Origin of the sequence: Exiguobacterium sp. s191, assembly GCF_018618955.1 — a bacterium.
In the GTDB taxonomy this organism is placed as follows: domain Bacteria; phylum Bacillota; class Bacilli; order Exiguobacteriales; family Exiguobacteriaceae; genus Exiguobacterium_A; species Exiguobacterium_A abrahamii.
In genome coordinates, this window is record NZ_JACSNC010000001.1 from 914,919 (window position 1) to 968,691 (window position 53,773).

General features: G+C 48.3%; 72 protein-coding genes and 1 pseudogene (1 of these 73 running past the window's edge). 30 read left to right on the top strand and 43 right to left on the bottom strand.

What is annotated here, in order from left to right:
* The first annotated feature begins 125 nt into the window (after nt 1–125).
* Nucleotides 126–1,388, top strand: coding sequence for a hypothetical protein (locus KNQ09_RS04845; RefSeq protein WP_214857646.1), 1,263 nt, complete (start codon nt 126–128; stop codon nt 1,386–1,388).
* The gene (locus tag KNQ09_RS04850) at nt 1,385–2,641 is read left to right on the top strand and encodes a hypothetical protein (protein WP_214857647.1); all 1,257 of its coding nucleotides are present in this window, start codon (nt 1,385–1,387) and stop codon (nt 2,639–2,641) included. The genes KNQ09_RS04845 and KNQ09_RS04850 overlap by 4 nt, the downstream gene beginning before the upstream one ends.
* Before the next feature lies 1 nt (nt 2,642).
* On the opposite strand, the gene KNQ09_RS04855 is transcribed toward KNQ09_RS04850, so the two are convergent.
* The 4 genes from KNQ09_RS04855 to KNQ09_RS04870 form a co-directional block, all read right to left on the bottom strand.
* Nucleotides 2,643–2,879, bottom strand: coding sequence for a hypothetical protein (locus tag KNQ09_RS04855; protein ID WP_029341740.1), 237 nt, complete (start codon nt 2,877–2,879; stop codon nt 2,643–2,645).
* Between the two features lie 118 nt (nt 2,880–2,997).
* Complete coding sequence (locus tag KNQ09_RS04860; RefSeq protein ID WP_035407890.1) at nt 2,998–3,327, bottom strand: antibiotic biosynthesis monooxygenase; 330 nt, start codon at nt 3,325–3,327, stop codon at nt 2,998–3,000.
* A gap of 32 nt (nt 3,328–3,359) precedes the next feature.
* Nucleotides 3,360–3,983, bottom strand: a complete 624-nt coding sequence (locus KNQ09_RS04865) for a hypothetical protein (RefSeq protein ID WP_214857648.1) — start codon at nt 3,981–3,983, stop codon at nt 3,360–3,362.
* Nucleotides 3,980–4,411, bottom strand: a complete 432-nt coding sequence (locus tag KNQ09_RS04870) for a GNAT family N-acetyltransferase (protein ID WP_214857649.1) — start codon at nt 4,409–4,411, stop codon at nt 3,980–3,982. The genes KNQ09_RS04865 and KNQ09_RS04870 overlap by 4 nt, the downstream gene beginning before the upstream one ends.
* A 44-nt stretch (nt 4,412–4,455) precedes the next feature.
* Between KNQ09_RS04870 and KNQ09_RS04875 the strand changes: the two genes are divergently transcribed.
* Complete coding sequence (locus KNQ09_RS04875; protein ID WP_214857650.1) at nt 4,456–5,241, top strand: pentapeptide repeat-containing protein; 786 nt, start codon at nt 4,456–4,458, stop codon at nt 5,239–5,241.
* Between the two features lie 64 nt (nt 5,242–5,305).
* On the opposite strand, the gene KNQ09_RS04880 is transcribed toward KNQ09_RS04875, so the two are convergent.
* The gene (locus tag KNQ09_RS04880; protein ID WP_251138094.1) at nt 5,306–6,136 is read right to left on the bottom strand and encodes a nucleotidyltransferase domain-containing protein; all 831 of its coding nucleotides are present in this window, start codon (nt 6,134–6,136) and stop codon (nt 5,306–5,308) included.
* Entirely contained in the window at nt 6,018–6,491 is a 474-nt protein-coding gene (locus KNQ09_RS04885) for a hypothetical protein (RefSeq protein WP_029341746.1), read from the bottom strand. The genes KNQ09_RS04880 and KNQ09_RS04885 overlap by 119 nt, the downstream gene beginning before the upstream one ends.
* A 199-nt stretch (nt 6,492–6,690) precedes the next feature.
* On the opposite strand from KNQ09_RS04885, the gene KNQ09_RS04890 reads away from it, so the two are divergent.
* Nucleotides 6,691–7,260, top strand: a complete 570-nt coding sequence (locus KNQ09_RS04890; RefSeq protein ID WP_064299856.1) for a recombinase family protein — start codon at nt 6,691–6,693, stop codon at nt 7,258–7,260.
* 25 nt (nt 7,261–7,285) lie between these two features.
* On the opposite strand, the gene KNQ09_RS04895 is transcribed toward KNQ09_RS04890, so the two are convergent.
* Nucleotides 7,286–7,693, bottom strand: coding sequence for a hypothetical protein (locus tag KNQ09_RS04895; RefSeq protein WP_023468357.1), 408 nt, complete (start codon nt 7,691–7,693; stop codon nt 7,286–7,288).
* 145 nt (nt 7,694–7,838) lie between these two features.
* On the opposite strand from KNQ09_RS04895, the gene KNQ09_RS04900 reads away from it, so the two are divergent.
* Nucleotides 7,839–8,222, top strand: a complete 384-nt coding sequence (locus KNQ09_RS04900; protein WP_023468358.1) for a hypothetical protein — start codon at nt 7,839–7,841, stop codon at nt 8,220–8,222.
* A 17-nt stretch (nt 8,223–8,239) separates the two neighbouring features.
* Here KNQ09_RS04900 and KNQ09_RS04905 read toward each other — a convergent pair whose 3' ends face one another.
* Entirely contained in the window at nt 8,240–8,767 is a 528-nt protein-coding gene (locus KNQ09_RS04905; protein ID WP_058703384.1) for a hypothetical protein, read from the bottom strand.
* A 110-nt stretch (nt 8,768–8,877) separates the two neighbouring features.
* Between KNQ09_RS04905 and KNQ09_RS04910 the strand changes: the two genes are divergently transcribed.
* A complete protein-coding gene (locus KNQ09_RS04910; RefSeq protein WP_064299855.1) occupies nt 8,878–9,477 on the top strand; it encodes a TetR/AcrR family transcriptional regulator in 600 nt (199 codons plus the stop codon).
* Between the two features lie 40 nt (nt 9,478–9,517).
* Here KNQ09_RS04910 and KNQ09_RS04915 read toward each other — a convergent pair whose 3' ends face one another.
* The 14 genes from KNQ09_RS04915 to KNQ09_RS04980 all read right to left on the bottom strand — a co-directional run bounded on the left by KNQ09_RS04915 (nt 9,518) and on the right by KNQ09_RS04980 (nt 19,532).
* On the bottom strand, nt 9,518–10,807 hold the full coding sequence (locus tag KNQ09_RS04915; RefSeq protein ID WP_214857651.1) for an MATE family efflux transporter: 1,290 nt from the start codon (nt 10,805–10,807) through the stop codon (nt 9,518–9,520).
* Nucleotides 10,801–11,538: an ABC transporter ATP-binding protein gene (locus KNQ09_RS04920; protein WP_214857653.1), complete on the bottom strand. Its 738-nt coding sequence runs from the start codon at nt 11,536–11,538 to the stop codon at nt 10,801–10,803. The genes KNQ09_RS04915 and KNQ09_RS04920 overlap by 7 nt, the downstream gene beginning before the upstream one ends.
* Nucleotides 11,517–11,714 carry a hypothetical protein gene (locus KNQ09_RS04925; protein ID WP_214857655.1) on the bottom strand — a complete coding sequence of 66 codons (198 nt, stop codon included), beginning with the start codon at nt 11,712–11,714 and terminating at the stop codon, nt 11,517–11,519. Before KNQ09_RS04925 ends, KNQ09_RS04920 begins: the two co-directional genes overlap by 22 nt.
* Nucleotides 11,715–11,729: 15 nt before the next feature.
* Nucleotides 11,730–12,263 (bottom strand): ATP-binding cassette domain-containing protein, encoded by a 534-nt coding sequence (locus KNQ09_RS04930; RefSeq protein WP_214857657.1) that lies wholly within the window; start codon nt 12,261–12,263, stop codon nt 11,730–11,732.
* Nucleotides 12,211–12,861: an ABC transporter permease gene (locus KNQ09_RS04935; protein ID WP_214857659.1), complete on the bottom strand. Its 651-nt coding sequence runs from the start codon at nt 12,859–12,861 to the stop codon at nt 12,211–12,213. Before KNQ09_RS04935 ends, KNQ09_RS04930 begins: the two co-directional genes overlap by 53 nt.
* Before the next feature lie 173 nt (nt 12,862–13,034).
* Nucleotides 13,035–13,472 carry an ABC transporter permease gene (locus tag KNQ09_RS04940; protein ID WP_251138162.1) on the bottom strand — a complete coding sequence of 146 codons (438 nt, stop codon included), beginning with the start codon at nt 13,470–13,472 and terminating at the stop codon, nt 13,035–13,037.
* Nucleotides 13,472–13,969 (bottom strand): ABC transporter permease, encoded by a 498-nt coding sequence (locus KNQ09_RS04945; protein ID WP_214857663.1) that lies wholly within the window; start codon nt 13,967–13,969, stop codon nt 13,472–13,474. Before KNQ09_RS04945 ends, KNQ09_RS04940 begins: the two co-directional genes overlap by 1 nt.
* Complete coding sequence (gene nikA, locus KNQ09_RS04950) at nt 13,969–15,486, bottom strand: nickel ABC transporter substrate-binding protein (RefSeq protein ID WP_214857665.1); 1,518 nt, start codon at nt 15,484–15,486, stop codon at nt 13,969–13,971. The genes KNQ09_RS04945 and nikA overlap by 1 nt, the downstream gene beginning before the upstream one ends.
* Before the next feature lie 160 nt (nt 15,487–15,646).
* Nucleotides 15,647–16,561: a methyl-accepting chemotaxis protein gene (locus KNQ09_RS04955; protein ID WP_251133484.1), complete on the bottom strand. Its 915-nt coding sequence runs from the start codon at nt 16,559–16,561 to the stop codon at nt 15,647–15,649.
* 116 nt (nt 16,562–16,677) lie between these two features.
* A complete protein-coding gene (locus KNQ09_RS04960; RefSeq protein ID WP_214858575.1) occupies nt 16,678–17,436 on the bottom strand; it encodes an SDR family oxidoreductase in 759 nt (252 codons plus the stop codon).
* Nucleotides 17,437–17,559: 123 nt separating this feature from the next.
* A complete protein-coding gene (locus KNQ09_RS04965) occupies nt 17,560–17,997 on the bottom strand; it encodes an Asp23/Gls24 family envelope stress response protein (RefSeq protein ID WP_023468370.1) in 438 nt (145 codons plus the stop codon).
* Between the two features lie 42 nt (nt 17,998–18,039).
* Nucleotides 18,040–18,246 (bottom strand): DUF2273 domain-containing protein, encoded by a 207-nt coding sequence (locus KNQ09_RS04970; protein WP_035397250.1) that lies wholly within the window; start codon nt 18,244–18,246, stop codon nt 18,040–18,042.
* 15 nt (nt 18,247–18,261) lie between these two features.
* Nucleotides 18,262–18,804 (bottom strand): alkaline shock response membrane anchor protein AmaP, encoded by a 543-nt coding sequence (gene amaP, locus KNQ09_RS04975; protein WP_064299846.1) that lies wholly within the window; start codon nt 18,802–18,804, stop codon nt 18,262–18,264.
* 284 nt (nt 18,805–19,088) lie between these two features.
* Nucleotides 19,089–19,532 (bottom strand): hypothetical protein, encoded by a 444-nt coding sequence (locus tag KNQ09_RS04980; RefSeq protein WP_214857667.1) that lies wholly within the window; start codon nt 19,530–19,532, stop codon nt 19,089–19,091.
* Nucleotides 19,533–19,617: 85 nt separating this feature from the next.
* Here KNQ09_RS04980 and KNQ09_RS04985 point away from each other — a divergent pair, with 85 nt between their 5' ends.
* Nucleotides 19,618–20,346, top strand: coding sequence for an SDR family oxidoreductase (locus KNQ09_RS04985; RefSeq protein WP_214857668.1), 729 nt, complete (start codon nt 19,618–19,620; stop codon nt 20,344–20,346).
* Nucleotides 20,347–20,459: 113 nt separating this feature from the next.
* Here the strand turns inward: KNQ09_RS04985 and KNQ09_RS04990 are convergent, their stop codons facing one another.
* The 3 genes from KNQ09_RS04990 to KNQ09_RS05000 form a co-directional block, all read right to left on the bottom strand.
* Nucleotides 20,460–21,428, bottom strand: a complete 969-nt coding sequence (locus KNQ09_RS04990) for an LLM class flavin-dependent oxidoreductase (protein WP_214857669.1) — start codon at nt 21,426–21,428, stop codon at nt 20,460–20,462.
* Between the two features lie 62 nt (nt 21,429–21,490).
* On the bottom strand, nt 21,491–22,180 hold the full coding sequence (locus KNQ09_RS04995) for an ABC transporter ATP-binding protein (RefSeq protein WP_050677982.1): 690 nt from the start codon (nt 22,178–22,180) through the stop codon (nt 21,491–21,493).
* Between the two features lie 109 nt (nt 22,181–22,289).
* Nucleotides 22,290–22,682, bottom strand: coding sequence for a hypothetical protein (locus tag KNQ09_RS05000; RefSeq protein WP_050677983.1), 393 nt, complete (start codon nt 22,680–22,682; stop codon nt 22,290–22,292).
* 197 nt (nt 22,683–22,879) lie between these two features.
* Between KNQ09_RS05000 and KNQ09_RS05005 the strand changes: the two genes are divergently transcribed.
* Both KNQ09_RS05005 and KNQ09_RS05010 read left to right on the top strand, forming a co-directional pair.
* Nucleotides 22,880–23,398, top strand: a complete 519-nt coding sequence (locus KNQ09_RS05005) for a DUF4256 domain-containing protein (protein WP_214857670.1) — start codon at nt 22,880–22,882, stop codon at nt 23,396–23,398.
* A 137-nt stretch (nt 23,399–23,535) separates the two neighbouring features.
* On the top strand, nt 23,536–24,399 hold the full coding sequence (locus tag KNQ09_RS05010; protein WP_214857671.1) for a sensor domain-containing diguanylate cyclase: 864 nt from the start codon (nt 23,536–23,538) through the stop codon (nt 24,397–24,399).
* On the opposite strand, the gene KNQ09_RS05015 is transcribed toward KNQ09_RS05010, so the two are convergent.
* Both KNQ09_RS05015 and KNQ09_RS05020 read right to left on the bottom strand, forming a co-directional pair.
* Entirely contained in the window at nt 24,361–25,050 is a 690-nt protein-coding gene (locus KNQ09_RS05015) for an alpha/beta fold hydrolase (RefSeq protein WP_214857672.1), read from the bottom strand. The genes KNQ09_RS05010 and KNQ09_RS05015 overlap by 39 nt on opposite strands.
* Nucleotides 25,047–25,892, bottom strand: coding sequence for an alpha/beta fold hydrolase (locus KNQ09_RS05020; RefSeq protein ID WP_214857673.1), 846 nt, complete (start codon nt 25,890–25,892; stop codon nt 25,047–25,049). The genes KNQ09_RS05015 and KNQ09_RS05020 overlap by 4 nt, the downstream gene beginning before the upstream one ends.
* Before the next feature lie 39 nt (nt 25,893–25,931).
* Here KNQ09_RS05020 and KNQ09_RS05025 point away from each other — a divergent pair, with 39 nt between their 5' ends.
* Both KNQ09_RS05025 and KNQ09_RS05030 read left to right on the top strand, forming a co-directional pair.
* On the top strand, nt 25,932–26,597 hold the full coding sequence (locus tag KNQ09_RS05025) for an HAD family hydrolase (RefSeq protein ID WP_214857674.1): 666 nt from the start codon (nt 25,932–25,934) through the stop codon (nt 26,595–26,597).
* A complete protein-coding gene (locus tag KNQ09_RS05030) occupies nt 26,594–26,977 on the top strand; it encodes a GNAT family N-acetyltransferase (RefSeq protein WP_075642370.1) in 384 nt (127 codons plus the stop codon). Before KNQ09_RS05025 ends, KNQ09_RS05030 begins: the two co-directional genes overlap by 4 nt.
* Here the strand turns inward: KNQ09_RS05030 and KNQ09_RS05035 are convergent.
* Genes KNQ09_RS05035 through KNQ09_RS05045 form a run of 3 tightly spaced genes read right to left on the bottom strand, consistent with a single transcriptional unit; the run spans nt 26,969 to nt 28,368 of the window.
* Nucleotides 26,969–27,406, bottom strand: coding sequence for a GNAT family N-acetyltransferase (locus tag KNQ09_RS05035; RefSeq protein WP_214857676.1), 438 nt, complete (start codon nt 27,404–27,406; stop codon nt 26,969–26,971). The two genes, KNQ09_RS05030 and KNQ09_RS05035, sit on opposite strands and share 9 nt — an antisense overlap.
* A gap of 15 nt (nt 27,407–27,421) precedes the next feature.
* The gene (locus KNQ09_RS05040; protein WP_214857678.1) at nt 27,422–27,877 is read right to left on the bottom strand and encodes a hypothetical protein; all 456 of its coding nucleotides are present in this window, start codon (nt 27,875–27,877) and stop codon (nt 27,422–27,424) included.
* Nucleotides 27,874–28,368: a sigma-70 family RNA polymerase sigma factor gene (locus tag KNQ09_RS05045; RefSeq protein ID WP_058713127.1), complete on the bottom strand. Its 495-nt coding sequence runs from the start codon at nt 28,366–28,368 to the stop codon at nt 27,874–27,876. The genes KNQ09_RS05040 and KNQ09_RS05045 overlap by 4 nt, the downstream gene beginning before the upstream one ends.
* Before the next feature lie 138 nt (nt 28,369–28,506).
* On the opposite strand from KNQ09_RS05045, the gene KNQ09_RS05050 reads away from it, so the two are divergent.
* The 7 genes and pseudogenes from KNQ09_RS05050 (at nt 28,507) to KNQ09_RS05080 (ending at nt 32,580) form a co-directional block, all read left to right on the top strand.
* A complete protein-coding gene (locus KNQ09_RS05050) occupies nt 28,507–29,532 on the top strand; it encodes a serine hydrolase domain-containing protein (protein WP_483299313.1) in 1,026 nt (341 codons plus the stop codon).
* Entirely contained in the window at nt 29,529–29,939 is a 411-nt protein-coding gene (locus KNQ09_RS05055) for a toll/interleukin-1 receptor domain-containing protein (RefSeq protein WP_058264981.1), read from the top strand. The genes KNQ09_RS05050 and KNQ09_RS05055 overlap by 4 nt, the downstream gene beginning before the upstream one ends.
* Nucleotides 29,936–30,496, top strand: coding sequence for an AAA family ATPase (locus KNQ09_RS05060; RefSeq protein ID WP_214857680.1), 561 nt, complete (start codon nt 29,936–29,938; stop codon nt 30,494–30,496). The genes KNQ09_RS05055 and KNQ09_RS05060 overlap by 4 nt, the downstream gene beginning before the upstream one ends.
* 99 nt (nt 30,497–30,595) lie before the next feature.
* Nucleotides 30,596–31,402 carry a phosphotransferase gene (locus tag KNQ09_RS05065; RefSeq protein ID WP_214857682.1) on the top strand — a complete coding sequence of 269 codons (807 nt, stop codon included), beginning with the start codon at nt 30,596–30,598 and terminating at the stop codon, nt 31,400–31,402.
* A 46-nt stretch (nt 31,403–31,448) separates the two neighbouring features.
* Nucleotides 31,449–31,880, top strand: a complete 432-nt coding sequence (locus KNQ09_RS05070) for a hypothetical protein (protein ID WP_214857684.1) — start codon at nt 31,449–31,451, stop codon at nt 31,878–31,880.
* A 19-nt stretch (nt 31,881–31,899) separates the two neighbouring features.
* Nucleotides 31,900–32,274 (top strand): annotated as a pseudogene (locus tag KNQ09_RS05075) (DUF2268 domain-containing putative Zn-dependent protease); the annotation flags it as partial.
* Nucleotides 32,275–32,283: 9 nt separating this feature from the next.
* Nucleotides 32,284–32,580 (top strand): hypothetical protein, encoded by a 297-nt coding sequence (locus KNQ09_RS05080; protein WP_214857688.1) that lies wholly within the window; start codon nt 32,284–32,286, stop codon nt 32,578–32,580.
* A 61-nt stretch (nt 32,581–32,641) separates the two neighbouring features.
* On the opposite strand, the gene KNQ09_RS05085 is transcribed toward KNQ09_RS05080, so the two are convergent.
* The 6 genes from KNQ09_RS05085 to KNQ09_RS05110 all read right to left on the bottom strand — a co-directional run bounded on the left by KNQ09_RS05085 (nt 32,642) and on the right by KNQ09_RS05110 (nt 37,663).
* Complete coding sequence (locus KNQ09_RS05085; protein ID WP_214857689.1) at nt 32,642–32,842, bottom strand: hypothetical protein; 201 nt, start codon at nt 32,840–32,842, stop codon at nt 32,642–32,644.
* 146 nt (nt 32,843–32,988) lie between these two features.
* The gene (locus tag KNQ09_RS05090) at nt 32,989–34,302 is read right to left on the bottom strand and encodes a HAMP domain-containing sensor histidine kinase (protein ID WP_214857691.1); all 1,314 of its coding nucleotides are present in this window, start codon (nt 34,300–34,302) and stop codon (nt 32,989–32,991) included.
* Nucleotides 34,299–34,970 (bottom strand): response regulator transcription factor, encoded by a 672-nt coding sequence (locus KNQ09_RS05095; protein WP_214857693.1) that lies wholly within the window; start codon nt 34,968–34,970, stop codon nt 34,299–34,301. The genes KNQ09_RS05090 and KNQ09_RS05095 overlap by 4 nt, the downstream gene beginning before the upstream one ends.
* 16 nt (nt 34,971–34,986) lie before the next feature.
* Nucleotides 34,987–36,132 (bottom strand): ABC transporter permease, encoded by a 1,146-nt coding sequence (locus KNQ09_RS05100; RefSeq protein WP_149427415.1) that lies wholly within the window; start codon nt 36,130–36,132, stop codon nt 34,987–34,989.
* Nucleotides 36,129–36,806: an ABC transporter ATP-binding protein gene (locus tag KNQ09_RS05105; RefSeq protein ID WP_133207334.1), complete on the bottom strand. Its 678-nt coding sequence runs from the start codon at nt 36,804–36,806 to the stop codon at nt 36,129–36,131. The genes KNQ09_RS05100 and KNQ09_RS05105 overlap by 4 nt, the downstream gene beginning before the upstream one ends.
* The gene (locus KNQ09_RS05110; RefSeq protein WP_133207335.1) at nt 36,806–37,663 is read right to left on the bottom strand and encodes an efflux RND transporter periplasmic adaptor subunit; all 858 of its coding nucleotides are present in this window, start codon (nt 37,661–37,663) and stop codon (nt 36,806–36,808) included. Before KNQ09_RS05110 ends, KNQ09_RS05105 begins: the two co-directional genes overlap by 1 nt.
* 168 nt (nt 37,664–37,831) lie before the next feature.
* Between KNQ09_RS05110 and KNQ09_RS05115 the strand changes: the two genes are divergently transcribed.
* From KNQ09_RS05115 to KNQ09_RS05140, 6 genes are read left to right on the top strand one after another with little or no spacing between them, the layout of a single operon-like run.
* A complete protein-coding gene (locus KNQ09_RS05115) occupies nt 37,832–38,527 on the top strand; it encodes an ABC transporter ATP-binding protein (protein WP_214857695.1) in 696 nt (231 codons plus the stop codon).
* A gap of 27 nt (nt 38,528–38,554) precedes the next feature.
* Nucleotides 38,555–39,322, top strand: a complete 768-nt coding sequence (locus tag KNQ09_RS05120; protein WP_214857697.1) for a hypothetical protein — start codon at nt 38,555–38,557, stop codon at nt 39,320–39,322.
* Nucleotides 39,323–39,341: 19 nt separating this feature from the next.
* Nucleotides 39,342–41,984, top strand: a complete 2,643-nt coding sequence (locus tag KNQ09_RS05125; RefSeq protein WP_214857699.1) for an ABC transporter permease — start codon at nt 39,342–39,344, stop codon at nt 41,982–41,984.
* Between the two features lie 52 nt (nt 41,985–42,036).
* Complete coding sequence (locus KNQ09_RS05130) at nt 42,037–42,453, top strand: NUDIX hydrolase (protein WP_214723299.1); 417 nt, start codon at nt 42,037–42,039, stop codon at nt 42,451–42,453.
* 14 nt (nt 42,454–42,467) lie between these two features.
* Nucleotides 42,468–45,104, top strand: a complete 2,637-nt coding sequence (locus tag KNQ09_RS05135; RefSeq protein WP_214857701.1) for an ABC transporter permease — start codon at nt 42,468–42,470, stop codon at nt 45,102–45,104.
* A 17-nt stretch (nt 45,105–45,121) separates the two neighbouring features.
* Entirely contained in the window at nt 45,122–45,649 is a 528-nt protein-coding gene (locus KNQ09_RS05140; protein WP_214857702.1) for an HAD-IIIA family hydrolase, read from the top strand.
* 201 nt (nt 45,650–45,850) lie between these two features.
* Here the strand turns inward: KNQ09_RS05140 and KNQ09_RS17535 are convergent, their stop codons facing one another.
* A complete protein-coding gene (locus tag KNQ09_RS17535) occupies nt 45,851–45,973 on the bottom strand; it encodes a hypothetical protein (protein ID WP_256443265.1) in 123 nt (40 codons plus the stop codon).
* Nucleotides 45,974–46,193: 220 nt separating this feature from the next.
* Between KNQ09_RS17535 and KNQ09_RS05145 the strand changes: the two genes are divergently transcribed.
* Nucleotides 46,194–47,450 (top strand): hypothetical protein, encoded by a 1,257-nt coding sequence (locus tag KNQ09_RS05145; RefSeq protein ID WP_214857704.1) that lies wholly within the window; start codon nt 46,194–46,196, stop codon nt 47,448–47,450.
* Nucleotide 47,451: 1 nt separating this feature from the next.
* Here the strand turns inward: KNQ09_RS05145 and KNQ09_RS05150 are convergent, their stop codons facing one another.
* Together KNQ09_RS05150 and KNQ09_RS05155 are read right to left on the bottom strand one after the other, a co-directional pair.
* Nucleotides 47,452–47,982 (bottom strand): nucleotidyltransferase family protein, encoded by a 531-nt coding sequence (locus KNQ09_RS05150; protein ID WP_214857706.1) that lies wholly within the window; start codon nt 47,980–47,982, stop codon nt 47,452–47,454.
* The gene (locus KNQ09_RS05155) at nt 47,979–48,566 is read right to left on the bottom strand and encodes a TetR/AcrR family transcriptional regulator (protein WP_214857708.1); all 588 of its coding nucleotides are present in this window, start codon (nt 48,564–48,566) and stop codon (nt 47,979–47,981) included. The genes KNQ09_RS05150 and KNQ09_RS05155 overlap by 4 nt, the downstream gene beginning before the upstream one ends.
* A 154-nt stretch (nt 48,567–48,720) precedes the next feature.
* Between KNQ09_RS05155 and KNQ09_RS05160 the strand changes: the two genes are divergently transcribed.
* Both KNQ09_RS05160 and KNQ09_RS05165 read left to right on the top strand, forming a co-directional pair.
* The gene (locus KNQ09_RS05160) at nt 48,721–49,437 is read left to right on the top strand and encodes an ABC transporter ATP-binding protein (protein WP_214857709.1); all 717 of its coding nucleotides are present in this window, start codon (nt 48,721–48,723) and stop codon (nt 49,435–49,437) included.
* A complete protein-coding gene (locus KNQ09_RS05165) occupies nt 49,437–50,465 on the top strand; it encodes an ABC transporter permease (RefSeq protein WP_214857710.1) in 1,029 nt (342 codons plus the stop codon). Before KNQ09_RS05160 ends, KNQ09_RS05165 begins: the two co-directional genes overlap by 1 nt.
* Here the strand turns inward: KNQ09_RS05165 and KNQ09_RS05170 are convergent, their stop codons facing one another.
* Nucleotides 50,466–51,149 carry a hypothetical protein gene (locus tag KNQ09_RS05170; protein WP_214857711.1) on the bottom strand — a complete coding sequence of 228 codons (684 nt, stop codon included), beginning with the start codon at nt 51,147–51,149 and terminating at the stop codon, nt 50,466–50,468.
* 103 nt (nt 51,150–51,252) lie between these two features.
* On the opposite strand from KNQ09_RS05170, the gene KNQ09_RS05175 reads away from it, so the two are divergent.
* The 3 genes from KNQ09_RS05175 (at nt 51,253) to KNQ09_RS05185 (ending at nt 52,065) form a co-directional block, all read left to right on the top strand.
* Complete coding sequence (locus tag KNQ09_RS05175; RefSeq protein WP_214857712.1) at nt 51,253–51,597, top strand: DUF2200 domain-containing protein; 345 nt, start codon at nt 51,253–51,255, stop codon at nt 51,595–51,597.
* A 12-nt stretch (nt 51,598–51,609) separates the two neighbouring features.
* Entirely contained in the window at nt 51,610–51,780 is a 171-nt protein-coding gene (locus KNQ09_RS05180) for a hypothetical protein (RefSeq protein WP_214723318.1), read from the top strand.
* 75 nt (nt 51,781–51,855) lie between these two features.
* Nucleotides 51,856–52,065, top strand: a complete 210-nt coding sequence (locus KNQ09_RS05185; protein WP_214723320.1) for a hypothetical protein — start codon at nt 51,856–51,858, stop codon at nt 52,063–52,065.
* A gap of 53 nt (nt 52,066–52,118) precedes the next feature.
* Here KNQ09_RS05185 and KNQ09_RS05190 read toward each other — a convergent pair whose 3' ends face one another.
* The 3 genes in view from KNQ09_RS05190 to KNQ09_RS05200 are tightly spaced (at most 58 nt apart) and all read right to left on the bottom strand, a layout consistent with a single transcriptional unit that may run on beyond the window.
* The gene (locus KNQ09_RS05190; RefSeq protein ID WP_050678013.1) at nt 52,119–52,661 is read right to left on the bottom strand and encodes an NADPH-dependent FMN reductase; all 543 of its coding nucleotides are present in this window, start codon (nt 52,659–52,661) and stop codon (nt 52,119–52,121) included.
* Nucleotides 52,662–52,715: 54 nt separating this feature from the next.
* On the bottom strand, nt 52,716–53,699 hold the full coding sequence (locus KNQ09_RS05195) for a ring-cleaving dioxygenase (RefSeq protein ID WP_035397186.1): 984 nt from the start codon (nt 53,697–53,699) through the stop codon (nt 52,716–52,718).
* 58 nt (nt 53,700–53,757) lie between these two features.
* Nucleotides 53,758–53,773, bottom strand: the end of a protein-coding gene (locus KNQ09_RS05200; RefSeq protein WP_214723322.1) for a MarR family winged helix-turn-helix transcriptional regulator. Its footprint extends 419 nt past the window's final position; only the last 16 of its 435 coding nucleotides appear in the window; its start codon lies off the right edge, out of view — the gene reads right to left on this strand; the stop codon is at nt 53,758–53,760.

Genomic DNA, 53,773 nt, shown 5'->3' on the forward strand with positions numbered 1-53,773 from the left:
GTGCATGCATCTATTATTCCCGAGTCAAGAGATATCAAACATCTTAATGTTAAAGCATTATAGAAAATTCTGTCTATTATAGAAATTATGGTAAAATATAGTCACTAGGATAAAGGAGGTTTTTCATGAGACGCTATATACATACGGGTATTCTCGCAGGCGTAGTCTTACTTGCCGGATGCGGTAAAGAACAATACTTAGACCTTACATATGACGCCAATTACTGGGGCGGTATTTCGGCTACCTTTGATGGGCAAGAGATACCGGATCTCCCGAAAAAACAAACGGCTGCTTTGTTGAAGGTTTGTCAGCAAAAACCTGACTTGAAGCGCTTACCTGACCGATACGTGCAACACGAAGGGTTTGACTTATACTTCCTGCCTCCGAATGTCCAAGGGCGTGAATTCCAACACGTTCGTTTCCTATCAGACGAAAAAAAGGACTATCTGGCGTGTCAGCCCATTCGCCACGCAGATTATACGGTCCATCAGATTAAGCGAAGTGATTATCCATTCGTTGATTGGTCAAAACAACCGGTTAAAGCCAAATCGACAGCCGTTCGCTTTAAACCTGTCCCAAAAGAGGTGGCAGATCACCAAAAACAAGAAAATAAAGAAAGTAAGCAATCAAAAGTGCTTGGACGCTATCTCTTCCCGTCCTATCAACTGTCCTTACCACCGGAAGGTCAATTCATTATTTTTGGAGAAGAAGACGGAAAAGAACGCACATTCTTCGAGACGACCGAGTCGCTGAGCGGATCCGAGCTGAATATCTCTTTCCGTCACAGTCCAAAAAACGGGATGCAGTCTGCCACAATTGATCTCACAATAAGTGGAACACGCGATGGAAACTCTTCAGTCATTCAAGAGTATGCGCAAGGGCAATCCTACCAGATTGAACGTAAAGAATTACCTGACGTCCTTTCACCCGGTCAAATGGTTCACTTTGCTACCGTTCAAAAACTAGAAAAAGATAAAGTTGTCCAGGAAACGCCAATCTATATGCGTCTCAATAAGTCATACAAAAAACCTTCAAATTACAAATATGCTTTTATCAATATAAATCAACCTGGTTATGTCGGTTTCATCCATCAATCACCAAAACAGCTTATTGATAGCGATTATAAGTTCGTCTCAGCAATACCGGATAAACTAGCGAAAAAAATCGCTCAGGAATTAAAAGAGACCGACGTCATGGAGCCACAAGGCACAAAACTAAAGCAGAAAAAATTAACGTTGATGCGCGAAGGGAAAAGCCAAATGTTCGAGCTATTCGAACGCAAACGCGCTAAAAAGCTTGAAATCTATGTCGTCAAACCAGGATCAAAGAACGGTGCCAAGCTGTCAGGTACGACCAGTGAAGCACTTAGTGAGGTGCTCAATCAATGAATCGACGTTACTGGATCGGACTAACACTCGGTGCAACGCTAGCATTAAGCGGTTGTCAAAGTGATGCGCCGAATTTTAAATGGGATTACTTATCACAACTATATGATGGAGGACAATTTAGTGATCAAGGTCCAAGAACCTTGTCAGCGAAGGAACGAATCGTCATCCAAAAAACGTGCGCGTCGAAAGCGAGCGATGCACCCGAAGATTACTCTGTCGGCGGCATCTATTCCGTCATGATGGCGAATCCATTCGATGACTATGCAGGTCAAACCGTTCGTTACGTTCAATCCGGAAAGAAGACCTACTTATATTGCGAAACGCCATTAAAAAGTGGATATTATCCGCTAGCAAAGAAAGACGATGTCTTCAAGAAGACAGCTCTGACTACACAACGACAGAACTTTAACATGAAGCCTACTGTATTAAAAAAAGACGATCGGTTCATTCGTAATGAGAAGGTTGCCGATCACTCCGCTCGAACATTAGAGCTCCCAGGTTCAGGTTACCTTGTCATCGACGTGACGGATGTCACGAAAAAAGATTCTCGGACGACGATCTTTACGTACACGCATTCACTCACACCATTTACACGTGACGTCAAACTCTATCTCGTCTACAATCAACAATTCGGTTCGACTTATGACGTGATGGTGCGCTTACCCGAGTTATACGGTGGACGTCATGTGGAACGCCCGATTCATTCGATGAAACAACCGGGCAAGGTCCGGTTCATCCCGGGTGACGGGACACCGGAACATTACGGAACGCTCATCGCAACGGAGAAAAACGGACGCGAATTCCGCTATGAATTATCGATTCGACATACGATGGAACGACCGCCTGAACTTCAAGAGCCGGAACAGACATCAGACGACGTCGTAGCGGATAACTTGGAAGTGACGCTATTCCATCAAGAGCAGTTCCAGCATATCCGTTTTGAAGAAGATGATTTTACTTCGGAAAAAGGCTTCGATTGGGACAATATGATCATGATGACCAGTGATGAATCCGGGAAATTAAAAAAAGCAATCAAAACAAGTGAACAGGCTGACGTACGAGGAAAACGGGCGAAGTGGAAATACTTGACGTTCCGAGATGGAGTGAAAGGACAACAATACGAAGTTTATCTCGATAAGCGTGTCAAAAAGACCGACATTTACTTGAAGGATCCGAAACGTGACGTGTCGATTCACTTATCAGCAACAGGTCGTGACATCATCCTTCCTTTGTTCGAGCAATACGAAAAATGACTCACGCCATGAAGACGAGATGCTGGAGCAAATAAATCAAGGAACACCAGAAGATGAAGGCAATCCCCTCTCGCAACCACTCTTTACGCGTCAACGGTTCACGTAAGAAAGAGACGCAAGCAAACAGCAAGACGAAGAAGTAGAGATAAATGAAGCCACCGCTCGTCAAGAAACCGAAAAGCAGGATCATACCCCCGAGGACGGACAGGCTAGAGACGACAGGTTTACGATATACCATAAGGTGCCACCTCGTTTCATCTAGTTTGTTAGAATATACCCAGATTACGGAAAAACACTCTAATCTATAGTTACAAACAAAACCCCTTGAGAGACTTCCTCCCAAGGGGTTTTGTTTGTTATTCCGTTGCGGCACTGTGATCAGCGACGATCGCATATTCCGTGACGGTATTCGACGTCACGAGCGGTTTGACTTCGGACGTTCCGTTATCCCGCTTATGGTGCACGCCTTTGTACGCTTGACTCTCTTGCCACGCATGGAATGCTGCTTGATTCGACCACGTCGTCATGATCGTGACGATGTCTTCTTCTTCCTGACTGATATCGACGAGGACTTGCATCCGGTGGAACCCTTCCATCCGTTCGATTCCTTTCGTCGTCTTAAAACGCGCTGCGACTTGATCTGCTGCACCTTTGACGACGTGTAACTGGTTCATGACGATCCACATGTTCTTCTCCCCCTTTTTTCGTCTTCAGTATACTAGAAGTCACGGGTCGTAGAAAACACGGATGCGTTATCGCTTGGTAACGTCAAGCGTTGGATTGTCTCTTTTCCGTCTACGCTCGTCGCGATCATCTCGAAGTAGAGCGAATGCGGGAACGCATCCGGTAACGGTTGAACGGTATGGAAACGTTCCTGATCTGCTACAGACAATGAGCGCTGCATTGGACGTAGTGGTGCCTCCCCATCAGCCGTCGTCTTATACGGCTCGAACCGGATCGATTTCATTTGCTTCGAACCATTCATGCCGTAGGCGACAAGGTATCGCCCTTCGTCCGTGGTCAACAAGCGACCTTCGAACCAATCCGTCTCCATCGTCTGTTTCGAGCGAATGATTCGATCAATCCGCTCGGATTCGTCGGTTTGGTGGATGAGCAGAAACAAGCGGTCGTGGTTCGCTTCAAGATACGCGACGGCATAATGCTCAGACAAACGTTCGACGAAGTAGACGTCACGCGCTTCAATCGGCGTGTTCGTCATCTGTGTGTATAACGTCGTGACCGTTTGCGCCGTGAATGAAGTCGTCTCTTGACGCTGGGACATCCCCGTCAGCGTTCCGAGTACGAGACCGAACAATAAGATGAGAAAAAGACGCCGTTTCATCGGTCGACCTGTTTGACAAGCAAATGATAGCTCATCCCTGGTGGATAGTCATCGATTCGTCCGACTTCGACGAATCCCTGTCGTTCATAAAACGGAAGCGCTTGAAATGAGAACGTCTCGACGCGGATTCGCTGAACACCCGACGCTCGTGCCCATTCCTCCAGTTGACGGAATAACTGAGTACCGAGCCCACTTCCCCGTTCCTCTTCGACGACGAAGAACCATTCAATATGTAACCAACCCCAATACGCTTCCCCTGAGATGCCGCCGATCGGTTGATCGTCACGCGTCGCAAGTAATGTAACGGCTTGTGTTCCCTCGGAGGGTTTCATCGCATGAAATGGTGAACGCTCGACATTGTGTTGACGCACTTGTTGTCGAATCCAGTCTTGTCCGTCTTCATTTTCATTAAGTTGAAATTGCAACATGTTCAGACTCCTTTCTTGCTATAGTAGTAGTGGAGGTGAATACGATGGAACCCACATTCCAGATTGATTGTACGAAGTGTTTTGGTTTATGTTGTACCGCACTCGCTTTTTCGAAATCTAGTGATTTCGGTCATGATAAACCGGAAGCAACACCGTGTCGTAATCTTGACGCGGATTACAGCTGTCGCATCCATGACCGGTTACGCGATAGCGGCTACAAAGGCTGTACCGTCTATGATTGTTTCGGTGCCGGACAGCATCTGTCACAGCGGACATTCGAAGGCGATGATGCACCTAAGCGACGCCAAGCGATCTATGCTACCTTCCCGAAGATGGTTCATTTGTTTGAAATGATGTGGTACATAACCGACGGGAAAAGGGATGTCACGCGTGACATCCACGATCAACTCGATGAGACGCTTGCCGCACTGACTCGGTACGCGGCATTACCAGCCGATCAATTTGAACGACTTGACTTGATACCGGTTCGTCAAACCGTCCGACCACTCCTTGAAATGATTGCATCGCGTGTTCAAGCTCAGTATAGCGGAAGACGCGACCAGACACCACGCGACTGGGTCGGAAAACAGCTACAAGGACGTAATTTCTCAGGTGCCAGTGTTCAGAATCAGTGGTTGCTCGCGACAAACTTGTCGCGTAGTAACCTGCGCGGAGTCAACTTTCTTGGGGCTGACTTGCGAGACTGTAACGTCAAGGACGCCGATCTGACGGATGCGATCTTTTTGACACAGGCACAAATCAATGCGGCAATCGGTAATGCCGCGACACAGTTACCCCGTCGCTTACTCCGTCCGTCCCATTGGCGTTAAACAAAAGTGAACGAGAAGAGGCACGTTTTCGATTGACCACCGAAAGCGTGCCTCCTTTTGCTTGTTATCGTTTCCCGAGCGTAAAGCCGTCAAAATAACGCCCGCCGAATGGTGCAAGATAATCATCGACTAATGCGATCACTTCTCGTCGGTCATCTGATTGATAATACGACTCAAATGCCATTGTGTGTCGACTGGCATAATCTTCGTCAAACTCCGCAAGAGCACGAATCGCCCACTTCCCTTGTCCGATATAGCGACGATTGGCGCGAAGGACGAACTCGATGCTCTGTTCATATAAACGTGACGCAGTCGCTAAACCTTCCGCGCGGTTCGTCACACTCTCGAAATCGTCGAGCATATCACTTAAAAAATAACGTGCGCGCTCTTGTTCCGAATTCGTCCACGCAACAGGTCCGTCCGCCAATTGTTGAGCCGCTTCTTGACGGATAGATGCAAGTCGCGGATGATCCTCGATCGTCCAACTGTCAGCAATCATTCGTTGCAGGGACGGGCGACCACGTTCCCGATCACTCTCGAAAAACGACTGAATCGTCTCAAAGGAATGGACGAATGCTTCGACCGGGACACCGTCATGGATGAACGACTCCCGGTACGCCTGACCTCGACTTGCTTCAAAAATGATCACATCGACATCTGATTGTGCGGTCGCTTGCCCTCGCGTATGGCTGCCGGCAAGTAAAACAGCACAGTGATTCGGGTACCGTGACGCAACGAGCGGCATGATCCAGTCGCACCACTCCATGCGTGTCCACTCAGTCTTCAACTTGTTCACCGATTCCGGAGAAGACGGCCAGTTCGTCACCCGGTACGGCAACGATCGTCGCGTCGGCTCGGTGTGGTGCGAGACCGATATCGATCGCCCACGATTCATAATATGTATCCGATCCGTTCAAGACGAGCGTTTGTCCGTTGCTAAACGTTAGGAATAAGTGCGGTGCCGTCTTTCCGATCCGGACACCGGTGATGCGTTCCGCGTGAAGCGAGACGATCAAGTGTAACATCTCTTCCTTCGTCGCATGGCGGACGACCCAGTCCTGTGTCGTCTCGACATCGCCATAAAACAGACGATCCGTCTCGATCCGAAGTCGTAGTTCAGGCGCAGTCGTATCGAACAAATTGATGAATTCGAGCGTGACGTAGCCTGCGACATGGACCGTCGCTAATTGTGTACCGATGAAATAGGTCGTCAAGAGCTGACGGGCGAGTTGATGATCTTCTTTGTTCATGATGAGCACCTCATTTAAAAAGAATGAATGGTATCGGGATGAGTCCGAGAAACTTACTTCCACTCAATTTACCACAAATTAGTCGATACGAACATGAGAAGAAAGGCATGTTTTCGGTTTTCTGCGGCACGGAGGTGAGAATACGGTATACTGATGAGGAACTGACGTCGATCGTGATCGACAGAGAGGAGCTCCATTCATGCAATATTTCTACATGAGACCCTATCCGGATGATCCAGACTGTTCTACGCAACAAGAGGAAGCCGACAAGATTGATGTGACGACACGTGTCATCGAGACGCATGATTCGGCCAAACGACGGACGGAATTAGAACAGATGCTCGAGACCCTTCAGACGGGAGACGAAGTCATCGTCACGCATCTCTACATCTTAGCAGACTCGACGCGGCACTTGATCGAGATGCTCGAGCACATGGAGACACGCGGTGCGACGCTGTGGTCACTCCGCGAACAGATTCGGACGAGCGAGCGTGCCTCCTTGTCGTTTCTTGAAACGGCACGCCACCTGGTCCAGCTGCAAAGTGACGTCATCAGCATGTCGACACGTGCCGGACTCTCAAAAGCAAAAGAACAAGGAAAGCAGACCGGTCGACCGCGGAAGCCGGATGAAAATGTCCGCCGCGCGATCGCGATGTATCAAAGTAAAAACTATTCACTCGCTGATATCCGCGAACAGACCGGTATTAGTAAAAGTACGTTGTACCGATATCTCGAAAGCGAGACAATCGATGCAACGGATAAAGGCTGACTCCATCATGGAATCAGCCTTTTTTTCAGCTATTTTGCTTTAAGGTGTTGCCGAGCCATTTTTGGAGGGCTTTTCCGCCTTCATAGAACGAGCTGTCTCGTAATTCATACGTATGACCACCTTGTTCAATCAAGTCGAGGAACGTATTCCCGACATCCCGGTTTTCCCATTTCCGCTGATCCGTCAAATACTTGAAACCGAAGTTACATTCGACGTTGAAGATGATGTGGAAGGGTTCCTTGAACGATTGGACGGCACGAATCATCTCGATCAAGATCATCCGTTTCGGTGATGACGCTTCGAACGTATCGAACAGTGTCGTCCGGCGTCCGTGAAACTCGATGACGCGGATTGCGCGACCGGTATCCGCTTTAAAATCATAACTCGTCCGAATCGAGACGATGATCTCGCGTTGGTCTGGTTGTACTGGCATGGTGTATCGCTTCCTTTCTCTCGGTCGATTATAGCATGGACCTGCTTGAATTTAATAGATATCAACGACTCGGTCTCAAGAAGGATTGTCGTAACCCAAAATTTGTCTTATACTAAAATTACCAAATACATAAAGGAGCGTTTTCGTGAAACATCTATTTTCGATACTCCTCTCGGCGAGTCTTTTGTTCACGGGTTGCTACTGCACCCTCGACGAACGGACGGACGAGCCACACTTCAAATCGCGTGCCCGCTCCATCTCCTCGTACCATACCTTCGACATCGAATATGCGAAAGGGCTACGGAAGGAGCAAGTCTCGAACCGAACAGTCACCGTGACGGATTCGAACGGTGAGCGGATGCAAACGGAGATTGAAGTCCTTGACGGCAAAGAGATCCGAATCAAACCGCCGCGCACTGGATACAAAAAAGGACGTCGCTACATCATCCACATTCGGGATTCGATCGACGCCCGCAAACAAGTCCATACGAATACGATTCGGGAACGAACCTTCACTGTCGACCGCTGACAGACAAGGTTCGTTTTTCATTTGGATCGAGCCGGAAAGACCGTATAACTCATTGAGATGACCCCATCGATCACGAGGACGAGTCCCCACAATTGTAACGTCCGTAAGAGACTCTCCGTCTGCTCAGCATCTCCCAGCCACAAAATCATCGCACCGAGTAACGTCCCACCAATCAAAAATGCCAGCACGTGCCGATAGAACCCGTTTCGCTCTTTACGTGCCTTTGAAATTCGCTCCCGTGATACTTGTTCTCGCAGGATGAACCGGCGATACATCCCGTCCGCCCAGGCAATCATCTGTTTCCCGAAGGCGAGTGAGACGCCGATATAGATCGCAGCAAGTCCGTGCGCGATCGTCGCTGTGCTGCCGCGACTTAAGTCAAACACCGTTAAGACCAGTAAGACAATATCAATGACCGGTGACATCGCCATCAATCGAAAACCAAGCTTCTCTCGCCTGAATCCATAACGCACGATCAGTCCGGCGACAATGAATACCCAAAATAGAATCTCACAACAGACGATTGCCCACGCGACGAGTTGCATATCAATCCTCTCCTTTTTTAATACGACTGTATCATAAAGATAACACCTCTTTCATCGCTTGACTAGTCTTTTTAATACATTCGTGCTAAAAAAGATGATATACTTGAGACATGCCAAAACAAGTCAATCACGAAGAACGCAAACGCCTCATCGCCGAAGCGACGTGGCGCACGATTTCTCAAGTCGGTATTGAACAAGCCAGTGTCCGGACGATCGCCAAGGAAGCGGGACTCTCACTGGGTGCCTTACGGTATTACTTCACGACCCAGGACGAGTTGCTCCGCTTCTCGATGGACCTCGTCCAAGAACGGGTCCAAGCACGCATCACAACCATTTTCGAGAAAGGAGGAACCCCGGAAGAAACGTTATGTGACGTCTTACTTGAGGTCTTACCTTATGCACCCGAGCATCAGCTCGAGATGCAGGTCTGGTTTCAATTCATGATGTCCGCGTATACATCGCAAGCGGCGGAAAATCCGGATGATATCTACCATATGGTTCAAGTACTGTTGACACAGATTCCGGACGGTACACTCCGAGCAGGTTTAGACATTGAGCTTGAGAGTGAACGGCTCGCAGCACTCGTTGACGGGTTAGCCTTTCATGCTCTGTTTCGACCAGAACGATTACCAAAAGAACGCCTGCGTCATGTGCTCGTCCATCACTTGAACGCCCTCTTCGTCCGTCCTTTAGCGATCGACGACAAATAACCCGCTGTTCCCTTTGCGCGCGAGGGAAACAGCGGGTTTTTCATCGTCTTGCTTCTACGAGAATCAACGATAAGGAGCGAATCAAGAAGAACGTCAAAAACGCTGCCCAGACGCCCTGATTTCCAAAAGTCGGTGTCAGCAGGAGGACGACCGCAAAACCAATTCCTGCTTGAATCATCGAATTTCGGACGGGTGTTGCTTCAACCCGTCCGGCAAAGATGCCTTCATAAATCATCGCCCAACCGGCGAGAAGCGGTAGGATGATGATCCAGAAGTAATAATCGCGCGCTGCGTCTAAGATCGCCTCTTCTGAAGTGAACAACTGAAGGAGCGGTGTCTCAAGGAAGAGGAGCACCAGTGACCAGAAGACGACCGAGTAGAATCCGAACGTCCGTGCCAAACGGACACTCGTCCGGTATCCTGCCTGATCCTGATTCCCTCTCGCCCGACCGACGAGAACGGTTGACGCATGACCGAGTCCACCGAACCAGTACGAAATCAAATACTGGATTTGTAGCAGAATCGCGTTGGCTGCGAGGACATCCGGTCCGAATTGTCCTCCAGCACGTGTGAACCAGCCGGTAACGAGTAGAAGGAAAATCGTGCGAATGAACAAGTCACGATTGACTTGAAAGAATTGACGGTACGCGTGCCACGCCGTCAAGGCACGCCATTCATCACGCGTCATCGCTAAATGACCACGGATTAGGTACAGAGCACAGACGACGATGCTGATCTCCGCGATGACGGTCGCAACCGCAATTCCAGCAACACCGGCATCCAATCCGTAGACGAATCCGATATCGAGAACGACATTGACTCCTGTACTGAACAATTGGACGAACAAAGCGTGCTTGACCTGACCGGTACCAATCAACCAGCCGAGTAACGCATAACCCATCAACACGAACGGTGCGCCGATCATCCGGTATGAGATATACGTCTTGACCGCATCAAGCAAGTCAACGGGTGGTGCCAGTAAGTACAGTCCGATTTGCTCGAGCGGCTGTCGAAACAACAGGATAAGTAGACCGATACAGGCTGCTAGAAACAACGGTCGGTAGAGGGACGTCCGTAAGGCATGTATGTCATTCGCCCCGCTTGCTTGGGCACTGAATCCTGTCGTACTAACTTTTAAGAAACCGAACAACCAGTAGATCGTATTGAAGAAGACGGCTCCGACGGCGATGCCGCCGATCGCCCGCGGATCACCGGATTGACCGATGACGACGGTATCGGTCACACCAAGCAAGGGTGTCGCAATACTTGAGAGAATCAGCGGATACGCGAGTAACCAGTACGTTTTGTGGGTCGGTTGTGCGTTCACCATGTTCCGGCCTCGACGAATCGTTGGGTATACGCGCTACCTGATTCCAATCGATCAATCAAATCAACAGCACGACCGTCACGTAAGACGAGTGTTTCCGAACAGAGACGCCGGATGAAGTCGATATCGTGCGAGATCAATACGAGACTGACACCAAGTGTCTGTTGCAAGCGTTCTAGTAGTTCGATGATCTGTGCGCGGGAGACGACATCAAGCCCCGTCGTCGGCTCATCCATCACAATGATGTCGGGTTCAATCGAAATCGCGCGGGCAATCGCGGCACGCTGAATTTGTCCCCCGCTCAATTGATGGGGCAATCGATCGAATAATTGTTCCTCGACCCCGACAGCAAACGCGAGAGCTGTAATAAGATCCACTTCTGACGTCGCTGGGAAATGCTGCAAAATCGGACGATGCTGACGAAACGGTTCAAGAATCGATTCCCGCACCGTCCATTCTGGATTAAAGGAAGCGAGAGGATGTTGAAAGACGGCTTGAATAGCTCGTCGCTCGTTTCGTTGCCCACTCGGAAATACCTTTCCATGTAAGGAAATCAAACCATGTGTAGGTTTAAGCAGACCGAGGATCAATCGTCCGAGTGTCGTCTTGCCACTCCCACTTTCCCCGATGATACCAAGTGACGCCTTTTTCGTTACGTGAAACGAGATATTCGACAAGAGGGACTGATCCTTTATCTGATAAGTAAGATCTGTTACGGATAAGACTGGTGACATGAACTCTTCCTTTCTTCCAGTGATGTACGATGCGCTTGCATCAAGCTCATCGTGAACGGATGACGACTTTGCTCGATCATCTGTGGTGTTCCCGTCTCGACGATTCGTCCATCCTGCATTAAGACGAGTTGCTCCCCATAATGTAAGGCAGGTCCTAATTCGTGGGTGACGAACAAAATCGTTGCCCCGTACTAGTGTTGGTATTCGGTCAACCAGTCGAGTAAACGACGTGTCAACACGGGATCGAGCGCCGTCGTTAATTCATCCGCTAAAATCAACCGTGGTTTTAAGGCAACGGCAAACAGGATCGCAAACCGTTGCAATTGCCCACCGCTCAACTCTCCTGGATATCGGTCCAACCAGGTCGGGTCCAACTCAAGCGTTCGCAAGACGTCATCGATGTAAGGATGATCCATCTTTCGTCCATGTGCGCGATATGTATCCCGTAACATCTGACGCATCGTCAAAAATGGAAGAAACGCATCGGTATACTGCTGTGGTATGTAACCAATATCGAGACCACGCCGAAGAGGTTCGTCCGAGATGACTTCTCCGCTCGACGACATCCTGTCCGGCAATCGATCCAGTAATCGTTTAAGCAAGAGCGTCTTACCGCTCCCGCTCGCTCCGACGAGACAAATGAATTGGTGAGCTGGTAGCGATAGATTCACGTCATGCAGAAGGACGTGTTTCGCCCGAACGTGTAAGCTCCGAATCTGAATCATTTACGTGTCCTCCTTTTTTCTTCATCCACCGCGTCCATCCCATCGTCGCGACGACGGTCAAGACGATGCACGCACCTGGCAAAAGCATGAGCCGGGGTGCCGAACTGAAATAAGGACGTCCTTCGTTCAACATCGCTCCCCACTCTGGCAGTGGTGCTTGGACACCAAGCCCGATATAAGAGAACGCCGATAAGAATAAGATGACTTTGCCGACATCCAAACTCATTAACACGACGACTTGCCGAATGATAGTCGGAAGGATGTGGCGTTGTAAGATCATCCTGTCTGTTAACCCGTTGATGCGTGCCATGCTGATGTATGGCTTTTGCATCGTCTCGGTCACAAGTGTCTCACTTAATCGCGCGTAGGAAATCCATTTGATGAGTAAAATCGCAAAGATCAAACTTTGAGGACTGGCACCAAATAATCCAGCGATGACGAGTGCTAGAACCGTGTCCGGGAAAATCACGAGACCATCTTCTAATCGATGAATCAAGCGCTTAAGACGTCCATCATAAAAACCGGCTAGACAACCAAGACAGGTACCGATGCAGGCTGTGAGCAACACCGTAAGTAGACTGAAACCTAAGGATATCAAACCAGCTAAAAAAAGACGAGCTGCGAAATCTCGTCCTAAACCGTCTGTTCCGAGCCAATGTTCGAATGAAGCAGGCTCAAGTCTTTTCGCTACGCTTGTATTAAATGGATTAACATATACGGTATATGAAATAAATAGTAGGAGACATCCCCCGAAAATAAACCATCTTTTTTTCATGTATGTGTTCCCTTCTGCCAATCTGGTCGTAACGCCCGGTTTAGCGACCGGATACCTTGATGCAAGACAAGAATGATGCCTGTCGTCAGCAAGATGTAGCCTTGGATCAGTGGGTAATCGCGTTGCAAAATCGCATCGACCATTAATTTTCCGACACCTGGATACGCGAACAGAACTTCGAGGACGACGACACCCCCGGCAAGACTGCCGAGCGTCAGACCGAACACAGACAGGACCGGTGGCAAACTGCCGCGTAACGCATAACGCCAAAGGATCGTCCGCTCGGATATCCCACGCATCCGTGCCAACTCGATGTACGGTTGGTTCAGTTCACGGCGTAGATTCAGTCGAATCAATGGAATATAAACGCTCGCAAGTGGAAAGCCGAGCGATAGAGCCGGGAGGACGAGTGACGTCATCCCTTCCCGTCCCATCACAGGTAACCACCCGGACGGACGGCAAACAGATCGACGAGCAACAGACCGATCCAAAAGCCAGGCACGGCCGCTCCGCTCATGCTGACAAGGTGGGCGAGACGGACGACGCTTTGGCGCGTCGTCAAGGCGCTCCCGATCCCAAGGGGTAAGGCGATCAATAAGGCGATGGTAAGGCCGCCAAGTGCCAGCTCCGCTGTCACGAGATAACTCTCTAACAACATCTCGATGACCGGTCGCCCCGTCTGTAACGAGTTTCCGAGACGTAAGGTGAGTATGTCTTGCAGCCAACGGACGTACTGGACGAGCAACGGCTGATCGTATCCTAATTCACGGCGCGCGGCCTCGATTTGTTCGGGCGTTGCTGATAATTCATCGATATTCAATAACGTCAAGACCGGATCACCCGGCAGTAACAGTAACAAGACAAAACAACTGAACGTGATGAGTAGAGTGAATAGACTCAGCGATAGCAGTCGTTTGACGATCGAACGCATCAATCGGTCACCTGCAACGTGTTCGTGATCATGTAGTATTCACTCTTTTCCGTTTTCCATCCTTTGACGCGTTTGCTGTCATAGGCGACGAGTGTTGAAGGATGGAGCAAGAAGCTATTGTAGCGTTTCTCATCGACATATCGCGCGATCTGCTCCACAAGCCGTGATCGCTCCTCGATCTGAATCGTTTTATTCAACGTCTCGATCTGTTTCGTCAACTTCGGATCCGCGACACGACTGAAGTTCAGTCCTCCGTTCGGATGATAGGTCGCGTTCAAATAATATCCAGCATCTCCACGCGGAGCTGTCAGATTGCTGTACGTCGCGATATCCCAGTCCCGGTTACTCGCCATGTATTCTTCTGGGACATCGATTTGTTTAATCGTGATCGCGACACCAATCTTTTTCACGTCATCTTGAATGACTTGAGCAATCAACGGCAGGTCTGGTCGAGCCGCATACGTCAATAACGTCAGTTTTAAAGGACGACCGTCCTTTTGCATCCGTCCGTTTTGTTTTGTATATCTGGCTTGTTTGAGCCATTCCTCAGGCGTCTTCTGCTCTTGTTGCGGATAGTTCGGAGCAAATGGGAATGACGATAGGAACGGACCACGTGATGGCACCGCATATCCTTGGAGGACGTGATCGACGAGTTGCTTTCGATTGATCAAAGCATCCATTGCCTGTCGGACTTCAAGCGATTGCATCGGACCGTTCGCAACATTCATTGTCAACTGATGAACACGGAACGTATCCGTCGCTTGGACTGTTAATCCTTCAGACTTCAACTGCTTGACACTCTCGATTTCCGGTCGATAGACGATGTCCGCTTGTCCGGCACGCAAAGCGTTCGTCCGTGCGCCAGCATCTTCGTTGAAGACAAAATCAACGGAATCAAGTTTCGCTTGTTCTTGCCAATAGGACTTGAAACGTTTTAACTCGACTTTTGTTCCCGGAGCGAACCGCTCGACTTGGAACGGACCTGTTCCCATCGGTTCCTTCGTCACCCCACTCGCTTTCGTGTCGATGATTGCTGTGTTCGGATTGACGAGTTCCGAGATGAACTCTGGATATGTCGTCTTCGTTTGAATGAGCAGATCGGGTCCGTCCGTTTTGATCGTCTCGATATTCAAGGCATTCTTGACACCTGGATTTTCGTCGATTGAGCGTTCGAGAGACGATTTGACGGCTGCCGCATCAAGTTGTTTCCCATTATGGAACGTCACGTCTTCCTGTAAGACGATCCGCCATGTTCGCTTTCCTTCGTAGGACCATTTTTTCGCAAGCCACGGCTCGACCGTCAATCGTTCGTCATCAAGACGGACGAGCGTCTCCGTCACCCCTGCGCGAAGCGGAACATAACTGCTGTCGCGATGCGGATCGAGCGATTGTGTCGCGAAGTTATAGACGAACGTCAAGTGGTTTTGCTCTTGTGGCGTATCAGAAGCAGTACAACCGGCAAGTGTCAAACCGAGGAAGACACTACCGATGAGGCTCGCAGTTTTATATGTAGACATTGTTCTCCACCTTTAATTCGGAATAATTACGTTTTACATCATATCGTAACGATTCCGATTTAACAAGCGTCTTTTCTATTTCTCTATATTGAATTCGCCATCAAAAAAATACCGAATCAACTACAAGCGAACAGCTCGTGTGATCCGGTATCGATGTGTGTCATAAGACATGGACGAATTGTTTTGCCTGACGCTCGAGTTGTTTCGCTGAATCAGCCAATTGATCGAACTCACTGACCGTATGCTCGAGTTGACCCGTACTGTCCTTGACCTTAGACGAAATGCGCTCGATGCTGTGCGAAACATCTTCAATCCGCTCAACGATCCCTTCAATGTTGTTCTTGATCTCCCCGATTGAGTGGGACACTTTGTTCGACAGGTTTCGGACTTCGGTCGCGACGACATCGAACCCGCGCCCATGTTCACCAGCACGTGCCGCCTCGATCGCCGCATTCAAAGCGAGTAGATTCGTCTGCGCCGCAATATCACGGATCGTCTTGACGATGTCGGTGATCGAATTCGCATCCTTCCGTAAGGCAACAAGGCTCGACAGATTCTCGACGGACTCCGCCTCGACTTGTTGGACGGTCGCCAGCACGTTCAGACCGTCCTGACGACCACTCTCCGATTTGACCGTCAAGAACGCGGATGTCTCGTTGAGTTCAGCTGCCATCCGTAAGACGTCCTGTTGGCGAATCGTAATGTCCGATGCAATTTTCGAGACACCGACGACCCGGCGCCCGTCATCCGAATAGATCGGCATATACGTCGCTTCGAGCCATTTCTGTTGCCCATCGGCAGCCCGGCGTTCAATCTTGTCCTGATACGTAATTCCTTGCATCAATTTGCGCCAAAACAACTCATAATCCGGACTGTTGACGTACGCTGGAAAGCAAAGATCACGGTGGTATTTACCGATTAGCTCTTCCACTTCATACCCCATCGTCCGGGCAAACAACTCGTTGACATATGCGACTTTCCGTCGATCGTCAAAGCGGATGATTGCCAGATTTTGCTCGATTGCTCGAATGACTTGTGTGTCGGTGACGTGTGCTGCTTGTTCCTGCATCGACATGCCGATTCCTCCCTGGATTCAAACTCAAGGTCATAATGCTCTTATTGTCATATTATCCCTTATATCGACAGGTTCCTGCCATTTTAAACTGTAATCTAGTACATAAGATGCGATTTTTAATACGCACTCCATCCACCATCGGCGACGACGATCGCCCCGTTAACAAAACTTGCCTCGTCAGACACGAGGAACAATGCCAATTTTGCGATCTCATCCGGCTGACCGGTACGTGGATTGAGTCCCATGCCAAGCATCGCGCGGTCCATCCCGAATTCATTCAGGTTCGTCATCGATTGTCCGATGTTCGTCTCGACGGCTCCAGGTGCGATCCCGTTACAGCGGATTCCCTCTCCGGCGTAAAAGAAGGCGGTATTCTTCGTCAGACCAATGACGGCATGTTTGGAAGCGGTATAGGCTGCTCCTGCCCGGGCACCGTTCAGACCACCGATCGAGATGTTATTCAAAATGACACCACCTTTTACTTCCTTGAAATGCTTGACCGCTTCGCGCATCAGACGCATCGTTCCCGTCGTATTGACGGCGAGAACGTGATCCCAGCGTTCATCGGAGATGTCTTCCACTCCCTCCATTCCGTCCATGATCCCAGCATTGTTGACGAGAACGTCCAGTTTGCCGTAAGCCTCAAGCGCTTGTTGGACGAGTTCTGTTGCTGCGTTAGGTTTGGCGACATCACTCGCAACAGCGATCGCTTCTCCACTCGCTTCCTTGATGGCAGAGACAACCCGTTCAACGGTTTCCAATCGAATGTCGGCTGCGACGATCCGTGCGCCTTCTTGTGCAAACAATTTGGCCATGGCTTCACCCATTCCTGAGCCAGCTCCCGTGACGATGATCGTTTTACCTGTTAGTCGCATCATGAATCATCCTTTCGTTTATCGTGATACTAATCTATTCCCGAAAAAGGCTCTAGTTTAGTCAAACGTCGTGTCGATTCCATGAAAAAAGACCCGACAAGTTCGTCGGATCTTTTGACTTCCTTATTGCAGTTCGCGGCTCTTTTCTTCTTGTTCGTTGTTCGATTTATTTTTTGCTTCAAATTCAGCGCGTGTCATGACGTCCTCGACGTGCATGTTGACTTCGACGACTTCAAGTCCTGTCATGTCGCTGATTGATTTTTTAATTTTTGCGACCGTCTCTTGGAAGATCGACGGAATGTTTTTACCGTATTCGACGATGACTTTCAAATCGAGTGCGACTTGGCGTTCGCCGACTTCAGCACCGATTCCTTTCGTGATGTCTTCCGAACTCCGGAGACGATCCGTCAGTCCACTCATGAATCCACCACTCATTGACAAGATGCCTGTCACTTCATTCGACGCGATCCCTGCGATTTTTTTGATGACTTGATCTTCGAACGTCAATTTATTCTCGCGTACCACTTCGTTTTCAGTTGTTGTGTTTACTTCGTTTGCCATTTGAAATCTCTCCTTTTGAATGTGTAGTTAGATATATATGAATCAGTCCCGTTGAAAGAACTGAATCCACCCTTCGATATCGAGCGCACCATCGCGCCACTTCCCAATCAAGAATCCGATCGCTGCAAAGGCAACGATGAGAATTGTCGGACCAAAGCCAATCGTCAAGAATAAGATGGCGAGGATTAGACCGACAAGTCCTCCGATCAGTCGGAACCGATACGGGTAAAGTGCTTCCCTTGTCTTCATGTTCCCTCTCCTCTCTTAGACGACACGTTCCGATGTTTTTGTTTTCGTGTCACTGATTGTGACCTTCGTACTCGTGACCGGCAACTCGAGTAAGGATTCGACGGCTTGTTTAGCGCGTTCTTGGATATCCTTCGCGATCGTCGGCAGTCCCTCTTGTCCGAAAACTGAGCAGTCGACTTTTAAAGCAACCGTCTCTTTTTTCGAATGGATATCGGCATGGACACGCGGTGTCCGTACGCCACCAACCCCACGAATCGACTCCAGTGCCGTCCGTTCGATCGTTTCCTTCGAAATCGTGATCGTTCCGTCACCCGTTTGAATCAACAGACGTTGACCTTTCGAGCGGCTGAATAATCCTGTGAATAATAGAATGACGAATACGAATGCTAAAAATCCTCCGATGGATAGAACGGTATAGCTATACCATTGCTGATCCTGCCACTGCTCAATCAATGAACTGAGCCGTGGAACATCATACACACCGAGCACAAGCAGCCCGACACTGACGAGTCCGAGTATGCCTATGATGACGAGTAAGAATCGATTGAACCCATTCATCTGCACCTCTCCTTTACGATTGTTAACTTCTTTCACCTAGGTGATTCAACACATGAACTATTATGTGTATGGTGTGTTTATTCCCGTTCATTCGAACCCGAAACATTTACATACACTTTTGTTAAAATGTTCATATATTCTGATTATTCAGACTATAATTAACGATACAAGTGGATTATTTACTATATTTAGCGAAAAAAGACCTCTTTCAACTAAAAAGAGGTCAACAATCTAATTCATTTATCATTTCCCGTATACTTCGTCAATATGTTTTTTGAAAATGATCATTCTACTTCAATCGGAATGGCAAAATAACCGTTTCCTTCTTCCCACGCTGCTCTAATCTGATAGACATATTTTCCACGGGTCGTTGGCAAAGTGATATTTTCTACGTCCTGAAACGTTTTAAGCTTTTTTCCATTTGCAACGGACCATAACTCAACGGCAACAGTTTTTGGATGCGGACCATTTCGAAAAAGAATTGACATCTGTTCTTCCGGTGCAACGCGTTCACTTTGTTTCTTTTTTACTTGTTCAACGGGTCCAACCTTTGCATCAGCTGTCTCTCCTAAAAAAAGTCCCGACCACGTATACGTTCCTAAGTACACCTTTGCTTCACGATTTTCAATCGTCACGTCAGGTGCTGGTGGTTGATGGCGGAAAGGATCCAGCGAGAAGAGTAACCCTAAACTAATCAGCACTATACCAATAAACGTTTGTTGTTTCACGAGGCAACCTCCTACAAAATGTTTTTAAATCAATAAAAGCGGCAATACCTCTCAAGGAGTACGTTATTCAAAAGGAGGAGTTCAGATGATTCAGGATAAAGTCGTCATCATTACAGGGGCATCAAGCGGGATTGGGGAAGCAACCGCTAAAGAACTTGCAAAACAAGGCGCAAAACTCGTTCTTGCTGCACGCCGGGAAGAACGTTTGCAAGAACTCGTCAAAGCCGTTGAAGCAGAAGGTGGTCAAGCCGTCTATCAAGTGACGGACGTCACGGATCGCGAACAAGTCGACGCACTCGCTAAGCTTGCGAAAGACAAGTTCGGCTCAGTTGATGTCATCGTCAATAACGCTGGATTGATGCCACTATCACACCTCCATAAGAATCAACAGGATGAATGGAATACGATGGTCGACGTCAATATCAAAGGTGTTCTCCACGGAATCGGAGCCGTCCTGCCGTACATGCGCGAACAAAAAAGCGGACACGTCATCAACATCTCGTCCGTCGCAGGTCACGAAGTCATGCCGTCGAGCGCCGTCTATAGCGGTACGAAATTCGCCGTTCGCGCGATCACGGAAGGTCTCCGCAAGGAAGAATCGGTCGACAATCACATCCGTGCAACGATCATCTCACCGGGAGCGGTCGATACAGAACTGAAGGACCATATCTCGGATGACGAGATCAAACAAGGGATTGGTGACTTGAAAGCGATCGATGCGAGCGCGATTGCGCGTGCCATCGCCTATGCCGTTAACGAACCAGAGGATGTCGCGATCAACGAGATCCTGATTCGTCCAACGGCTCAACGTTAATTATTTGTAGATTTGTAGATTTGTAGATTTGTAGATTTGTAGATTTGTAGATTTGTAGATTTGTAGACAGGACCCCTCATTAGCCAAACAGCTAACGAGGGGTCCTGTTATGTTTAGAGTAGTCGCTCCGCGATGAGCTGGTACGACTGCAATCGTTTTTCTTGATCAAAGGCATTGTTAATCAGTAAAAATTGATCCGTTTGATAACGCGTTGCTAATGCCTCAAGCTCTTGCGCAACGACATCCGGTGTTCCGACAATCGTCCGTCGGCGATCTTTACGAATCCGTTCCGCTTGCACGTCATTCCAGACCTTTGCTTCTGTCGTCGTAAACGACGGAACGATCGAATTCCCGAGTCGGACGCCTTGAATCCAAGCATCTTGCGTCCGAGCGAGCCGTTCGGTCTCTTCTTGTGTCGGAGCACAAATGACGAAAACACAGACGATGACGTTCTTCCCACCTGCCTCGCGATATGTCGAGAGCGTCTCTTCCCAACGATCCGGATTGATGAAGTGACCAAAAACGAGACCAAGATCTTGTTCTGCTGCAATTCGCGCACTACGTGGCGACAGACCAAGGATCGAAATCGGTGACGGTTGACGGTCACGCGGTGTCGTCTTGACGATCCGGTATGGGTGTCGATTCGATAAACCGTCTGTTAAGAAACCCGCCGTTTCATTGACGAGTCGACTAAACTCAGCTGCCCGATTTTTCTCTCCATCCGTCAACGCAAGTCGTGTCCGTTCGCTCCCGCCCGGAGAGTTACCGATCCCGAGTTCGATCCGCCCCGGATAAAACGCATCAAGCGTCGCAAAGCTCTCGGCGACTTTCAGTGGATGATACTGCGGCAACAACACGCCACCTGAACCAAGCTTGATTTTTGACGTCTTCGCACCCATTCGGGCGATGAACAACTCCGGTGCCGCACTGAGCAACCCGTTCGTATTATGATGTTCCGCGAACCAGTACCGTTCATAACCGAGTCGCTCGGCTTCTAAGACGAGTCGTTCCGTCGCTTCCATCGTCGCTTCGACCGTATCGCCCTCATGTAACGGCACTTGATCCAGTATTCCTAGTCGCATCACGCATTCCTCCTCTACCCTTTCAGTGTAAAGGGTGGAGGAACGGAGTTCAAAAACGAGGCTCAGACTCGCACGAGACGATCTTCGATGATGACGCCATCTCGCATCTCGATCGTTCGGTTCGCCCGTTCTGCGAGTGCCGGATCGTGGGTGACGAACAAGACGCCGCAGCCCTTCTCTTCGTTTAATGACCGTAAAAGATTGAAAATGATTTCTCCCGTATCCGTATCGAGATTCCCTGTCGGCTCATCGGCAAGCAACCATTTCGGTTCATGAACGAGTGCTCGGGCAACGGCGACCCGTTGCTGTTGTCCACCGGAAAGTTGCGACGGCAAACTGCCTGCTTTATCAGCGAGACCGACTTGCGCGAGTAACTGCTCGGCGCGTTCTTTTTTATCGTATGGTACTTTCCGACCGAACAGAGGCGCCATGACATTCTCAAGCGCTGTCAGCGTCGGAATCAAATGAAACTGTTGGAAGATGAAGCCGATGTTTTCGAAACGGAAATCGGATAGTTCCTTACTGTTCAATTTATTGATCGGCTTTCCGTCATAATGCAACTCCCCACTCGTCGGACGATCGAGGGTTCCGATCAGGCTGAGTAACGTTGATTTTCCGGATCCTGAAGGTCCAATGATCGAGATGAAGTCACCTGCCTCAAGCGTCACATCGATGTCTTGTAACGCATGTGTCTCGACACCGTCTCCCGAAAATGATTTTCCCATCTGTTTGCATTGAAATGTTCCTTCCATATGTAAGCCCTCCATATATTCGTGATAACTTACTATTCAAGAATTTATTGGGAATTCCTTCTAAATGAGAGGAAATAAAAAACAGCATTCTTGAGGAACAAGAATACTGTCAAGAAACACGTGGTTGAATGGAGACGAAATTTTTACGATAGACGAGTTCATACGGTAAGACGAACAATAGGCAAGCGAGAGCCGTGAATTGGATCATGCTACCGAATGGTGGTAACGGAGACAATGACGCATCATGCCACGCTTCATATAGACCGATGAATAGAAATAAGACGACAGCACTCGTCGTCACGTAGATGAGTAGACGAAGGGTTAACGGATAGTGGCGAACAATCCACAACATTGGTAAACCAAAGATAAAATAGGATAACGTCATCGCAAACGTTCCGAACTGATAGACGATCTCAAAGTCGATCGTCGTCAAGAACGAATACGCTGTGAACGCTAAGAACGAAAGAATCGTCACAACAGCCGCATAACTGATCCAGCGCATACGGTTGGGCTCCTCTCCTGAATGTCGTTCCTGTTCGCGCAATCGCGACAGAAACCGGATATGTACAATTAGTGTAGGCAGTCCGATTTCATTTGTCAATTGTCTTCAGATTGACTTATTCAGTCACTAAACGATTGCACTGGAAGCGGATTCATTGAATAATGGAAAAAATGGACTAGGAAAGTGAGGTTTTACCGATGGAGGACCAATTCACGAATTTTCGTGATCGTTTTGAAGCTACTCCTGATCGCCACGAGGGTCTTTCGTATGACGAGGTCGAGTCACGACTGACGTCTTCGAAACAAGCAGCCCTCGCTTGGATGGAACAGACAGGCGGAGAGCCGAATGTCGTAACCCTTGATGGACGATTCGTCATCGTCGACACTGTCAAAGAGAGTCCGTCTGGTCGTCGAAGTGTCTGTTTGGACGAATCCGCTCGACTTGGTCGAAAGAAAAATGCGCCTGTCGCAAGTGTCGAGTCGATGATTGAGGCGCTAGAGGTGCACCTCTTAACACCTGAACAGTATCAAACACTGCAGACGCAGTTTTCGTTTGACGAAAAAACCTCCAGTTGGCTAGCGACACCGGACGTGATCCGTCAAAAAGGCGGTGCCCTATACGGAGATCGTCGTTATGAGACGACGTTCATTTATCACAACGGAGTGGATTCCTATTATGCGAGCCGAGGATTTCGTGTCTGCATTGAGCTAGACTAATCAAAAAACACTCTACGATTAAAGTAGAGTGTTTTTTGTAAATTATAGGTAATAAAACCCAATTATGATATGATGGTCGATGAATAGAGGAGGTGGACGTCATATTTGTATTGGGATTGATTGTGGGTGGTCTTCTCATGTTGATCAGTTTCCGGTTATTCCGCCAGCAACAGCCGGATACGATCGCATTGTGTAAAGATATCTTCTACGTGTTCGAAGTCCAGCCGGAATATCGGTTTCGTTATATCAGTCCTTCCCTCGATGACCATATGGGGAAAGGCGTGACAGCAGCCAGCTACATGGATCCGGACGAGTGTTTCGCACGGATTCATCCGGAAGACATCGAAGTCTTGATGTCGAAGATTTCGGGCGATTGTGACTACGATCAGCCGTTTCGGCAACGCTGGCGGACGAATGACGGGACGTACGTCTGGTTCGAAGAATATGCGACACCAATTCGCGAAAATGGACAGATCGTTGCCATCCAAGGAGTGATCCGTAACATTGACGAGCAGTTGAAATCACAACAGGCATTGCTCAATCAGTACCGGATTGATACCTTGACACGTCTTGGGAATCGTCATGCCTTCAACGAGGCTGTCCACAGACTCGATCAAGAGAAGACGGCGTATGGGGTGATTCTGCTTGACTTGAATGAACTAAAAGAGCTCAACGACCGGTTCGGTCACGCGGTCGGTGATGCCTTGCTTGAACAAACAGGACTTTGCATCCGCCGCTTGACAGACCATGGCTACCGGATCGGTGGTGATGAATTCGTCTTGATCGATGAGAGTCCGTCGATTGAGCTGTTCGAGGGATTCGTCGAACACGTCCGCTCGACGTTCGAGACACACGAAATCGGGCTCGCAATCGGCGCCGTACATACGACAACAGGACGCCGTGTCGACGACGTCCTGCATGAGGCAGATGAGCAGATGTATCAAGAAAAGATGAATGATCGCTTAAGTCGTCAGCATGGATTGATGCGCTTGAAGCAATAAGGTGTTGAAGCGTTCCGGTTGATCGAGATTCGCCGTATGCCCGGCTCCCTCGACTGGTAAGACGATGACGTTCGGCACGTGTTCCGCAACGAACGCGGTTGCGTCGACTTCGTATGTTTCATTCGTTCCGTTTAGGATGACGACCGGTAAGGTGATCGACTGCAGCATCGTTTCCGTTAATGCCGGAAAACGGAACGTCATCAAATCGAGGACTGCCCGCGCTGTCGTTTTCCAGGCAGGACCATGCAACTGTTCGAACTGTTCGGCAATTTCCGGTGCCTGCTGTTCGAGGTCGAGGAAGAACTCTCGTTGCTTGCGCATCAGCGGTTCCATCGCTTTAGGAATGAATGGTGAAAAACCCGTGATACATATCCCTTCGAGTTCGTCCGGTGGATCGAGTGCCAGTTGCATCGCAAGCGTTGCGCCAAGCGACAACCCGAGAATCCATCCTGGACCTTCCTGTGCCATCCGTTCGCGGATGGCACGTGTTGCTTGTGATAAGTAATCTTCCGTTGCCGGTTCCGTCGTCATTCCGTGACCAGGCAGATCAATCGGAATGAACGTAAAATCATCCGCTAAAGCAGATAGCTGTGGTGCAAAGTGTGTTGCTGCCGTTCCCATTAAACCATGTAGTACATACATACGTGTCATACGGTAAACTCCTTAAATTGATGTAGTGTCAATATCGCGTCTACGATGACGTCCGGACGATCGCGATGCATCAGGTGTGATGTTCCCGGAACGAACGTCACGTTCGCCTGATAGGATAGATTCGCCTGTCGCTGAATCAATTCCTGCCATTTTTCTTCCATCCGCTCCAGTTCGTCTTTTGGAAAACCAGCAGCGCTCATCGTTTCGATCGACTGCGCTTTGTCCCGTCCAAGAACGGTCAACGGAATACCGAGATCGCGCATGCGTGGTTGAAGATCTTTCGCATCACTTTTCCACTGCGAGATAATCGCATGCATCGACCGGTAATACGCCGGGTTCCAATCCGTGCGGTCATCCCCGTCCGGGAAACGGTCACGTAAATCAGTTGCTTTTGATAGTTCTTCGAACCGATCGATCCAGACAGCGTCATCCCCTTCTCGGTCGAGCACTGGTGTATCAAGCTGATCGAGTTCTGCTAAATCAATGGACGTCGCATCCACGAGGACGAGACCGGCGACGCGTTCTGGATGATGTAAAGCAAAAGCTTGAGCGACGAGTCCACCATAGGAATGACCGACGAGTGTGACTGGAGTCGTGATATCTATCACGTTAAGGAACTGGTCGATTTGGCGTAAGATGCCAGTCGTCCCGTCGATGTAATCATTCGACCATTCGTGCGGATGAAAGCTGACGACGCGGTAGTTCGGTGTCAGTTTAGTCAGAATGTCCGCCCAGTCCTGATACGTCCCACCGAGCGAGGGTAGGAGTAACAACGGTCGACCTGTCGAACCGTCATCATAATACGTCACTTGTTTTCCCTGATGCTGCATAATTCGTTCCATTATAATCACTCCTCTATACTTTGAAAGATGGTGTTTACCTTGATTCGTGCCCTATTATTTGATTTAGACGAGACGTTACATGACCGGTCCGGTTCTCTTCCCTATTTCCTTCGGGATCAGTATCAACGTTTTCGTGAAGTTGCGCATGTTCCGATCGACGACTACATCACGACTTTCTTATTGCTTGATCAAGAAGGACGCGTCTGGAAGGACGTCGTCTATGCCGAAATGATTCGTCGCTTCCAATTGTCGCTTTCTGTTGAAGTACTGCTACAGGACTACGTGACGCGTTATCCGATCTTCGCACGGAGCTTTCCGGGAGTCGACACCTTTTTTGCGCAATTACCGCCTGATCTACCCATCGGCTTACTGTCGAACGGTCGGACGACGTTCCAACGTGCCGTCTGTGACGCAATCGGACTGTCTCCCTCCTTTACGCAGATTGGGATTTCGGATCAAGAAGGCGTCCGTAAACCGGATCCGATATTTTTCCTTCGCTTAACGGATCGTTTAGGTGTTCGCCCGGACGAAGTCCTTTATGTTGGCGACAATTACGACCACGACATCTTACCGGCACGCGCCCTCGGCATGCAGGCGATTTGGAAGCGCACAGGCGATGTTCCATTGACTGACACGCAATTTTCGGACTGGTGCCAGTTACCTGCCCCACTTCAAGACCTGATACGAAAGGAGAACCAGCCATGACGGAACAGATTCGCCGTTTCCAACCTGACGATTTTGAGCAGATTCATCGATTGAACGCATTAGAAGGGTGGCAGGATCTCGTCGCTGATCAAGAGCGGACTCGCAACGCGTGGATGAATGCAAATGCCGCTTTCGTCCTTGAGTCTGACGGAGAAATCCTTGCCTATGTCCGCGCTTTAACGGACGGTTCGGTGACGACGTTCGTCTGTGAGCTCCTCGTCAGCCGAAACGCACGCAAGCGTGGGTACGGACAACAGTTACTCGATCACTTGCAACTTACCTATCCGACGCGGATCGATCTCCTAGCAACTCGTCAGTCTGCTTCTTTTTATGAACAACAAGGATTTCGTGCTTTCCATGGTTTCCGTAAATCACGATGAAGCGAGTGATTTCGAATAACTCGTGCTCGTCACGCTGTAGCCCATCGATTGATAAAAGTGATGGGCTGCTTCGCGTTCTGGTCGATTACCACTGTTCAGTAAAACGGCAGTTGCTCCTCTTGCATGCGCCCAGTCTTCCGCTGCTCGGATCAAACGGCGTCCAATTCCCTGCCGACGATATTTCGCGTTGACGACGAACGCGACGATTCGGACATAGGTCGTATCATGCTCGAACGCTTGCGCCTGAAACAGACCGACGCAGCCGAGAAGCATATCGTCGTCTTCTAACACAAGCAATTCATAATCCGGATGACGGGTGACCCGCGAAAATCGTTCGCGTAAGACGTCCTCGCTTGCCGGATAACCAAGCTGCGTCATCAATCCGACCAATTGTGGTAGATCGTCTGTTGTCCAAGACCGGATGGTCATATTTCTCTCCCCCCCTTATCGTGTGGGCGACAGAATCATCACCCGTTCTCGACCCTCTTCCTCACCGACGACCAGTACGTGCTCAGATACCGGATCGTCCTTGATTTGATAGACGGTAAATGCATCGAGGTTCGACGCAAAATCAGATGTGTCTTGTTCCAGTCCCGTATCGTTCAAGACATCATCCGTAACACCAAGTCGTTTCCCTTTCAATTGTTGCCAGTCTAAATTCGTCATCTCTTTTGCTACTTTGTAAAACTGTTCATCATAATACATGCCGACCCTCATCGATTGCGACGATTGCTCGGGAACGGTCTCTTGTAAGGAACTGAAACCGATGATCGTCAGACCGGCAGCAATGCAAACAGCTTGTACCGAGCGCCGGCGCCGTTTCGCTTTGCGGATACCTTGGATTGTCCGTTGCCTGACGGATGACGGTACGTCAATCAAGATTTTTGGCTCGTGATTCATAGACTCATCCCCTTCTGTCGTCGTACTTTCTCGAGTGCGCGGTACAACGTGCTTTTGATCGTACTCAGTGGCACATTGAAGGTTTGCGCAATCTCTTGCAATGACAAATCTTCTTCATACCGGAAGTAGACGATTGATCGCTCGGTCGGCTCGAGGACATCCAGTAAATCGTCCAAGTACAAACGATCGACGAGACGCTCTTCAAACGACGTCGTTTGACTCGGTTCAATCGCGAGCGGCTGAAACGACGCTCGATGTTGCTGGAAAGCGCAATTCATCGTGATGCGCGTCAACCACGTCTTAAAATACGAAGCATCCCGTAAACTCTTTCGTCCACGCCATGCCCGGTACGCGACCTCTTGGACGTTCTCAAGCGCTGCCGCCTCCTCTTTCAGATAAATGAAGGAAATACGGTACACATAGTCTTCTTCTGCGAATAAAGCTGCTTCAAAAGCAGCGTCGGATAATGCTGCACCTGACTTTCGAAACACATCTGCATCCTCCTTTTTTGCAATCACTCCCCTATTAGATACGCGACACGTTTAAAAAGTTTCATTTTTTTCAAATTTTTCTTATAATTCCCTTTTCTTGCATGAATGAATTCGATAGGATGGGAAACAGAGAGGATGATGAACGTGTACAAGAAACTCACTGCTTTACCGGAGCTTATGCATCTCGAAGGGGCGGTCTCCATCCACCAGCAAGGTGAAATGATCTTTAGTCATGCTAACGGATTCGCACATCGGAGCTACCGTATATCGAATACAGAAACGACGCGCTTCGGAATTGCCTCTGGTGCAAAACTCTTCACGGCGGTCGCCATCTTACGGTTAGTCGAGGCAGGAAAGGTTGCACTCGACGAACGCGTCGCGACGATTCTACCGGACATAGGAATCGATCTAGACGGTGTGACCGTGCATCATCTGTTAACCCATACGTCAGGCATCGGTGATTATTTTGACGAAGCGACGATGACCGATTTCGAGGAGGTCTTTCAAGATTTCCCGATGTACCGTTTGCGTCGTCCCATCGATTTTTTACCGTTGTTTCAGGACCAAAAAAGACTGTTCATTGCAGGCGAACGTTTTCATTACAACAATGCGGGATACATCCTGCTCGGTCTCGTGATCGAACAATTGACGAAACAACCCTTCGCGGATTACGTGACGAACGAATTATTCGCTCGTGCGCAAATGACACAGTCTGGTTACTTCCGACTCGACTCGCTACCGGCAGATACAGCCATCGGGCACATCGAGAATGAAGACGGAACGTGGCGAACGAATCACTATGCGTTACCGATCATTGGCGGACCTGATGGCGGCGCCTTCCTCACAGCATCAGACATGGAACGTTTTTGGCGAAGTCTTCTGACGCATCAGTTGCTGTCCGAATCGATGACTACTCAACTGTTTCATCCTCACGTCAAAGTCAACGATATTGCGTCTTATGGTTACGGCGTCTGGCTGAAACGACTCGATGCCTCGCACGAGAAATGGCACATCATGGGTTACGACCCGGGCGTCAGCTTTCATTCCGCCTATTATCCACAATCGAATACGATCGTCACCGTCTTATCGAATACGTCTGACGGAGCCTACGCGCTCGTTCAGGCCATCGAACTACTTTTACTTGAGAAAGGAATCCATACATGAATCTTTATATCGCTTCTCGCTTTGATCACACGTTGACCGTCCGCTGGCTCCGCGATGAACTCCGCTTGCGTGGACACGATGTAACATACGACTGGACGATGAATGATCGGGCAGAGGATCCCGAAGCATTACGAAAGATTGGTCTTGCTGAATTCGAAGCCGTGCAACAAGCGGACGCCTTCGTCCTCGTGTTACCAGCAGGAAAAAGTAGTCACGTCGAACTCGGGATTGCGCTCGCGACGAATCGCCCGATTTACTTATGCATGCCGGATGCGACCTACTTCACCGGACCATTGGCCAGTACGTTCTATCATATCGGACGGACGACCTCTTGCTTCGGAACGAAAGAAGATTGGCTCGCGCAGATTCTCGCCGATCGCTTACCGGAAGAACAACTGACGTCATGAGGACCGTCCTGTTGACGATTGGACCGACCCATGCCGGGAAAACGACGTTCGCCCGACAGCTTGCTCAACGTCTCTCATCAAGCCTTGTCATCGATCAGGATCTTCAAGCACGTTTTTTGCTCGAACATTATCCGGACCTCGTTCCAACAGAAGGACCGAATCAGATCAAACATGACTTGACGGGATGGTTGATCGAACAGGCAATCACGTCTTCCGTTGAGACGATCATCTTATGTAATGCCAACACCACGCAGACCGGTCGGAAACAATTATTAGATCCATTCTCCCGTTCGACGTTCCGCTCGATCCTCGTCTGGTTCGATTTACCCGAAGTGACAATTGCAGACCGACTGACTCACTCCAAACGCGATGGACGAGAGATTCGTGGCGACTCGTCGTACTACGACATCTATCAGCGTCAACGAATCGAGCCGCCAGTTACAGGTGAAGCGGACCAAATCGTTCGTCTTCGTTCGACGGAAGACGTTGACACATTCCTCGACCATGTCACGAATCCGTCGCTTGATGCTCTCTGCGATGCGGTATTGACTGATTGAACAACATGACAATCGTGCGTAAAGCACCCGCTTCTTCATCAACGCATGCAAAAAGACTAGCCGATATGTAACCGATTACAAAAGAAAGAAGGAACACTCATGTCTGAAGAACAACGACTGACTGGTGGAAATGTCTCCGCTGTCTATCAAAAAGGTGAGCATGTCTATCGCTCACAAAAAGAGAACAGCAACAACGTCCAACGGTTATTACGCCACTTAGAAGCTAAACGCCTATCCGGTGTTCCCCGTTTCGTCGGCATCGACGAACAAAATCGAGAGATCCTGACCTTTCTCCCTGGCGAAACGGCCGATTATCCCCTAAAAGCATACATGTGGCATGATGACGTATTGGACGATGTCGCACGTCTGATGCGCCAGTATCATGACGCGACAGTCGACTTCGACGTCTCACCGGACTGGGCACCGTTGCTCAATACCCCGACTCCACACGAAGTCATCTGCCACAACGATTTTGCCGTCTATAATACGATTTTTCAGGATCAAAAACTGAGTGGCGTGATTGACTTTGACCTCGCAGCACCCGGTCCACGTGCTTGGGATATCGTCTATGCGCTCTATACGTTCGTTCCGCTTAGCCGCAGACGACAAGCACCTGACGGATCCGTTCTTGCTTATTCACCAGAGCAAGATGACACACGTTTCGCCAAGCGAGTGAGTCGGTTCCTTGATGCGTATGGCTATGAAGGACCGCGTTCCGAACTGCGATCCATGTTATTGTTGCGCGTCGAAGCCCTCTATCTGTTGATTGATCAAAGAGCTGCGGACGGTGATGCTGCCTTCATCAAGATGAAAGAAGAGGGTCACGACACACATTACCGTGCGGAATACCGTTTCATCGCGGAACATGGGGAGAAGTGGTTCATCGATAAACCCTCGATAAAATAACGTTTGATTCGCTAAGTTCGATGATTAGGATAAAGGAGTAGTTTCTTTGAAAATAATTGATCTTGATTTTCTACTGACGACTGAAGAATACGATCTCGAACTGGATACAATGTCATTAAAGGCGAACGACCATTACGCGATTGATTTCTATTTTTATGGCGCTGACGAAACATTCAAGCTTTTGATTGACGATCCTTCGCGCGATTACTTTTTGATGCGTTTCGAAAAGTACGCCGTTTTCCTAGGAACGTTGCAGGAGCATGGCATCATCGACGACAGACTCCGGAACCCTTATCCGGTCGTGAAGTCAAAAGAATCGATCTTGGGAGAGTTCGCTGCAAAGTATATGAAAACGAAGGAAGTTTATACGGAACGGGGAGACTTGCACTTATTTGCCATCAGGACACATGAACAGGATTTTTACATTTTGTCCTACAGTGATCCAATCATCATTGATCATATGGCGAAAGAGGATTAATTGAACAGCACATGAATATCATCACTTAGTCCTCATGGATACACCCGATTTTAGTTTCAATACGACTCTTAATTCCGTCATTGTCGAAGGAAAGGCAGATGCCTTTGCCGAGCGAATCGTCAAAGACGTTTCCATTCCTTGGAATGTCGATATGGATGAAGCAACAAAGAAACATGTCGTGCATCTCGTCAACAGCCATGAAGTATCACAACTCGACTTCGTTGTAGGTAACGAAAAAAAAGAGATTCCTCGCTGGAGTAACTACATGTTAGGGCGTGATATCCTCAATCATTATTTTGAGTTGCATCCAGATCAGTCCATTGCTGACTGGACCTATACGAATCAAACAGATATCTTAAAAGGATACAAGTATCAAAAGATTCTTGAACAATGAGGTGCTTTCATGAAACACACATGTCCCGTCTGTGGATATGACCGAATGGACGACGTTGCTTATTATGAAAATGGTGACGCTTCGTTCGAACTTTGTTCTTGTTGTGGCTTTCAGTTCGGAGTAGACGATGATGTCGAAATCGAGGACGGTATCTTCTTATCAAGAAGTGAGACACACGACTTGTATCGTGCGAACTGGCTCAAGGAGGGTGCTAAAATCTTTAGTGATTATGCCTTTGAGCGTGGTCAAGCAAAAGACGAACCTTTAGCGCGAACAGTACTGGAGAGTCAATTACAAAACCTCTAAGTCATAACGAAAGAATTAAACACAAAAATTATGGTAGCTAAGAGGGATATGTGATGTTGATTCAAATAATCGGTATCTTTTCAATCATCTTTATACTTTGCTTAATTTTTACAAACCAACCATTGAAAAGAATCATTGTCGTTTTATTCGCAAGTTCTATCATCATTTTCGTTGCACGTATTTTAACGACACAACAATCGATTGCAGAAGCGTTTTTTAATTCGTTTGGCTTTTTAACGCTTTTAGCATTCGTGATAGTCATTATTCAGCTTTATAAGAAGCAGTCCATCAAAAAAAAGTAGTCCATAACATGAAATCAAAGACCTTCACGACTACAAGCAAAAAAAGCAATAAAGCGCGGAATTTCACGAGAGTCTCGTGTAAGTCCGCGCTCCTTTTTGTCTGTCATCATTCTCGCGTCTCGTGCGCCATCAACATAACGGTCACGATTGCTCCTTGATCTGGATGATTCTTAATCGTCAACTCACCGTCATGTAAATCGATGATTCGTTTAACGATCGATAATCCAAGACCATGTCCTTCATTCGCTCGTGACTGTTCGCCTTGATAAAAGCGATCGAACACGTACGGTAAGTCCTGTTCTGCGATTCCTGGTCCTTCATCGCGAATCGTGACACGAATGTTCTTTCCTTCACTTAAGGTCACTTCTAACACTCCCGATTCCGGCGAATAACGAATCGCGTTCTCCAGCAGATTGAGCCAGACGTGCTGCATCAGTTCCTCTTCCCACTCGACGGACACTTCCGGTAAATCGAGCTCCAGTCGAAGTGATTTCTCCGTCCATTGTCGTTCCAGTAGTAAAAGACATGTCCGAAGTTGTTCGTCGAGGCGATACCGTTTCCGCTCGATGATCGTCTGATGATCAAGCCGCGACAAGCGGACGAGATTTGACGTCAAGCGTGATAGACGGGTGCTCTCTTGCTCCATGATCCTCAAGTACTGCTGCCGTTTATCCGAGTTTTCTTCTGTCTGTAACAATTTAGAAAATCCTTGAATCGAAGCAATCGGTGTCTTCAACTCATGCGAGATCGAGGCGACGAGATCCTTTGCGAGATGGTCGTTTCGTCGCAGTGCTTCGGTCATGTGGTTGAAGTTTTCAACGAGGAGCGCGACCTCATCATTTCCACCTTCCTTGATCGAGACATCATAGTTCCCGTTCGTCACTTCGATCGCCGCTTCACTGATGCTACGAATCCGTCGTGTCACGAGCGTAACGGCAAGCCACGTCAGGATGAAGGCGACGCCGATCGTGATGACGATACCGATCCCAGCTGACGTTCGTAATCCGTCAAGGATGCGTTGTCCGGCAATCGGTGTCGAGACGAGATATCCTGTCTCTGTTTGGCGAATGTATTGCGACGGTTCGAGCCACGTTCCACCGATCGTGATTTCACCCTTTTGCTGTAACTGGTCACGTTCTGACGACGATAATGATTGTACTTGATTGAGCGACGTGTATTGTGTCGTTTGAATCAAAGACTGATCCATATACTGACTCGCCTCAGCGAACGACAGGTTTTGGTCTTGCATCAATCGTTCAATCTGATCCGTTCGTTGTTGCAATTGATTATTTAGGTCTTGATCGACTTCTTGGAACTGGAACCAGATCGTCATGATGAACGGTAACAGCAGTGGTAGTAACAATAAACCGAAGAGGATGACGAAAAAGCGACCAGAGATCGAGCGGACGAAGCGTTTCACTGGATCACTCCCTTATAACCGAGTCCCCAGACCGTCTCGATCGTAAAATCATCATAGGCGCTGAACTTGTCACGCAACCGCTTGATGTGGACATCGACCGTCCGACTGTCGCTCTCGACATCATATCCCCAAATTTCGTCCATCAACTGCTGACGCGTAAAAATCTGCTTCGGATGTGCCAGCAAGCGATAGAGCAGTTGAAACTCCTTTTGTGGTAACGGTATCTCACCATGAGGCGTTACGACCGTCGCGTCCGTCATCCGTAGTTGCAGGGCACCTACGATTAATTCTTGCGCTGCTACGATCTTTGACCGTCGTAACAGAGCTCGGATCCGAAGTAACAGTTCGTCCAAATCAACCGGCTTGACCATATAATCATCAGCACCGGTCGTGAACCCGGCTTCCTTATCCTGAAAGGAATCCAGCACCGTCAACATCAAGACAGGTTGTTCGTATCCTGATTCACGCAGCAACTCAACCAGTTCGATCCCTGAAACGTGCGGCATCATCACATCCGTCACGACGAGGTCGACGTGTTTCTGATCGAGTTGGTCGAGTGCGTCTTTCCCGTCTCTCGATTCAATCACCGTAAAGCCGGCGGACCGGAGTGTCTCGCCTAATAGTAGACGGACATTCCGGTCATCTTCGGCAATCAAAATCGTTACCATCGTCCTCCTCCTTCACTTAAACATTTCGTAAGGCTTCGATCGGATTCAAACGAGATGCCTTTCGCGCTGGCATATAACCGAACAAGACACCGACACCGATCGAGAATCCGGCGGCAAGCAGAATCGTGCTCACGGAGAGTGTGAACGGTGTACTAATCATCAGACTGACGCCAAATGCGAGCATCGCTCCGACAAGAATGCCGATCACTCCACCCATCAAGGACAGCAGAATCGATTCCAAGAGGAACTGAAGGCGGATCGTACGTGGTTTCGCACCGAGTGCTTTACGTAAGCCAATCTCCGTCGTTCGTTCCGTGACCGAGACGAGCATCATATTCATGATGCCGATCCCACCGACGATTAAGGAAATCGACGCAATACCCGTCAACAAGAGCGAGAGCATCGTATTGATTTGGTCAATCGAATCGAGGGCTTCATCCAAGCTGACAACGTCATACGTATCGTCGCGTCCGTTATAGAACTGGTACAGCTTTGCCGAGACATCCCGTTTGACGGTCGCGACGTCTGCCGCGTCCGTCTTGAAGACATCCACTTGCTTAACGGCTGTCACCCCAAGCGTCCGCAGGGCTGTCGTATAGGGAATGACGATTTGATCGCCATCCGCGTCACTGACACCGACGATCCGGTAATCGAGTCCATCGAGCTTGATTGTCTTACCGATCGCGACCTGACCCGGATAGAGCGTCCGGGCGACGGACGGACTGACGACGGCGACATGCGTCTGTTGTTTCACATCACTGATGACGATACCACGTCCTTGCGGGACATCTTCTGATTCCCGGTAATAGATGTGGTTTCGTCCTTCGATCGTCACTTGGTCGAGCGTGTGATTTTCGACACGGACGTCCCGGACCGTCGAAACGGTCGGTGAGACACCGCGTGTTCCTTTAATCGTGTTTAACTCTTCCAGTTGTGCAGGTGATAATCCTTCTTTCAACGGCGTCTCTGTCGTTTGGACCGTTAATTTATTGGCACCGAACGACGCGACCTCTTCGTTGATTGAGGCCGTCGCGCCGTTGACGATCGAAATTAAGGCGATGATCGATGCGACACCGATGATGACACCAAGCGTCGTCAAGAACGACCGCATCTTATGATGCCAGATATTCGACCATGCCATCCGTAACGTTTCGCGAATCATGTCGTCACCTCCGTCACCTGACCATCCTCGATCCGGATGATCCGGCGGGCTTGCTTAGCAATATTGACATCGTGTGTGATCATGATGATCGTCTTCCCTTCCTCTGAGAGGCTCTCGAACAACTCCATGATTTGTTTCCCTGTCTTTTGATCGAGCGCTCCGGTCGGCTCATCGGCGAGTAAGATCGTCGGTCGCGTCACGAGCGCCCGGGCAATCGCAACCCGTTGTTGTTGACCACCGGACAGTTGACTTGGTAAGGCATCGGCTTTATCTGTCAATCCGACACGTTCCAGGAGCTCAAGCGATCGTGCGCGGCGCTCTTTGCGCGAGACGCCGGCATAGATGAGCGGTAATTCGACGTTTTGTAAGACGCTCATGCGCGGTAGCAACTGGAACTGTTGAAAGATGAAGCCAATTTCTTCATTGCGAATCGTCGCTAGCTGATCCTCGGATAGATCGTGGACGAGCTGCTCCTGCAAGCGATAGACGCCGTTTGAAGCGACATCGAGGCATCCGATGATATTCATCAGCGTTGATTTTCCTGAACCCGAAGGTCCGAGGATCGTCACATATTCACCAGCCTCGATCGTCAGCGATACTCGATCGAGGACGATGTGACGATTGGTTCCTTCGCCGTAAGATTTTTGGATTTCTTGCAAGTCAACGACCGGCATCAGGACGCACCTCCTGGTGGAGTCGGAAGAAGACCGGAACCACCGTCTTCACTCGGCAGGAAGACTTCGTCTCCGGCGGACAATCCGTCCTTGATTTCAATATCCTGTCCGTCCGTCACGCCCGTCTCGATGTATTGACGAGTCGTTTCCCCGTCTTTTTTCACATACACATACGGACGATCCGACTTCGAATACGAAATGACATCGAGCGATAAGACAGGTACATCTTGTGCGAGTTGATATGGTAAACGTCCCTCGACCGTCATGCCGGGTAACCAGTTTGACGAGCTCGGTATCGACACCTTTGCATTGAAATACGTACTTCCATTTTCCGTCACAGCTTCCGGACTAATCGATTCGACCTTCCCGTTGATGGTTTTATCAGATGCATCCGTCTGTAGTTCAATCGCATCTTCAACTTCAATCCGTTCGATATCTTGTTCATCAATTTTCAGACGAGCGATCAACGCTTTGTTGTCTGCAACAACGAAGAGGACGGTATTCGGGGCATAGGCTTCGCCTTCCGTGACGTCAAGACGAACGAGTTGTCCGGAGCGAGGTGCCTTGAAATCTTCTCCTCCTTCGACGCTGATGATCGTTTGACCTGATTTGACGGTATCCCCTTCTTCAAATCGAACGTCGGTGACACGGACATCACGATCACTGATGACCGTCTGTCGATCTTTCGCTTCAAGCGTGCCTGAGAAGTAGAAGAATGTTTTTAATGTCTTCGACTCGACGACCTCCTTCGTTCCTTGTGCTTCTCCTCGTCCTAAAAAGAGCGTGGAACCGATTAATAGGAGTACCAGGATGACCCCTCCACTGATCCATAACCATTTCTTGCGTGTTCGTTTCATGTTAAATGCCTCCCTTGATTGGTGTTAATCCGATCATAAGGAGAAGTTATGAACCAACTATGAACAAATGTAAAAAAAGTGGTTTGGTCAAAAATAAAAACGCAATAGACAAAATTTTCTAAAAATAATACACTGAACATAACCAAATTATGTAAAAGGAGTGGTCATATGGATATTACCTTTCAAGATATTTCGCATACATTCGAACGAAGCGGTATCCGGACCGACGTCTTGCATCAACTAAACGGTCAGTTTTCGCAAAGTGAGGTGACGGCACTCGTCGGTCCATCCGGGTCTGGAAAATCAACGTTCCTGAGTCTCCTTGGTTCACTCGATCGCCCGACGTCCGGTCAGATTCTTTATGACGGACAGGACATCACGTCTTGGAAGAACAAACGGTTATCGCAATTTCGCTCGCAAGAGATCGGCTTCATCTTCCAGCAGTTTCACTTATTACCGGCACTGACGATATCTGAGAACTTAAAGGTCGCCTTGTTAAAGCAAAAGACATCCTTCAATCAAGAGGAGCGGATTCTCGAGTTACTCGAACGGGTTGGGCTCGACGACAAACGGAATGCTTTACCGGCTCAATTATCCGGTGGTCAACAACAACGGGTCGCGATCGCCCGTGCCCTGCTCCATCATCCGCAATGGATTCTCGCGGACGAGCCGACCGGTAATCTCGATTCCGTGACCGGTGACGCAATCTTCGAACTGTTACTGGAGCTGCATCGTGAAGCCAAGTGTGGCGTTTTATTTGTCACACACGACTTGGAACTCGCCGAACGTGCTGACCGGATTCTCTTCATGCAGGATGGACGGATCGTCGAAGATCGCCGGAAGCGCACGGTGCAAAGTGTCTAAGTACTGTTAATGAGGAGGTGTCCCGCGATGCACACGTTTCGCGCCAAATTAATCACGAGCTTCATCGGCTCACTCGTCGTTTTTCTGTTGCTATCGGTATCGACGCAGTCCGCGTATGAAGCGTTTCAGAATGCGGACTTCTCGGAACAGGAGACGACGATCGTGCGGGGATGTAATCATAATGACTTATCCAATTTATTCTTCACAAAAAATAGTTGTAATTTCGATGACAAAATCAATGAGCTAGAAGACGGCATCGATTTAGGTGAGTCCGATGAACAAAATAAAAATACGGGTGGAACACCACGTGATCGAAAAGTAAAAAATCTCCCTCCGCTTTCGTTAATGAATATCGTAGAAAGTACGTCTTCTTCCAACAAACTTCTAATCACCGCTGTACTTTTACTCATTGCTTTCGTAGGATACCGGATTCTTCGTCGTCGGCGACGTTCATCACAATCACGAGAATCTGAAAGTGAAGCAAACCATTGGGTCCAACCATCTCCTGAAAGTTATGTCCAACAAGCAAACCTTCAATCGATGCTTACTCCGCCTGAAGAATCATTGCGCCTGATGCTATTTGATTTTAATCAACGCTTACCACGTGCCCTCAAGCGGCGAAGCCATGAATCGTTGACAGACTGGACGGAGCGCATTCATCTGGTGACGCCACTCTCCCCTTACTTCGTCACCCGCTACGCGGCGCAAGCAGAAGCAGAAGCACTCGATGCACAAGCGATTCACCATTTCGAACAAGATCTTGCACATTATTTAAAGACGCAAATCTCCCAATAATAAGCAAAGGAGACTACATATGCTTCGTTTCGTCATCAATCACTGGCGCCGGCAGCGCGGGAAATTTATCCTGACGCTCGTCGGTGCGCTCATCATCAGTGCCGGACTCAGTTTGATGTTCAACTTGACCGACTCCAGTCAAGGAACGGTCGAACAGACATTACAAAAAAAATGGGCGTCTGCCTATGACATCGTCGTGCGACCGAAGGGAAGTCAACTTGCAAGTGAGTCAAATGATTTACTTGAACCGAACTATTTGAATGGAATCGATGGTGGGATTTCCTTCAAACAATACGAAACCATCAAAAAAATGAACGACATTGAAATTGCGGCACCCGTCGCCGTGATGGGTTATGCAAGCATCAATGTTAACGTTCCGAAGGTCTTAAAATTCCAAAAAGAAGACGGAGTATATCGGTTAACGACGCAAGAATACGATGACTCGGGTATTAAAAAAGAGCGCCTTTATGATCAGTCCTATCATATTGCCCAGGGATTAAAAAATCCTGCTCCAGAAAAGAAAACATTCTCTACCAGACCGATACAAGAGTTTTCGAATCTTACGATGAATCACCTGACACTTCTCGTTGCAATCGATCCAGACGCAGAAGCTAAACTTGTCGGACTAGACAAGAGTATTCTTAAAGGTAAAAATTCACGGTATTTTAAAGAAACGGACCAATATCGTAAAGGAGGAAGTGATGGCTCATTCCATACCATCCCAGTCATCATCGATCCCGATGCCGTGAGTCGCGGTAATTTTTCATTTAAAGTCGAAAAATTAAAGGTACCTTTCTCGACTGCCAAAGAGCAACACTCGTTTATCAATCGTCTTGCAAAAGAAGATCTGCACAAAACGTCGTTTAATTCATCTTTAAATGACTACCCAGCAAAAGTTCTACAGAAGGAAACAGTTTCCGTCATGGATATGCAACGTATTTTTCTAAATTCATTGAATGGAAAAACGACACGATTCATGAATCGTGACGCTACTGGTTCCACTGAGGTAGGTCTATTCTTTAAAACGAGTCCACTAAAATACAAGTCTACTAAAAGTCCCTTTCCTACACGCTGGTCCAATGCGTATGCCGTTGAAACAGCTCCAACAAAATTAAAAAATTGGAGTTTTTCTGAAACTAATGTCCCTACATTCGGTTATCGCTCGATTCAATCGACGGGCAAAAAATTTAACTCGAAAGATCCGGGAATGCTCCCTTACGTCGTACCTTATTTTTCGATGAACATCATCGGACAATATGATGCTGACAACATTCAGGTTTCAAAAGATCCGTTAAATCAGTTACCGATGGAGACGTACAGACCGTCAACGGCTGATTTAGTTCTTGACGAAAAACAACAACCGATCAATCCAGCTCGAAAAATTCAATCGTCTGGAAACCCGGTCGGACTACTGACAAACTCACCGCATATTCTAACAACACTTGATGTTGCAAAAGAGACATATGGTGAAAAATCGATTTCGTCGATTCGTCTAAAAATCAAAGGGGCTTCGACCGTCAGTGAAGAGTCAGAACAATTACTCCAAGACGTGAAGCAACAAATCGAGCGAGAAACTGGCCTCATCGCTACGATCACTAAGGGTTCTTCCCCACAACCCGTCGTCATAAAAGTCGTCGAACAAGGCAAGACACTCGGTTGGATTGAACAACCATGGGTTCATATCGGTGCTGCGATGACAATCTTCCGAGAGACGAGCGTTGGGTTCTCCGGTGTTATCTTCGCGATGCTTGCTGTCGCGATCGTCTATGTCCTCGCGACGAGTTATGTTTCGATGCTCGCCCGCCGGAAAGAATTCGCTGTCTTACTCGCACTCGGCTGGCGGACGAAGGATCTCTACAAAATAGTCTTGATCGAGGCGGTAATCCTCGCCGGATTCGTCTCGACGATTGCCTTGATTGTCGAAGGAATCTTCTCAATCGTTCGGAGCGAAGCGATGAACGGCTGGAGTCTCCTCTGGATCACGCTGTTCAGTCTCGTCATCTACCTGGCTGGTGCGACCTGGTCGGCGTGGACGATCCGTCGCATCTCACCATACGAAGCGATCAAGACCGGTGAATACGCGAAAGCGGCTCGTGTCGGACTGAAACTTCGTTCGACCGCGACACTCGCACTAAAAGAACTAATCGGGAAATGGAAGCGGAACAGTTTGTCGGTCCTCTCGATTGCTCTACCGACGGCGCTCTTGACGTTCTTCTTATTCGTGACGTTCCATTTACAGGGTGTTCTTTACACTTCGTGGCTCGGTCAGTTCGTTGCCCTGCAAGTCGGTCCGATGCATTACGTGACGATGGGTGTTGCGATCACGATCGCTATCTTAACGACGGGTGAGATCATGTGGCAAAACGTCACCGATCGTAGGGCATCGCTCGCCGTCCTAAAAGCACTCGGCTGGACGAACGGCGCAATCCGACAGTTGATCGTCCTTGAAGGCTTCCTCGTCGGTCTCATCTCCGGAGTCATTGGACTGATTGTCGCCTACTCGACGATTTACGTTTTATACGATCTTGTTCCCTGGAATGAGCCGTTGTTGATTGGCGTATCGCTCGCCCTACCGATTCTGTTCGGTGTCATTGCAGCCTTCATCCCAGCACAACTGGCAGCACGTGTTCAACCGTATCAAGAACTGAAAGATGCATCTTAATATTTGGCGGAGGGGCAACAGGCGTTGTCCCTCTCTTCACAGGAGGAAGTCTATGTTACCGACATCGATTTATTCGTTATCAGCAGGAGCGGTCGTCTTGAATGACCAAAACGAGATTCTTTTGATCCAAGGACCAGATCGCGGTTGGGAGTTTCCGGGTGGCATCGTCGAGCCTGGGGAAAGTGCAGCTGACGGTATCATTCGCGAAGTCAAAGAAGAGTCTGGAATTGAGATTGAAATCGTGAAATTTTGCGGCATCTATCAAAATCTCGAGGCGAATGTCTGTGCGACCTGTTGGCTTGCAAAAGCGATTGGTGGTCAACCGCAGACGAGCAGCGAAAGTTTAGCAGTCGGTTTTTTCCCGCTCGAAGAAGTGTTACGACGCGTAACGTGGTCGAACTTCAGCGAACGAATCATACATATCTTAGATGAACAGTCTCATCCGTTTTTCGTAGCTTTTACCCCATAAAAGGAGGAATGACGATGTTTCGTTTTGTCTTAAACCAGTGGCGCCGGCAACGTGGAAAATTCATTTTGACGCTCGTCGGTGCGCTCATCATCAGCGCTGGACTCAGTCTGATGTTCAACTTGACCGATTCAAGTCAGGGTACGGTCGAACAGACGTTACAAAAGAAATGGTCGTCCGCGTATGATATCGTCGTTCGACCGAAAGGCAGTCAGATGTCGACGGAATCAAATAATTTACTCGAACCGAATTATCTCAATGGGATCAATGGTGGGATTTCGTTTAAAAAATATCAACAAATCAAACAAATGAATGAGGTTGATATTGCAGCCCCGGTCGCTGTCATGGGGTATGTCATGTCTAATGTTTCCTTTGAAAAAGCGATTAAAATTCCTTCCACACCAGGAATCTATCGTTTTACAGAAACCACTTATATTCAAAACGGCTTCAAGAAGGAGCGACAATCAAAAACTGTGCTTCATCTTGCTCAAGGAACAAAAGTTCAAGTTCCTGAGAACGCTTCATTCATTTCTGAACAAATTGATGGTTTTTCAACGGCTGTCGCTAGAAATCCAGTCCTGATCGTCGGTATTGATCCAAAAGAAGAAGCACGACTGGTCGGTTTGGACAAGAGTGTGCGTACGACGAACAAATCCCGATACTTCAATTCGACCGACCACCATGAGTCAGATACTGCTAATAATCGAAACATCATCCCGATTTTAGTAAATCCGAACTCCTTTAATAAAGGAAGTTACGACTATGATATCGAACGTCTCGATGCTCCTTATCAAACCGAACAAGATCAGCAAAAACTAATTGATAAGGTTATCAAATCACAACCAAAACGGTCTATTATCGATTCTCCTCTTGCCTCTTATCCCGCTAAGAATATTCAACACCTGTCCATCCCAACCGCTAAAGTAGAAGAAACCTATCTGAGAACGATGGTTGAAAAGACAAACAGCTTACAAACGGATTCTGAATATGCAGAAGGAGGACAATTGGTTTATCAATCCGGTCCTCTTCGATTCCAATCAACGGCTAGTCCGTTTTCAAGCCGATGGAGCACAGCTTTTGAAGTATCCGCGACGCCGACACGAATTTCAGGAATCGGTTTTGAGAAGGAACTTATTTCTGATAAAGGGTTTCGTTCCCTCACATCAATGGGACAAAAGGTCAAAAGAGCAGAACCGGGCTCATCTAGTATCATCTTTCCATTTTTACAATTTAAAGTCGTTGGTTTATACGATCCTAATAAAATCAAGGTTTCAAAAGACCCGCTGAACGAGTTACCAATGGAAACTTATCGTCCTTCGTCTGCCGATCTTGTTTTAGATGCGAAGGGCGAACCCGTCAACCCAGCGAAATCGATTGATACGTCTGGTAATCCCGTCGGACTGTTGACGAGTTCTCCAAACATCCTGACGACGATTGACAGCGCGCGAGCAGTCAATGGAGAACAAGCGATCTCTTCGATTCGTCTTAAAATCAAGGGGGCTTCGACCGTCAGTGAAGAGTCGGAGCGACTACTCCAAGACGTGAAAAAGCAAATCGAACAGAAAACCGGATTGATGGTCACTATCACCAAAGGTTCCTCTCCTCAACCGGTCGTCACGAAGGTGATCGATGACGGCAAGACGCTCGGTTGGATTGAACAACCTTGGATCCACATCGGTGCTGCGATGACAATCTTCCGCGAGACGAGCGTCGGGTTCTCCGGTGTCATCTTCGCGATGCTTGCCGTCGCCATCGTCTATGTCCTCGCGACGAGTTATGTCTCGATGCTCGCGCGCAGAAAAGAATTTGCCGTTTTACTCGCACTCGGCTGGCGGACGAAGGATCTCTACAAAATCGTCCTGATCGAGGCGGCGATCCTCGCCGGATTCGTTTCAACAATCGCCTTGATCGTCGAAGGGATCTTCTCGTATGTCCGTAACGAAGCGATGAACGGCTGGAGCCTCCTCTGGATTGCGCTGTTCAGTCTCGTCATTTACCTGGCTGGCGCGACCTGGTCGGCGTGGACGATCCGTCGCATCTCACCGTACGAAGCAATCAAGACCGGTGAATACGCGAAAGCAGCTCGCGTCGGACTGAAACTTCGTTCAACGGTGACACTCGCACTAAAAGAGCTGATTGGGAAATGGAAGCGCAATAGTTTGTCCGTTCTCTCAATTGCTCTCCCAACGGCACTGCTGACGTTCTTCTTATTCGTGACGTTCCATTTACAAGGAGTGCTTTATACATCGTGGCTCGGTCAATTCGTTGCCCTGCAAGTCGGTCCGATGCATTACGTGACGATGGGTGTTGCGATCACGATCGCTATTTTGACGACGGGAGAGATCATGTGGCAAAACGTCACCGATCGCCGGGCTTCGCTCGCCGTCTTAAAAGCACTCGGCTGGACGAACGGCGCGATCCGTCAATTGATCGTCCTCGAAGGCTTCCTTGTTGGTCTGATTTCCGGAATCATTGGACTGATTGTCGCCTATACGACGATTTATGTCTTGTACGATCTCGTACCGTGGAATGAACCGTTGTTGATTGGTGTATCGCTTGCCTTACCGATTTTGTTCGGTGTCATCGCCGCCTTCATCCCAGCACAACTGGCCGCACGTGTTCAACCGTACCAAGAACTAAAAGATGCTTCGTAATCAAAGGAGTTGTACACATGAATTCTATTCAGGCAATATTTCTTGACCGAGACGGAACGATTGGTGGAGATGCCACTGTCCACTACCCTGGAACGTTTGCGTTATTTCCTTACGCTTCTTCGCTAATCGAACGCTTACGCAATCAAGGGATTTTACTGATTGCGTTTACGAATCAACCTGGTATTTCAAAGGGATTGGCGCGTGAAGAGGATTTTCGAACAGAATTACAGAACTTCGGCTTTGATGATACGCTGATTTGTCCGCATGCAGCGGAAGATTGTTGCACTTGTCGCAAACCTTCACCTGAATTATTATGGCAAGCTAAAGTAAAACACGATCTCCGACTCGATCAATGTGTCGTCATTGGGGACCGATGGAGTGATATGATGGCAGCTGCGCACGCCGGGTGTATCAAAATCTTAGTTCGAACCGGTGCCGGAGAGAGCTCCATTCGTGATTACGCTGATCGCGTGGAACAAGCAAACGTCGACTATATTGCCGACGACTTGACGGCCGCGATTGCTTGGCTCGATACGCAAAACTAAACAAACAAAAAGGCGCGCTTCCACAACGGAAGTCGCGCCTTTGTTAATGCTTTGAACGTTTTGGTTGAGAAGATGCGTAGACACTAACCGCTAACACAAATAAGATTGCAAACCATGTCCAAAATGACATGTCATCGCCTCCTTTGAATGATGCGTAGGTACTTTAACTATCTTCTTTTCATTACCAATAAATCCCTGCAATCATTTATTAGCAATTTTTCGTAACAGATAAAGCGCGTAGATGATCGATGGAACAGCCATCGCCATGAGGATGAGATGGACACTTCCGAATAACACGTTCACAGCTAGATTAAAATCTGACACTTTTGTTTCCTCCTACAGCTTAATACTACTTCTAGTTACTCTTCTAGAATAATACATTAAACCGTGTTCGACGCCTTACAATTATGTAATAAATTTCAATTCACATTCTTTTTCCAATACTTCACGTTACACTGAACGTATGAGAAAGAGAACGTAACCATCAAACTTCTTCTCTTTTCCTTAAACAATCAGCTAATCGTAATCGAAAGGTGTGAACGTAGTGCATATCTTAACTAACCAATTAGTCGAATTCATTATCGAGAAGTATCAGTTAAATGATTACATTCTCTATGATTCATCTTACGCTCGAGACAAAATGAATGATCAAACCGTCTACTCGTTTGAAACGTTTTGGATTCCGCGAGGTGCATCGGTCATCGAGGAAGAGAATGGCACGATGCTTCCTGAAGGAACCGTGCAGATTTCGATTGACCCTGTCACGAAACGAACGACGACGTTATCCTTACAGGGTCCGAGCTCGATTTATTCCGTGCCGAACGATTTACGTGATCCAACCACTCGGATCGCTTGGATTGAATCAGAAACCGATATGATCCATGGTACACATTTCATGCTCGAAGAAGAAAACGAAACTTTTTTCAGTTATGTGAGTTGTTACGAAGGGATTCGGCTGACTCCCGGTTGCTTCATTCATCTGACATTAACGGAAAATGGTCAACTCGATGAGTTGTTCCTATACGGTCCTCATCCGCTTGATCATCATGTGAACCAGGAGGTTTTCGCTTTAACGCTCGAGGACATCGACTTGCTAACCAAACAACAAATAAAATGGTTTTCCTACCCTAAAACAGGACATCAATACGCGCATAGCGTCGTCGAGACGTTCGTGACGCAAAAAGGGTCTATTCTTGTTCCAAGTAAACCAGATTTCACTTCCTCTATCGAAGTGAATGATGTGTTATCTTGGACAGGTTTACCGTCTAAAAAGTATGAACGGTATTCGTTTCAATCTGGAGAAACCGTGACGGCGAATGACGTGATCACGCAGACCGAACATCCTGATTTTCATCCGATTTCGCAGGAGACTGTGAACGCTTGTCATACCGTAATCAAAGACTTCATTCAAAACGAGTACCCTGCCGATTCCGGACAATGGATGATTCGGTATATTTACCGGCAACACCCTTACCTTGCTGTCACGTTGTCACGCGCGCATCCGACGTCCTATGTTGATCAGCAACGACGCGTCACGATTCTCCTTGACGAAAAGACACTTGACTGGATTAGCTTGACCGACGATCAGGAACTCCATACCGCGCTCGCATCCGTTACTCCACCGGAGCTCGAAGACGAGCAGCAAGATGTCATATTCAATGCATTACGTCCGTACCTTTTGCTCACGCCGCGTTATGTGTTCGATGTCTCAAAAGGTCACTACGTTCTTTGTGGTTTGCTTGACTCGAACCACGCTTACTTATCAGCAACGAACGAAGTCGTCTTATTACGCGACTTATAGGTCAATTCAGCCATTGATCTATCCGATTTCTTACGACTTGCGGAAGAACGAGGCTTCTCAGTTGTTCGAGACGCTTACGGTCGACTTCCTGTTTCATAAATACGTCTTCAATCATCGTGACCTTTTGTTCCCGCCCCGGAATCAGTTGATAGATGACGTACCAATCGACGAGTGCCATGAACGGACGTCCAGCTGAATCGATTGATTGTTCAGCAAACGGATAGACGAACACGCCCTCGTCATGGCGAACCTGCAGTCCGCTCATCAGATCGAGATCGATTCCTTCAATGATAAATTCCTGGAACACTTCCGTCGCGTAAAGTGACGTCTCGTCTTGTTCAACGACAGTTCCCATCTCAGATAACAATAGGACTGCCCGTTCGGCGTCCGCTAACGCGACGACGAGATCGATGTCGCGCGGAGTGATAGGCAGGCCATGATGGTGTAACAATAATGAACCGCCGACCCCAAACTGAATCTGTTCATGTTGCAAACACGCGACGACTTTTTCTAAGACTTGCTCAAGACTCATCGCCGGAACCCCGCTGCTCGAAACGGTCCTTCCATCGAAATCGTAAAGATGATTCGCGCAATTTCATCCGGTGATGTCTCGTTTGGGTGGCTCAACCAGGATTCGATGACACCGAGATGAGCGGCTGAGAGATAGGCAATGAGATAATTTTCTGGAACGAGCCGTTCTCCTTGTTCCGGTAGTCCCGAGAACAGAATCTGTTGCATGTAATCACGGACCCGGTTCCGAAACATCCCGTCACTCGTCGGACTGAGTAGGATCCGCATCAGCGTCCGGTGTTCATAAAGAAACGTCAGAAACGGAATGATGCGTCGGTACGGTGAGTCCTCCGTTTGGTTGATCAGGACAAAGGGAATCTCGCGTTCAAACGTCGCTTCAATCTTTTCAAAAATCTCATTCGTCATCCGCTCGAGCAGTTCGTATTTATCCGCGTAATGATGGTAGAACGTCCCGCGGTTGACTTCCGCCCGATCCGTCAACAACTTAATCGTCACAGCATCAAAACCAACTTCGTCGATCAGCTGAAGGAACGTCTCACGAATCCTCCGGTCAGTCCGGATAACGCGTAAATCCTGTTTTTTCATCGAAATCGCCTCTTTCTTCAACATTTTGTAGAAATCTGTCGCTTAAGCGACAGATGAACGTCAACTGGTCATTGCTCCCAGTTTCTCTCCCTTTTATAATGAAATTAATCAACACGTTGTTCAATAATTATTTCATAAAAGGAGGGAGAATACGATGGATTTACGATTACATGGTGTATCAAAATCATTTCATCAACAGAACGTTCTCCAACAGATTGATCTTTTGATTCCGTCCGGTGAAATTTGTGGCTTACTTGGTCCGTCAGGTTCCGGTAAGACGACGCTGATTCGTTTAATGATTGGTGCGATCCAGGCGGACGCGGGAACAATTCAGATTGGTGACACTTCGATGCCAAGCTTCAAGATGTTATCGCAGATTGGTTTCATGCCACAAAACGATGCTTTGTATGAGGATTTATCGGGCCTTGCGAACCTGCAATTTTTCGGTTCCCTATACAACATGTCCCGTCAGGATTTAGCAAAACGCATCGAGGAGGTCTTGACACTCGTCGATTTAACGAATGATCAAAAAAAGCTCGTTCGCCATTATTCCGGTGGGATGAAGAAACGATTGTCCCTCGCCATCTCAATCCTGCATCGTCCGACCGTCTTATTCCTGGATGAGCCAACTGTTGGGATCGATCCTGTGTTACGCCGCCAGATTTGGAATCAATTCCAAGCGATTCGTGCGCAAGGTACGACGATCGTCGTCTCGACCCACGTCATGGATGAAATCAATGAATGCGACCGGGCAGCATTGATCTATAACGGTCGAATCATCGCCTACGATCCGCTCGACCGTTTGCTCGTACAAACAGAAAACGGTCAGGTCGAGGAACTATTCCTGCTCGCGGGAAAGGACGTGACGTGATGTGGCAACTCGCACGACGGGTCATCCGTCAAACGTTGAACGATAAACGAAGCGTCGGACTGATTTTGCTTGCTCCGTTATTAATCTTCACCTTGATCTATTTCCTACTTGGAAACGATGACTACACGCCAGTCGTCGCCATCAGTCAAGATGTACCGACTCCAGTCTCACAAGCGATCGAAAAACAGGATCTGTCGCTTAAAACGTATAACGGCAGCGATGCTGACGCCTATCTCAAGGACCATGAAACGGTCGACGTCGTCTTAGATATGAAAGACAATCAGCTAGCGTTGAACCTCCGTGAACCTTCGACGAAAAGTTCCAAAGCGTTACGCGAAATTCAAGCTGGACTGGCATCGCTGCAACCGACGATGCAACTCGAGACGAACTATCTGTACGGAGATGTTGATCAATCGACCTTTGATGCGCTTGGCTTCGTCTTTTTATCGCTGTTCTCCTTCTTCTTCGTCTTTATCTTGTCAGCAATGGCACTCGTCAAAGAACGCAGTGGCGGCACGCTCGAGCGGTTGATGATGACACCGATTCGTCAAACCGACGTCATCTTTGGCTATACGCTCGGTTATAGCGTCTTCGCTTCCATCCAGGCGATTCTTGTCGTCCTGTACGCGACGACCGTTCTTGACTTACCGTCTGAAGGCTCGATCATCTGGGTCTTCCTGACGATGCTTGGACTTGCCGTCGTCGCGGTCTTGTTCGGCGCAACGATTTCAATCTTTGCTCAGTCTGAATTACAAGTCGTCCAGTTGATTCCCTTTACGATCATTCCGCAGATTTTCTTCTCGGGCTTGATTCCGCTTGATTTAATCCCGTATGGACTCGGTAACATCGGATATATCACCCCGATTTTCTACGGAGCGAGCGCGATCAAAGAGGTGCTCGTCTACGGCAACGGTTGGTCAAGCATCTGGCCGTACTGGCTTGGATTGTTCCTCTATGGTGCAGTGTTGTTCCTGTTGAACATGCTCGCTCTCAATAAATATCGCGGACACCAAAAAAGACACGGCTGATTACACAAGACGTGTCTGATTTTGCTCAAGCTGTTCGAGGAAAACAGTTCGTCGCGAAGGATCGAGTGTATGTTCCGGAACATCAGCATACCGAACGAGCTGATAGATCTCATGCGGAACCGTGACTTCTAAACGTGTTAACCACTCCGTCAGCGTCTCATGTGTCCGTCGCTGTTGCACTGGAGCAAGTGACCGATTGAACGCGTGCACCGCTTCACGAATTTTTGAATCAAGCATACTGTCTTCTGACGAGGACTCGGCTTCAGGCGTTAGCGGAAGCGATAGAGCGGTTCGTTTCGGTTGATGCTTTGATGGAAATGACCACTTCATACGGTTGAATCGTTGTCGACGATACAGATAGAAGATGATCACTAAAGCGACAATCCAAGGAGTCACACGAGCGATTTGATTGATCGCATCCGTCAAGAAACCTCGTCCAAGCTCAATCGGTTTTTTCTTTTTAGGTTCCTTCCGATATCTTTCGTGCCCAATTTTTGAAGAATCCGGTTGTTTGATGATTTGTTCTTCTTTCACATAGATGACTTTTTTAGTCGGTAAGATCTTACTCGGAATATGTACCCAGTTTCCTGTCGATTGATCAATCGGTGGATCGATCAATGCTTGATACGATAGTTTTACACCCATGATGCCTAAAAATAGGACTAGGCACGTCAAAAAAGTCATTCCAATGATTCGATGTCTCATTTCATCCTGCACCTCCAAACCGAATTGAAATCCGTGACACAAGACCTTTTCCCATATGTTACCATGAAAGGAGGCGATTCAGATGAGCTACGAAAAAGTATTTCAAATGCCAATGTTGCAGCTGTATCAGGTATACCGTCAAAAAGTCGAGCGCAAGCAACGGACGCAAGACGAGCTCGATGACGTGCTGTTCTGGTTGACCGGACACACGCAATCAACTCTTGAACAAGCCATAAAAACCCAAAACGTCGCTACCTTTTTCGAGCAAGCACCCGCCCTGAACGAACGCCGCTTTTTAGTCACTGGCGTCATCTGCGGGATTCGAGTAGAAAACCTAACGGATCCGCACATTCGTAACATCCGGATTCTCGACAAACTCGTCGATGAGTTGGCGAAAGGAAAAGCGTTAGCTAAAATCTTACGATAAGGAGGAATGCTGATGTCTACTTTACTCAGTACACTGGCGATCCTCGTCATGGTGACCAGTGTGACCTATTTCATCGTCTATCAAGTCAAACGAAATAAAGGAACCCATTACTCACCCGTCTATCGACTTGCTTTTAGTGGTCTGTTGGTCGGCTTGATGGTCAGTTATTTTTTGTTGACGTGAGTCGTGATTTTTAGTTTTTGATTTAAACAATAAAATCATTAATACAGTATTTGAAATAATGAAGAAGGTATACGATTGAAGATTCGAAAATGGATCCTTCCGCTTTTGCTACTCATCTGTCTTGCTTCACCGAATGCCGTAACAACATATGTGAAATGGACGGTCGCTCCGACGGGTCACTATCTCGAACGTCTTCAAGCGGCTGACATTCCTTATAAAGTCCGCCAACACACGCTTTACATTCAAGAAAAGGATCTGCGCCGCGTCACGTCGTGTTGTACATGACAAAAAACCCCCTCATTTCATCGAAATGAGGGGGTTTTCTGATCAATCACGAATTAGCGAATCGTTTTTAACGCCGTTGCCCACGGAATGACTTGATCGAGCATTTGGTTGACCGATGTTTCTTGAACGGCTGCCGCTTTTAAGACCGATCCATTCTCGAAATCAGTGAACAAGGATAACGCTGGATGCACTCGGACATCGGCAATCAATAACTCACCGAGGATGCCACGCAAGTGTTCTGCCGCCCGAGCTCCACCGACAGAACCATAAGAGACGATCCCTGCCGCTTTATTGTTCCATTCGACCCGTAGATAATCGAGCGCGTTCTTGAGTGACGCTGCAATTGAGTGGTTGTATTCCTGAACGATGAAGACGAATCCGTCTTGTGCTGCGACATCCTTCGACCAAGCAGCAGCACCTGACGCATCCCCGTCCTTTTCACCTAGGAGCGGTAATTTGTAGTCCGCGATATCAAGAATCGTATAGTTCGCGTCACCCCGTTGATCAGCGAGTTGTTTGACCCAGTTCCCGACTTGTGGGCTGAGACGTCCTTCACGTGTGGATCCTAAGATGATGCCAATGTTTAATTTCTCCATTTTCATTTCCTCCTCTTGTTTAGATGCGGTTAGTTACATTATCGTAATGTTCTCTTAAAGGTATTCTTTTTCGATTTTCCGCGTACTCCGGACCGTATCGATCGGACGGACCATTTGTTCGATCTGTGCCCGTTGTGGCTCGAGGAATGGTGGTAATGATAATTTCTCCCCGACCGTTTCGTATGGCTCATCACCCATGAAACCAGGACCATCCGTTGCCCACTCGAACAAGACACCACGCGCGACACGAGCATAAAGGGACTCGAAGAAGAAGCGATCGACGTAACCGGACGTGTTGAAGCGTAGCTGTTGCATCCGCTCGATCCATTCCTGTAAGGCAGCCGTATCTTCAACTCGGAAGGCGACGTGGTGCACCGTTCCGAATCCTTGACGTCCGCTTGGTAGAACGACGTTATGCTCAACGATGACTTGGGCACCATTTCCGCCTTCACCCATCTCGAACAAATGCAGGGAACCCGCTTGATCGACTTCGCGCATCAACATCGCTTGTTCAAGTACCGCTTTTAAATTGTCGAATTCCGCGATCCGGATGTGAATTGGACCGAGTCCCGTGATCGCGAACTCGAGGGGTACCGGACCGTTTTGCCACGGTGTGCCAGAAGCGACACCTTGATTATGCTCGTCAGAGATCAACATGTATTGTTGCTCATCAAAATCGACGAACGAGAGCGTCTGCTTGCCGAATTGTTCTTTGATACCACGGTGCTTGACGTCATATTTGTCAAAGCGTTTAATCCAGTATTCAAGTGCCGCATCCGTTGGAACACGGAACGCCGTCTTGAAGATTTCATTCGTTCCGTGTGACCCTTTTTGAATACCAGGGAAATCAAAGAACGTCATATCCGTGCCGGCAGATCCTTTATCATCGGCGAAGAATAAGTGATACGTCTGGATGTCATCCTGATTGACGGTCTTCTTGACCAATCGCATCCCTAGGACGTTCGTAAAGAAGTCATAGTTTTTCTCGGCACTGCTCGTAATCGCCGTCACGTGGTGGATTCCTTTTAGTTCATTCATGAAAAATCGCTCCTTTAATGGTTATTATCTCGAATTCGAGATATCAGTCTAAAAAATTTTATTGTTTTTTTGCT

Bases quoted from the DNA above. Each gene is read 5' to 3' on its own strand.
- KNQ09_RS04985 (WP_214857668.1), top strand. From the start codon at position 19,618: ATGATTCAGGATAAAGTCGTCATCATTACAGGGGCATCAAGCGGGATT.
- KNQ09_RS04870 (WP_214857649.1), bottom strand. From the start codon at position 4,411: ATGTTGCAATTTCAACTTAATGAAAATGAAGACGGACAAGACTGGATT.
- KNQ09_RS05135 (WP_214857701.1), top strand. From the start codon at position 42,468: ATGTTTCGTTTTGTCTTAAACCAGTGGCGCCGGCAACGTGGAAAATTC.
- KNQ09_RS04910 (WP_064299855.1), top strand. From the start codon at position 8,878: ATGCCAAAACAAGTCAATCACGAAGAACGCAAACGCCTCATCGCCGAA.
- KNQ09_RS04995 (WP_050677982.1), bottom strand. From the start codon at position 22,180: ATGGAAGGAACATTTCAATGCAAACAGATGGGAAAATCATTTTCGGGA.
- KNQ09_RS04945 (WP_214857663.1), bottom strand. From the start codon at position 13,969: ATGCGTTCGATCGTCAAACGACTGCTATCGCTGAGTCTATTCACTCTA.
- KNQ09_RS05180 (WP_214723318.1), top strand. From the start codon at position 51,610: ATGTCTACTTTACTCAGTACACTGGCGATCCTCGTCATGGTGACCAGT.
- KNQ09_RS05130 (WP_214723299.1), top strand. From the start codon at position 42,037: ATGTTACCGACATCGATTTATTCGTTATCAGCAGGAGCGGTCGTCTTG.
- KNQ09_RS05175 (WP_214857712.1), top strand. From the start codon at position 51,253: ATGAGCTACGAAAAAGTATTTCAAATGCCAATGTTGCAGCTGTATCAG.
- KNQ09_RS04880 (WP_251138094.1), bottom strand. From the start codon at position 6,136: ATGAATCGTGGGCGATCGATATCGGTCTCGCACCACACCGAGCCGACG.
- nikA (WP_214857665.1), bottom strand. From the start codon at position 15,486: ATGTCTACATATAAAACTGCGAGCCTCATCGGTAGTGTCTTCCTCGGT.
- KNQ09_RS05015 (WP_214857672.1), bottom strand. From the start codon at position 25,050: ATGACACGTATGTATGTACTACATGGTTTAATGGGAACGGCAGCAACA.
- KNQ09_RS04850 (WP_214857647.1), top strand. From the start codon at position 1,385: ATGAATCGACGTTACTGGATCGGACTAACACTCGGTGCAACGCTAGCA.
- KNQ09_RS05095 (WP_214857693.1), bottom strand. From the start codon at position 34,970: ATGGTAACGATTTTGATTGCCGAAGATGACCGGAATGTCCGTCTACTA.
- KNQ09_RS05040 (WP_214857678.1), bottom strand. From the start codon at position 27,877: ATGAATCACGAGCCAAAAATCTTGATTGACGTACCGTCATCCGTCAGG.
- KNQ09_RS04865 (WP_214857648.1), bottom strand. From the start codon at position 3,983: ATGAAACGGCGTCTTTTTCTCATCTTATTGTTCGGTCTCGTACTCGGA.
- KNQ09_RS05050 (WP_483299313.1), top strand. From the start codon at position 28,507: ATGAACGTGTACAAGAAACTCACTGCTTTACCGGAGCTTATGCATCTC.
- amaP (WP_064299846.1), bottom strand. From the start codon at position 18,804: ATGAATGGGTTCAATCGATTCTTACTCGTCATCATAGGCATACTCGGA.
- KNQ09_RS04955 (WP_251133484.1), bottom strand. From the start codon at position 16,561: ATGTCGATGCAGGAACAAGCAGCACACGTCACCGACACACAAGTCATT.
- KNQ09_RS05140 (WP_214857702.1), top strand. From the start codon at position 45,122: ATGAATTCTATTCAGGCAATATTTCTTGACCGAGACGGAACGATTGGT.
- KNQ09_RS04915 (WP_214857651.1), bottom strand. From the start codon at position 10,807: ATGGTGAACGCACAACCGACCCACAAAACGTACTGGTTACTCGCGTAT.
- KNQ09_RS05150 (WP_214857706.1), bottom strand. From the start codon at position 47,982: ATGAGTCTTGAGCAAGTCTTAGAAAAAGTCGTCGCGTGTTTGCAACAT.
- KNQ09_RS04930 (WP_214857657.1), bottom strand. From the start codon at position 12,263: ATGATTCAGATTCGGAGCTTACACGTTCGGGCGAAACACGTCCTTCTG.
- KNQ09_RS05190 (WP_050678013.1), bottom strand. From the start codon at position 52,661: ATGGAGAAATTAAACATTGGCATCATCTTAGGATCCACACGTGAAGGA.
- KNQ09_RS05005 (WP_214857670.1), top strand. From the start codon at position 22,880: ATGGAGGACCAATTCACGAATTTTCGTGATCGTTTTGAAGCTACTCCT.
- KNQ09_RS05100 (WP_149427415.1), bottom strand. From the start codon at position 36,132: ATGATTCGCGAAACGTTACGGATGGCATGGTCGAATATCTGGCATCAT.
- KNQ09_RS04960 (WP_214858575.1), bottom strand. From the start codon at position 17,436: ATGCGACTAACAGGTAAAACGATCATCGTCACGGGAGCTGGCTCAGGA.
- KNQ09_RS05110 (WP_133207335.1), bottom strand. From the start codon at position 37,663: ATGAAACGAACACGCAAGAAATGGTTATGGATCAGTGGAGGGGTCATC.
- KNQ09_RS05035 (WP_214857676.1), bottom strand. From the start codon at position 27,406: ATGACCATCCGGTCTTGGACAACAGACGATCTACCACAATTGGTCGGA.
- KNQ09_RS05120 (WP_214857697.1), top strand. From the start codon at position 38,555: ATGCACACGTTTCGCGCCAAATTAATCACGAGCTTCATCGGCTCACTC.
- KNQ09_RS05115 (WP_214857695.1), top strand. From the start codon at position 37,832: ATGGATATTACCTTTCAAGATATTTCGCATACATTCGAACGAAGCGGT.
- KNQ09_RS04885 (WP_029341746.1), bottom strand. From the start codon at position 6,491: ATGAACAAAGAAGATCATCAACTCGCCCGTCAGCTCTTGACGACCTAT.
- KNQ09_RS04940 (WP_251138162.1), bottom strand. From the start codon at position 13,472: ATGGGACGGGAAGGGATGACGTCACTCGTCCTCCCGGCTCTATCGCTC.
- KNQ09_RS04855 (WP_029341740.1), bottom strand. From the start codon at position 2,879: ATGGTATATCGTAAACCTGTCGTCTCTAGCCTGTCCGTCCTCGGGGGT.
- KNQ09_RS04895 (WP_023468357.1), bottom strand. From the start codon at position 7,693: ATGCCAGTACAACCAGACCAACGCGAGATCATCGTCTCGATTCGGACG.
- KNQ09_RS04860 (WP_035407890.1), bottom strand. From the start codon at position 3,327: ATGTGGATCGTCATGAACCAGTTACACGTCGTCAAAGGTGCAGCAGAT.
- KNQ09_RS04920 (WP_214857653.1), bottom strand. From the start codon at position 11,538: ATGTCACCAGTCTTATCCGTAACAGATCTTACTTATCAGATAAAGGAT.
- KNQ09_RS04890 (WP_064299856.1), top strand. From the start codon at position 6,691: ATGCAATATTTCTACATGAGACCCTATCCGGATGATCCAGACTGTTCT.
- KNQ09_RS05020 (WP_214857673.1), bottom strand. From the start codon at position 25,892: ATGGAACGAATTATGCAGCATCAGGGAAAACAAGTGACGTATTATGAT.
- KNQ09_RS05030 (WP_075642370.1), top strand. From the start codon at position 26,594: ATGACGGAACAGATTCGCCGTTTCCAACCTGACGATTTTGAGCAGATT.
- KNQ09_RS05160 (WP_214857709.1), top strand. From the start codon at position 48,721: ATGGATTTACGATTACATGGTGTATCAAAATCATTTCATCAACAGAAC.
- KNQ09_RS05060 (WP_214857680.1), top strand. From the start codon at position 29,936: ATGAGGACCGTCCTGTTGACGATTGGACCGACCCATGCCGGGAAAACG.
- KNQ09_RS05085 (WP_214857689.1), bottom strand. From the start codon at position 32,842: ATGACTATCACGAATGCTAAAAGCGTTAAAAAGCCAAACGAATTAAAA.
- KNQ09_RS04990 (WP_214857669.1), bottom strand. From the start codon at position 21,428: ATGCGACTAGGAATACTGGATCAAGTGCCGTTACATGAGGGCGATACG.
- KNQ09_RS04970 (WP_035397250.1), bottom strand. From the start codon at position 18,246: ATGAAGACAAGGGAAGCACTTTACCCGTATCGGTTCCGACTGATCGGA.
- KNQ09_RS05195 (WP_035397186.1), bottom strand. From the start codon at position 53,699: ATGAATGAACTAAAAGGAATCCACCACGTGACGGCGATTACGAGCAGT.
- KNQ09_RS04845 (WP_214857646.1), top strand. From the start codon at position 126: ATGAGACGCTATATACATACGGGTATTCTCGCAGGCGTAGTCTTACTT.
- KNQ09_RS05105 (WP_133207334.1), bottom strand. From the start codon at position 36,806: ATGCCGGTCGTTGACTTGCAAGAAATCCAAAAATCTTACGGCGAAGGA.
- KNQ09_RS05065 (WP_214857682.1), top strand. From the start codon at position 30,596: ATGTCTGAAGAACAACGACTGACTGGTGGAAATGTCTCCGCTGTCTAT.
- KNQ09_RS04905 (WP_058703384.1), bottom strand. From the start codon at position 8,767: ATGCAACTCGTCGCGTGGGCAATCGTCTGTTGTGAGATTCTATTTTGG.
- KNQ09_RS05125 (WP_214857699.1), top strand. From the start codon at position 39,342: ATGCTTCGTTTCGTCATCAATCACTGGCGCCGGCAGCGCGGGAAATTT.
- KNQ09_RS05080 (WP_214857688.1), top strand. From the start codon at position 32,284: ATGAAACACACATGTCCCGTCTGTGGATATGACCGAATGGACGACGTT.
- KNQ09_RS05010 (WP_214857671.1), top strand. From the start codon at position 23,536: ATGTTGATCAGTTTCCGGTTATTCCGCCAGCAACAGCCGGATACGATC.
- KNQ09_RS05165 (WP_214857710.1), top strand. From the start codon at position 49,437: ATGTGGCAACTCGCACGACGGGTCATCCGTCAAACGTTGAACGATAAA.
- KNQ09_RS04875 (WP_214857650.1), top strand. From the start codon at position 4,456: ATGGAACCCACATTCCAGATTGATTGTACGAAGTGTTTTGGTTTATGT.
- KNQ09_RS05155 (WP_214857708.1), bottom strand. From the start codon at position 48,566: ATGAAAAAACAGGATTTACGCGTTATCCGGACTGACCGGAGGATTCGT.
- KNQ09_RS05170 (WP_214857711.1), bottom strand. From the start codon at position 51,149: ATGACTTTTTTGACGTGCCTAGTCCTATTTTTAGGCATCATGGGTGTA.
- KNQ09_RS04965 (WP_023468370.1), bottom strand. From the start codon at position 17,997: ATGGCAAACGAAGTAAACACAACAACTGAAAACGAAGTGGTACGCGAG.
- KNQ09_RS05000 (WP_050677983.1), bottom strand. From the start codon at position 22,682: ATGCGCTGGATCAGTTATGCGGCTGTTGTGACGATTCTTTCGTTCTTA.
- KNQ09_RS05055 (WP_058264981.1), top strand. From the start codon at position 29,529: ATGAATCTTTATATCGCTTCTCGCTTTGATCACACGTTGACCGTCCGC.